We start from the raw sequence: 57,210 nt of genomic DNA on the forward strand, positions 1-57,210 counted from the left end.
TGGCCGAAAGCTATGAATTCTTCGACAACATCGACGAGATCCTCGATGTCGAAGGTATCGACGTCATCAACTTCGGACCCGCCGATTACTCGATTTCACGCCAGATATCGATCGACTATTCCATGGCGCATCCGGAGGTCGAGGAAAAGCTCGCAGAACTGATTGAGAAATCTCACGCACGCGGCATCAAGGTCATGGCTCCCTGCATTCCTCCGGTAGCTGAGAACGTATCGGCGCTTAAGAAGAAGGGCGTGGACATGATCATCATGGGCAATGACGTGCTGTTCCTCAATGAAGGTTGCCGCCGCGCCCGTGAAGCCATCGATACTGCCGCCAAACCGGCTTGAACATATCCAGACGAAGACCAAGGAAAAACATATGAAAGACCCATTCGACATTACCGGACGTGTTGCTGTTGTCACGGGTGGCCTGGGCCAACTAGGTACGCAGTTCACAAAATCCCTGGCGGAAGCCGGAGCGAAGGTTGCGATTTTCAGCCGCCGTCCCTTTAGCCACGAACAGCTTTCCGAGAAATTTCCAGGGCTGACGGACAGTATTCGTGTCTATGAGGCAAGCGTTACAGACAAAACCGCACTTGAAACTGCTACCGAGCGTCTGGTGTCGGAGTGGGGCGTACCACACATTCTTGTCAACAATGCCGGGATAGATTCCAAACCGGACGGATCTGCCGAGCAGAACGCGCCATTCGAAAGATATCCGCAAAAGTACTGGGACGAGATCATCGATACAAACTTGACCGGAGTCATGCTGACAAGCCAGGTCGTCGGCAGCAGGATGGCCGAAGAAGGTAGAGGATCGATTATCAACATAGGTTCGATCTACGGCCTCGTTTCGCCCAATCAGGCCCTTTATGCCTATCGTGAAAAACGGGATGGTGTTCCCTTCGTCAAGGCGATCTCCTATGCCGCCTCGAAGTCCGGGCTGATCAACATGACGCGGTATCTCGGGACCTATTGGGGTACCAAAAAGGTGCGAGTGAACCTGATATCGTTCGGCGGCGTCAAAACGGCAAGTTTTGACAAAGAGTTTATCGAAGCATTCCTGGAACGTGTACCAATGGGCCGACAGGCCGAGATCGACGAGTATAATGGCGTCATCAGGTTTCTGGCCTCGGATGCGTCTTCCTATATGACCGGGTCCAACGTTGTCGTCGATGGGGGGTTCACCGCCTGGTAGACTTGTCGCTCACCCGTTCGCGCCGGACTGTACCGGCGCGAACGGCCAGCCAATTGGAACAGGTGGGGGCCTTTACTCCCACTCTTTCGATGCTCTGCACCTGGGATTTGGCCGGCGCAGATCGCCGCGCGCGACACGTCTGTCAAATTGCAAAGACCCCCTCAATCAAGGGGAGGTTTTTTGTCAATCAGCTGCCCGACAATGTTGGTAAGCGCGGACCTGTCAGCTTGCTGTTTGCCGAACACGATCGACTCCAGGTTTCCAATTGCAGATGGAGAATGCCGCACGCTCTGGAGCTGCCGCTGCAACTGCCATATTCGCGCCGCATCGCCATTTTGCGCAGCGTGCTTCATGCGAAGGCCTGCTCTATAGGCTTGCGAGCGTTGGGAGAGTTTCGCGACTTCCTCCCGGAATTGTTTTGAACACACAGTCAAAGTTGCGATCAGAGCAGCAAAAAAGGCAATTACAATTAGAATCTGGTCGACAGAGACCAGGCTACGCCCACTACCGGGCATCCCGACGATACCAAGCGACTGTTCCATATCCGCAAGTGTCGGTCCGGTATCCTTCAATGCGACGGTGCGACCCGGAATAACGATGCGTTGCATGGCGTTGACGTCTGTATTGTACCAAGGGATTTCAATTGCAGGAAGTGTTGCTTGATCGCCGGTAACCGGACGGATTGTCCAGGAATAGGTGACTGATGAAATCGGACCTTCTCTGCCTTCGACGATCCTATAGGGGCCGGGCTTTTTGGGCTCCAGAACATGCTTCAGCGGTTTGCCCAGCCCAATGGCGGTTTTTCGCACTGGGACCGCCGGAACAACGATCAATCCGGGCACCTTGATGTCAGGGCGTGGTGGCAGCTGGTCATCGGTTACGCCGACGCCGGTTATGGTGATGGACCTCTTGACCGATTGTCCGATATCGATGTCACTGGGATCGTCACTCCAGTCATCGGTTGCAACGACGCTGTGGGCAGCAAGCCACCAGGAACTCGCGTCAGTCGGCACCGGAGCGACCCGAATGGTGACAGGTTCAGTTTGAATGACGGTCGATATCCGGGCTCCACTCCTGTCGATATAAGTGAGATTCTGTATGAACGGCGGTATGACGAGATTACCGCTGCGCTGGGCAAAGACGGCGATGACCTGCTGGAAGCCGCGTACTTGCGAGCCGTTTTCAACCGAGTCGGACCATTCATCTTTCCCAATGAGCATCCAACGGAAACCCTCGAGCGCAGGTTGCTCCGTTTTGGCGAGTGCTACCGGTCTCGTATAGATGCCCCGGAGCCTCAACAGGATCATCTCCTGCACGAAGGGCGGTCGGGCCAATTGGTCGACATCCACCCAAATATGTCCCGCTGGCTTGGGCCGATCTTGCGCTTGCGCCATGGTTCCCGTCAGGAAGCATGTTGCGATCACTAGGAACATGTTTGCCATTCTAGTCAGGATCACCATAGCGAATCCTTCGACTGAACGGCGGTGCCTCTTTCCTGCCGTTGCTTGTGCTCGGCAGAGATTCGCAGCTGCAGGAACCTGATTGGGTCGTCGGGAATCTGCGTTAGCCATTGCAACGTCGCCTGTTCAGTTTCAATCTCAGCTTCAAGCGGGTTCTGCTCCGGCTTGCTGTCGTCGACACTGGCGCGTGTGGTTTGCCCGCCATTCTTGCCGGAATTGCCTCCGCTATCCGTCGCCGATCCCTTCGATGATCCCTTTCCGGCTTCAAGTTCGCTGTTCTGCGCGTCGCCTCGTCGGTCCACTTTGCTGCTGCCCGCCATTTGAGCGTTGCCTGCGGCTTCGCGCTGCCCGGCCATTCCATCACCAGATGTGGACTTCGTTCCTGTGTCATCCTCCGAGCTCTTGTTTTCGCCGCCCTGTTTTTCCTTGGCGGCCGTCGAGTTCGCAAGTCCGGCTGCGGACTTATTGGTTCCCTTTCCCGCTTCCATCAGAGATCGGACGAGCTGACGATTGGCGTATGCTGCGCTGTCATTAGGATTGCGCTTGAGGGCGATATCATATGCCTCCATGGCCAATGCGAGTTTGCCGGCGCGCGCAAAGGCATTGCCGAGATTATAGGCTGCTTCGGCGCTACGGGTCGTCTGAAAAGCCGCGGTGGCGGACTTGTAATCGCCGGCTCGGTAATACGCGACACCGCGCCATGCCGGGTCGGCAAGCATGTGGGCCGCCAGAGCCGGATAACCTGCCGAAAGCATCAGGCGACCAGCTCTGTCATTCGATACAAGCACAAGCATCAGGCATATCAGCAGGAGGAGTGCAACGGATAATCTTGTCATGTCCGTCTCCCGAACAGGCCGAGGAAGGGGACAGCAGCGAGGACGAGCATGAACCGGCCGAGATCAAGCCACGCCAAGGCTGCGTAGCCGTTTTTCTCGAGCTTGTTCCCCAGAGGGGCGTCCAACGATGAGAGCAGCGGTGACAAATCGGCCGTATCCGCGAAAATTCCCCCTCCTTCAGCAGCCACGCTTGCCGCACCCGCCCTGTCCGGCAGGGGAATTTCGGAATTGTTCTGCACCGAATACACGAAAAGGACATGTACTCTGCGCCCTGCCTTGCGCAGCACTCTCGCCGCTTCAATCGCAGCAGAATTCACGCCTCCACCGTCCGTAACCAGTACGAGATCACCTCCAATCATGGAAGCGTCGGAGAACATCGTCTGTGCCAGCTGAATGGCCCGGGCCGGGGCACTGCCCTGTTCTGCAACAACTCTCGAGAGATCCCCGGCCAATAGCGGATGCAATACTTGTCGGTCGGCGCTGAAGGGGCTACCGAGATAGGCGTCACCGGCGAAAAGAATAAGGCCGACCTGCTGACTCGCGGCGCTATTATCTATCAATTGCGTGGCGGCGATCTGTCCGTCGGTTGCAGCACCGCTGTCAATCATGGATTTCGATGTATCCAGCGCGATAATCACACCGTCGACGTTGCGAAAGCTGTCACTGGCTTGCGTCCCGATCGCCGGGCCAGCGAGCGCTATGGCCAGGATCACGGCCACCATCAACCACAAGGGAAATCGTCGATGACCTGTGCCTCGTACTTTGAAGGCACCACGCTTCTCCAATGCCTTTAGCAGATGCGGATCGATTGCCCGCACCCAATCTCCTTCATTGCCGCGTTGACGCCAAATAAAGCCTAGAACCAGGAGGAATGGCGGAACGATCAGCCACCATGGTCGCAGAAAAATGAACTCGGAAAGATTCACGTTGCCCTCCGTGCTGCAAAAAAGCCCGCGAGGCATAAAGCCAGTGCGAGCCCCGCTGGATAGGGCCAAAGATTGTGCGGTGCGAGAACTGCCGGAGCAGCAATTGTGCTCGCCTCCAGCTTGTCAAGCGACGCTGCAAGCTTGTGAAGATCGTCATTGGTTTTGATCAGAAAGCTTTCGCCACCACTTGCTTTCGCAATATCCGCAAGTGTGACCGTATCTCTTTTGGGCGTGATCATCGCCGAACTGACGTTCTCCTCGGTATCTGTGCCGAGCATGATCGTATGCACCTTGATTCCGAGCTTTTTGGCGAGCTGGGCCGCAGATTCTGGACTGACATTGCCCGCCGTATTTGCACCGTCCGAGAGCAGGATCACCACTTTGGAAGCGGCTGGCGACCGCTGCAAGATTTTCAACGACAATCCCAGCCCATCGCCAATGGCGGTGGATCTGCCCACGGTTCCTATCTCGACATTCCTCAACGCCGTTTCGACGGCAGAGAGATCAAACGTTGGAGCGGCGGCAAGAAACGGTTCATCAGCGAACATGACGAGGCCAACTCTGTCGCCGGATCGCCCACGCAGAAATTTCGCGCCGATTTCCTTGACGACCTCCATGCGCCGGGTGGAGGTTCCATCGAACGAGAAATCTTTGCGCTCCATGCTTCCCGAAAGGTCGAGTGCCAGAACGATGTCGCGGCCTGAAATCGGCAACGCGGCGGTTGGCTGGACGATCTGTGGTCCCGCCAGGGCCAGCACGCCCAGCAGCCAAACCGTCCAGAGGACCACTGTAAAAGTGCGGATATCCCCCAGGATACCCGTTTGCGCACCGCCGAGGTCTTCAAAAACCACGGAAGAAGGAACCCTCAGGGCTCTTGTCTGTTCGCGTCGTGCCTTTAACAGCCACGCTGCCACTAGCGGCAATGGAATTGCCACGAACGCCCAAGGCGATGCAAAGGAAAAGTACTCCGTCATGGCATCCTGCCTTGCAACAGTTCGCAGAGCCTGGGTCCAAGAGCGGCAGTTTCAAAGGCCGGTTGTCTCGAATAGAGGCCTTCATGCAAGGCACGACCTGCACCCTTCCGGAAAAATTCGGTCTGGAAGAGACCATCGAGTTCCTCCAGCCAATCTTCTCCCTGTTTGCGCGCAGCAATATCGCCTGCAACGACATCGACGTACCGCCGGATCACCGAGGCCTGGGCCGTCAGGCGTTCATCTTCAGGCAAGATGAATGTGTCCTCAAGTGCGCGTATGAAAGTTTGCTCCACAGGCTCCGCTCTTTTTTTGTTGCGATAAGCCAGCACGAGCTGGATGAGTAACGCCGCTACCATACCGGCCAACAATGCTGCAGATATCTGCTCCCCCAGCGAAGATGCCGGGACCACAGGCAGGCGAATTGCCTGCAGTGCATTAAGCGGATCAACCGTGTCGACCATGGAGCTCGTCCAAAGCGTTGATTTGTTCTTCCGGATCACTCTCGCTGTAAAACTCTACGATTCGAGCGCCCAATCTTTCGATCTGTTGGAGCATCTCCTCGCGCCTTTTCCGACCTGGGTTTTTGTTGGATACAAACCGCACGCCCCTCACCCCATTGCGGGTCTCGAAAGGAAATATTCCGGCTGGCGCACTCCGTTCGAATGCGTCGCTGATGCAAGCGATCTTCAAGTCGCAGCGGTGTAAAACCAGCCGAACGGCGTCTTCGAACTGATCTCCCCTGTCGTCGAGATTGCTTGCAAGTACTATGGTTCCGCCTCTGGGCAATGCTTTGGCGGCAATTCGCAATACCGTGTCCAATGACAGGACCGGTTCTGCCGATTGCAGATCGAGCGAAAAAGCGTGTGCCTTCAGCAAGGCGGAAATCACCGCAAGCATGCCTCGATCCGATGGGCGCGCTCGTATCAATAGAGGTTCAGTCCCGCCGATGGCGAGCAAACCGACCCGCCCACCAGCGTCAGTGGCGCGCCAGCCCGAAAGCGCGAGAATCTCTGCAGCAGCGACGGACATGAAAGCACGCCTTGTGCCGAACTGCATGGCAGGTCTAAAATCGGCAAGCAGCAGCGTTGTGTGTTCTCTTTCTTCTCGAAAGGTCTTTACATGCGGCACACCGGTGCGAGCGGTAGAGTTACGGTCGATGGTACGAATGTCGTCGCCATAGGTCCACACCCTGATGTCGTCGATTTCGCTGCCCCTACCCCTTCGTTTCGCCGCGATGGGACCAGGCATGGATTGTGTTCTGATATTCCGATTTTGTCTGGCGTTCGTCGCGACGTGCTTCAACAGGATCAGCGCGGTCGTATCAATAGAGGTGCCCTTGTCATTCATAAGTCATGCCGATCTACAAGGGTGTGATACGGTCGAGAATCGCAGCGATTACGCCGCGCGGCGTATCGCCTTCCGCTATTGCTTTCCAGGTCAGGCCAAGGCGGTGCGCCAGAATATCCCCGGCCAAGACCTCGACATCCTCCGGCGTGCCGTAATCACGCCCGTTGAGAAATGCCCGCGCCTTGACGCTAGCTGCCAGTGAAAGGGAACCACGCGGAGAGACGGAATATTCGATCTTGGCTCTCGTATCGGCACCGGCACTTTCATCCCGCGTCGCCATTACCAGCCGTACAATGTAGTCCTTCAATGCTGGCGCCAGATGAACCGCGTTGACCTGCAGCCTCGCCTGCTGAATTTCGACGATACTGATCTTGTCGGTGGCAAGGGGGAGGTTACCGCCTCGCTCCTGTTCGACAAGGTCGAGAATCTCACGCTCGGCAGTGGCATCTGGAAAATCGACGGCCACGTGAAAAAGAAACCGGTCTAGCTGCGCTTCGGGCAGCGGAAAAGTACCTTCATGTTCAATTGGGTTCTGCGTGGCGACGACCATGAAGGGATCCGGCAAAGGATAAGTTTTTCCCGCTGCCGTTACCTGTTGCTCGGCCATGGCCTCCAGAAGTGCCGATTGTACCTTAGGCGGGGCGCGATTGATCTCGTCCACCAGAATCAGTGAATGGAATACCGGACCTGCAACGAATTCGAATGTGCTGTGATCCGGCCTCCATACGGGCGTGCCGGTCAAATCCGCCGGCATCAGATCCGGCGTACACTGAATTCTAGCAAAGGTCGTATCGACGTGATTTGAAAGTTGCTTGACGGCTCTGGTCTTGGCAAGCCCAGGTGCACCTTCGATCAACACATGGCCGCCGACGAGCAGCGCCATGAGCAATCTGTCGACAAGGGCAATTCTGCCTATCAATCCGGCTTCGAAGTTTTGGATAAGGTGATTGAACCTCGGGCCGAGATTTATCTCGGCGCCGATAGAAGAATCCTGTTTTACGCCGTCCATAAAAACGTTCCCGTCTTATGGTGCCCGTTGGGGACGATAGCCAAATAATAGAAACTTTCAAGGAGAGATGCTCGACGACACGTATATAGATGAGGCGACAGCAGCTGAGAAAACGTGTCGTCCGGTCAACTGCAGAGTTTCAATGCTGGTCATTCGGACGTTTCCTTTGATCATTGGCGATTTGAGTATAAGCGAAACGAGCGGTGTCGACCTCGACTGCAGTCCTCGCAACGGGTCGCACCAGCGATGTGTCGCGAGGCCGGTAGGATAAAAAGTTTGCGGCGGATCCTGATGAAGATGTCTGCGAACATCAAAATTGGAAGGCGCCATACTGATATTTACGTCTCGAGACGAACGTACGTTCTGCATAAAATAACTGGCTGGCGAAAAACTTCGGCTGCTGATATTTTGTCTAATGCGCTCTCTTCTTCGTAGGCTCCTCGGGTCATCTAAAGACGAATTGAAGCTTTCCAACAGAGTGGACAAGCTTGAAGCTCAGTTACTTTTATTGGAACAACATCACGTCAGGGGGTTTTGGTTCACCCAGGATCGCATCGACGACCGTTCCCTATCGACGCGGCGATATGCGTGTCTCATTTGCGGACATGAGGACGAGAGAAGCGGTTTCGAGATACTGCGATCTGAATGCATTTTTAACGGTGGAAAGCTGGAACGATACAAATGCCCTAAGTGCGATTGCATTTTCGGAACCCAGAAATTCCTGGACCTAGATGACCGAATGGTCGATCTCGAATATGAGCTGCTTTATTCCCGCTATAGGGAAAATGAAACTGGGCATCTGGAGGATCGATCCTTTCGCTCTCTTCGTCCAACCTCCGGTGCGGTTTACATCAATTGGGGTGCTGGGGCTTGGAATGATACGACTCAAAAGCTTCGCGCCGAGGGCTTTGATGTCTGGAGTTACGAGCCAAGTGCTCCGACCACAGCGCCGTTCGTAATAAAGAGTACAGATGAAATATCTGTGGGGCTCGCCGGAATCTTCTCAAACAATGTCATTGAGCATTTCCGTAATCCAGTTGAACAGTTCCGGAAATTCCATTCGCTTCTTGTCGAAGGCGGAAAGATGGCGCATTCCTCGCCATGCTACGAATACGCGTACCCGTTCACTCGATTTCACACGGTGTTTTTGCTGGGACGTTCTCCTGAAGTTCTAGCTGCCCTTTCCGGTTTTCGCATTGTAGATCGTATCAAGGACGGTGAATACATAAACGTTGTTTTCGAAAAGGTCTGACGAAGCCCCCATCTCCAGACCCGTAAGACTGGTGGACGCGTCTCGGCACCTCCAAAAACACCAAAGGTTGTCTCCAAAGCTAGCTTCCCCACGTGATAACGATACGCAGCAGGGAACAAGGTCTGGCCGCCAACGCGTTGAGCACTCCTCAGCCTCTAGAGCGCACCCTTAAGAATGATAAAAAGCACGGCTTCGCTGATTGCGACTGGCCAATTCATTGAATCAACAGAGCGAGCCCTACAGCGCAAATTGCTGATAACTTCAAATACAGCATCGAGCTTTTCAGGATCTCTTTGGCAGTTTGGCGGGTGAATGGAACGATCGCTTCAACAATACTGAATATGACAACCGCCACTACTACCAAAGCTGCTAGAATGGTTATTGCTACAATCGAGACTGATATCCCGAATCTGCCGTGTAAGGCATCAACGCAGATTTGTGCCGTTCCCCCGTGTGGCGAGACACGGCTTGCGTCGTTGTTTGTCTGAGTATGGATATCCGCAGTTCCAAATATGCTGGCCATTGCTTTGGCTTCTCTTTGTTGTTCCGAATCATGACAGCTCAAGGCATTGTGAAAGGCTCTCAGGAATTGAGCAATACAACGTCCATCGTTATTTCTGACTATGACCAACGACCTGGAATTAAGGACTTGTTTCCAGGTACAAACGGTGAGCCGTGCCCTAACGGAGTGACACCTCTAGCTATCATTGCCGCGTTCTGATCTGCAACCTGAAGTGTTGACCTCGGTTGTATTTCACCCACCGTGGTGATAGCGCTAAATTGGGCTGCACGGGTGGGCGAATTGCGGATATCACATCGTTTATTAGGGCCGGCAGCCGTCACATCCATTCGCGTTGTGTTCCCGCATATCTCAAGATCTGCAGGCACATCTGTTTCACTGGTACTTGAAAGTTCCAAGTTCACCGAAACTGCGCAGGGCCTATTCAATCCTACCATGCTCGGAAGTCAGATCATACCGCGGCGAGCTTGACTGCGCGACAACAGGAACCCTCTAGATGAGAATAGCGATCATAGCGTCTCCACGATGCGGAAATAATTGGATTAGACGAGTCATAAGCGAACTATCCGGTTATCCACATTTTGCTGCGCACTCCATCAATGATTTCCCAAACGAGCTTCCTGATAACTGCATCCTGAACATTCATGCGCCTTGCGACGATCAAACGCGCGAATATTTCCATCGATTGTCATGCAAGCTGGTGATTTTGGGTCGCCACCCGTTGGACGTGTTTGTGTCAGTCCTCCAGTTCGCCAGGAGAGAACCGTCGGTTCACAAGTGGCTGGACGGACGTTGCTTTATTCCACGTGATGCCCGCGATTTGTATCCTGACAGCCCCGCCTTTGTGGAATGGATGTGCAGCGAAGGCGCCCGCAATCTTCTCTCGGTCACGCTGTCCTGGTGGAAGGAAGAAGGGAATTCGGCTCGCCTCAAGTATGAGGACGTTGTAGATGCGCCCGGGAAGGGATTTGCCGAATTGTTTCGTACGTTAGGTGCTCCCTTGGCTGGGCCAATTCAGTCCGCCCTGGACAATTATTCAGTCGCTTATTTTGCACCTTTCAACAATCACGGCTGGCTTGGTCAGAAAGATAACTATGCCAAGTTCATAACTCCTGCGAATTTGGTCAAAGTACAAGCAGCTCACGTCGAGTACTTTTCCATTTTGGACTACGATATCAAGTCCGATCCCAGTCTCGATCATGAGGTCGCAAGGACGGCATACCTCCAGATGCTTCCCAAGGATTTGGCCCTGACGAACTAAGCAACGGCTTAGTTACCGCCGTGCCTGCTTATTACCAACGCGAGGACCTCTCCACGTCTGGCTCATCAACGTATATGCCAATTCCTTGGCTGCTGGCCCGCGTTTACCCGAAGCCGCAAGCGGTACGATCACTGTCTTGCGATAGATCTTTTAGTGGGACCGCGCACCGGCGCAGGATCGCCAACGGCTTCGTCGTCGAATGTGGTTTGCCCTATAACGAATTGCGGGGTGTTGTTCAGCCTCAGGTAGATTCGGCCGATATATTCTCCGATAACGCCCATGCAGAATGTCTGGACGCCGCCGATGAACAGGACCGTAGCAATGACGGAGGTCCAGCCCGGTTGCACATTGGGATTCAGCAACCACTCGATTATAACATATAGGAAGAACACAAAACTTGCGGCAGCGAGGCAGAAGCCGGCGATGGTGGCCAGGCGAAGCGGATAAATGGATGAGCCAGTGGCCATTTTCAGCCAGAGTGATAGCGACTTCCTGAGATTGTAATTGCCCTCGCCGGAAAAGCGTTCCTGATGATCGATATCGATTGCGGTAACAGAGTTCGTGGCTCCGACAATAAGCCCGTCAATGTAGGTATAGGGGCCATCGTACCGTAATATGGTCGTGGCAATTTCCCTCTTCATCGCCTTGAACGATGAGAGGTAAAGGTTCGCAGGCTTCTTCAACATCAGCGTGGCGACCCAATTGTTGAACCGGCTGCCCCATCGCTTCCATGCTACGTGTTTCCGTTCGCGATACCTTGTGTAACAGACATCAAAGCCATCCTCGATTTGCTGCGCCAGTCGCAGGATCGCGGCGGGAGGATGCTGCAAATCATCATCCATGATTATAATGATTTTGCCGCGGGCAATGCTTAATCCGGCCATCGTCGCATTATGCTGACCAACGTTTTTCCGCAAGGATATTCCCCGGACAAACGAGTGCTGCTGAGACAACTCTTTGATCACTTTCCAGCTTTGATCCGGGCTGCAGTCATTGGCCAGTACCACTTCGAATCTGTTGTGGTATGAGCTGTTATCGAGAACTTGCCTGAGTTGCGCTATCAACTCGGGCAGAACGGCCATGCTCCGGTAAACCGGAATGACGATTGACAGATCGATCTGGTCTCGTTGTGTTCTTGGCATGTCAGAACTCGATATTCGAAGGCGATTGGTGCCGGAATGGTCGTAATGTCTTGTCAACGGTGATGGACATTTTCCTCCGCCAAGACGTATGGGTACAGTAAAAGCACTAATGAATGATTCTCGCAAATTGCTGCTGGAGTCACGTCGCGATCGGCTGCTCTATATTTCGCCAAAGAGTTTTGCTCGCATATCCATCTTCTCCGACGGTGTAAACATCCATAGCATTTCGGCAGCTCCAAGTACCATTCTTTCGATAAGTGGACGCATAGGCCCGCGGAGCGTGAAGCGTTGCAGTGTGAAAGCCCCGGTGATACCTAGAGCCCAATTATCCCTCTTGGAAAGAGCATGACCGAAAACAACGGCCCACACAGCAACGAGTTTGACGCCTATCGAACGACCTATGCGGAGGCCGTGAACGACTCCATATCCTTCTCTGGCCTCAATGTGGACTTTTTCACACGCGCAAAGGCAGTCCGTCTCGTCGATATCCTGGCGGCCCAAATTGGCGATCCATCCAATTTGTCGATTCTCGACGTGGGATGTGGGGTCGGAACATACCATCCACTGCTTCGCGGCAAAGTAGGAAGAATATCCGGCATCGATCCTTCTGACGAATGCATTCAGGAAGCAAAAAAGAACAATCCGGATGTGAACTATCAAACCTATGACGGCCAGAGGCTGCCATACGACAATGACACTTTTGATGCGACTTATGCAATTTGTGTGATGCACCACGTTCCGCAAGCTGACTGGTCAAGGTTTGCGGCGGAGATGGCGCGCGTAACCAAGCCAGGGGGCTTGGTTATCTTGTTCGAACACAATCCCTACAACCCCTTGACCCGCCGTGCAGTGTCGACATGTCCTTTTGACGCCGATGCGGTTCTCCTTTCGAAGCGAACCGCATCCGGGTATCTTCAGCAAGCCGGATTAAAAGACGTACAGGGCGAATATATCCTGACGATACCTGCGATAAAAGGGGTTCTGCGAAAGATCGATGGCGCGTTGGGCAAGCTTCGGGTTGGGGCGCAATATTACGTTTTCGGCCGTGCACGTGACTGAACTTTCTTCCCGGCACCCCTCGAAGAACATCAGGCAGATGTTAACTTTCGGCCTGATCGGCCTGGCCAATACCGCTGCATTTTTTCTGATTGCCAACGGTCTCAATTTGTTCTTGGACGAGTCTGTCTCGGCCTATCTGGCATATGCGCTTCTGGTTCCGGTTTCCTTTTTCGGACATCGCCGGTTGACGTTCAAGTCTGACGCCGCAATTGCCCGGGAATGGCTCAAGTTCTGCATCGTGCAGGCCCTGAACCTGAGCTTGATCTGGAGCGTGACGACCGTTTCGGGTATATACCCGATACTATCGGGGTGGCCGGCATTCGGAATCATAAGTCTCCTCATCCCCATCCTGAACTTTGTCATTTTTCAAATATGGGTATTCGCAAGAGGATAGAAAAAGCTGTCGCAATTGGCGGGACAGAGCCGAGCGGCAGCTCAAGCCATGACTCTCAGGGTGCTCCTCACCTTCTTGTTAAGTTCGGCTTTGGCCGATTGGTAGTCTGAGTCAGACGTCCAGTAGCGTAGCGTTATAGACGCGGTATTGTCGCCTAGTTCTGCCACGAAAGCCGAAGGAGGAGGATCCTTCCTGACGCGCCTGTCGCTCTCGGCCAGCTTGAGCAAGGACTTTTGAACCTGATCGAGATCGTGCTCGTTAGTTGCCGAAATGGTGATGTCGTTGCGTCGAACACCGTTGCGGGTGAAGTTCTTGACCGGCAGCGTCCAAAGCGTTGAATTAGGTGCGAGAATATAGATCCCATCGACAGCCCGTAAGCGCGTAGCAAAGAGCCCTATCTCCTCGACTGTTCCGCTAATGCTCCCGACCTCGACATACTCTCCTATTCGGAGCGGGCGTAGGGCCAAGAGCATTATCCCTGCTGCGATATTCTGTAACGTTCCCTGCAGGGCAAGTCCTATGGCAAGTCCGACAGCGCCGATGGCAGCAATGACCGAGGCTGTTTGGATGCCGAATTGGCCAAGTACCATGACCACGACGAGGCCCAGAACGACGTAGCGTGCGATTTTCGAGAAAAATCGTCGCAACGTAAGATCGAAGCCTCCTACTTGCCCAAGACCGGCATAGACCCAACGTTCTATGAACCCAGCAACAACGAATCCGATGACCAAGAGAAGAACAGCACCGATGACCGAAAATGAATAGGTGACTACGAGAGCGCTGGCTTGGCGGATGCCCGTTTGGATTGCCGAAAACGCATTCTGGGGATCGAGTTCCATGAGGGTCTCCTTACGGTGATATGGTTGTGCCCCCCAAGCCTGAACCAGGCTGCACTTGAGATCAAACTGGCTTGCGAGCCGCGTAGATAGTGACTGGAAGAGCGGATCGCCAGGTATCGAAGCCGCCCAGCGGTTGAGCTTGAGAAACAAGGAGCTTGGTGAGTTCACCGCCATAGGAGGCGCGCCAGGTCACAAGTGCCATTTCGCTCTGAATAGTCACGGCGTTGGCTACAAGCCGCCCGCCGGGCTTGAGGCTCTCCCAACAGGCGTCCATCACGCCCGCATCGGTGACGCCGCCGCCAACGAAGACAGCGTCAGGTTCTGCAAGTCCTTGCAAAGCCGCCGGCGCTTCACCCCGCACAAGCTGCAGGTCAGGCACGCCAAGCACCAGGCTATTGCGCAGGATCAACTCCTGGCGCCTCTCACTGGCTTCAATCGCCAGGGTGCGACACGAATTATGTGCACGCATCCACTCGATGCCGATGGAACCGCAGCCCGCTCCGACATCCCACAGAAGCTCCCCCGGCAATGGCGCAAGATGCGCTAGCGTGACGGCTCGCACGTGCCGCTTGGTCAGTTGTCCATCATGTTCGAACGCATCGTCCGTCAAACCGGCAAGTGTGGAATGAACTTGGGCTGGCGGGTTTGCTTTATTGCAATCGACGGCAAGTACATTGAGATCGGCACAGCGGGGATGATCCCAGCAATCAGCAGTGCCGGCGGTTCGCCGCTCCAGGGCGCCACCCAAATGCTCCAGCACGGTCAGTTGCGCCCGGTCGTACCCCGACTCCCTCAGCATGCGCGCAACCTGGGCCGGCGTGTCACCGTCATTGCTGAGAATCAGCAACTTCGCCGCCGGAGAAAACGCCTTGAACAGAGTCTGGACTGGCCTGCCGTGAACACTCAGCAATTGCGTTTCCTGCATCGGCCAGCCGAGCGCGGCTGCAGCCAGGGAGAACGAAGACGGCGCCGGGATTATGCGCATTTCGTCAAGCGCGATATACCGCGTCAGTGTCGCTCCCACGCCGAAATGCATCGGGTCCCCGCTTGCCAGCGCAGCAACGGGCTGCCCCCGCAAGGCAAGAAGCTGCTCGTAAGTATCGGAGAATGGAACCGGCCACGCTGCTCGTTTCGCCGTCAGTCCTGCCGGCAGCATTTCCAGATGGCGTTTGCCTCCGAAAACTGTCCCTGCACAAGCCAAAGCGTCACGGGCATTCTGGCCCAGACCGCTATAGCCATCCTCACCAATCCCGATAATCGTCAGCCATCGTGTCATCGTACATTCCATTGCATCACGACTCCATGCATGCCCGAAACCACTTGATGGGTCAACGAATCGAACGCTATGAGAAAGGTTGGCACGTCCCCGGGCATCCTGTAAAACCGGTAGTGTCATGACTCATCCAGGTTCCAACATCGAACGATCAGCCGCCGAGGAGCGGCGCTCTGCCTGCCCGGGATTGTTCCGCATGCCGAAGGCTCGCGACGGCAATATCTGCCGTTTGAAACTGACCTTTGGCGATTTGACCGCAGCGCAGGCCATGCTCGTCGCTGATGCAGCACAGCGCTTCGGCAGTGGAACGATCGAAATCACCAATCGAGCCAATCTGCAAATTCGCGGGGTACGTCCCGAAATGGAAGCGCCCCTGACGGCGGCTTTGCTAGACGCGGGGCTCGGACCGTTGAGCGCCAGGGGCGACGACGTGCGCAATGTCATGATCAGCCCGTTTGCGGGCTTTGAACCGACCGGACACGATGTGCGGCCCCTCGCCTCGCGCGTGCTCACCGTCCTGCAATCCGACCCTTCATACCAGACGCTTTCGCCTAAATTCTCCATCCTCATTGACGGAGGGGAAAGCGTTGCGATGGTTGACCATCCTCATGATCTTTGGCTCAGTGCTGTCGATCCGAAGGACATTACGCCTTGCTATGCGTTCGGTGTTGCAGGCGTGCCGCCTACAAGGGTAGACGCTCAGCCGGCCTTGGGTACTGTTACAACCAACCAAGCTTTCGATCTCATCACCGCAATCCTCGATATCTTCAGCGACTGGCGACGGGCTCACCCGGAAGCATCGCGCCTGCGTCACATGATCAGCGAGATGGGGATCGAATATCTCGTAGAGCAGCTCGAACTGCGACCGGGATCTCCGCTGCCCAGGAAAGAGATTGGACAATGGCGCAGGATGTACAGCCGCCCGAATGGCCATCTGGGTCCGTTATTGGACGAGCACGGTACCAACTGCGCGGTAGGAGCCATGCCTGCACTCGGTTGTCTCGACCCCGACGTGTTGCGATCGCTTGCGGAACTTGCCGATAGGCTTGGGAATGGCAAACTGCGCATGACACCATGGCAAAGCGTCCTCTTGCCCCAGGTCTCACCAAGCGATGCCCATGCTGCGCTCCAAGCCCTCAAAGCGCTCAAACTCAGCAGTAAAGCTGATGAGCCGCTTGCGACGATGATCAGTTGTTCAGGTATGGCGGGGTGCAACTCAGCTTTGGCAGCCACTCGGGCAGATGGACTGAAATTGGCGTCCCTCTTGCGGGGAAAACCGGCAGTTCCCCAAATTCACTTGACCGGGTGCAACAAGTCCTGTGCTTCGCCCGCGGCAAAACCCGTCACGCTCGTCGCAACTGCGCCCGGTCATTATGATATTTTTCTGTACGCGACCAATGGACCGTCGCGTTTTGGCAAGCTATTGGCTGCCGGTGTCACTATCGACGAAGCTGCCGAACTGATCGGTAAGGATTTCGGCTCTGGGGGGCCACTGCATGCTTGAATATATTCGCGACGGTCAGGCGATCTATGATCGCTCCTTCGCCATCATTCGTTCTGAAGCCGATTTGAAGAATATCCCGGCCGACCTTGAAAAGCTGGCGGTTCGCGTGGCGCATGCTTGCGGTATGGTTGATGTGATACAGGATCTGGCGTTTTCCGAGGGTGCGGCAACGGCTGGCCGCAACGCACTGCGCAATGGTGCACCAATCTTGTGCGACGCGCGAATGGTCGCGGAAGGCGTCACAAGAACACGTCTCCCTGCTGACAACCAGGTAATTTGCACACTACCCGATCCCTCTGTCGCCAAGTTGGCGCTGGACATGGGCAATACCCGTTCTGCCGCAGCCCTTGAATTATGGCGTCCGCACCTGGAGGGCGCAGTTGTTGCTTTCGGCAATGCCCCCACCGCTCTTTTTCGACTGCTGGAAATGATCGGCGAAGGAGCACCCAAACCGGCACTTGTTCTCGGCTTCCCTGTCGGTTTCGTCGGTGCGATGGAGTCGAAAATCGCCCTCGCTGAAAATATTCACGGCATCCCCTATATTGTAGTCCACGGTCGCCGAGGCGGCAGTGCAATGGCCGCAGCAGCCATCAACGCCCTCGCTTCGGAGAAGGAATGATGCCGCAGCCAGGTCGGCTTTACGGACTGGGCGTTGGACCCGGCGACCCTGAACTCATCACATTGAAAGCATTGCGTCTTCTTCAGGCTGCTCCGGTCGTCGCCTATCATGCAGCCAAGGGCAAAAAGGGCAACGCATTGACTATCGTCGAGCGCTATCTTGACGGAAACCAGCTTCTTGTTCCGCTGATATATCCGGTCACGACCGAAATTCTTCCCGCTCATATGGACTACGAGGCCATCGTCAGCGACTTCTACGGCGAGATAACGACGGTTTTGCGAGCTCATCTTGACGCGGGTCAGGACGTCGCCGTCATAGCGGAAGGCGATCCGTTCTTCTACGGTTCCTTCATGTACATACATGACAGACTGGCGGAGTACTACGAAACCGAGGTTGTACCCGGTGTTTGTTCCATTCTGGGTGGCGCTGCCGTTCTTGGTGCGCCTTTGGTTTACCGTAACCAGACGCTTACGATCCTTTCGGGTGTACTTTCCGAAGATGACCTGAAGGCGCGGCTCGCCAGCACCGAAGCTGCAGCAATCATGAAGCTAGGCAAGAATTTCGCAAAAGTGCGCGGCGTAATCGAAGAGCTTGGCCTGCTCGATCGGGCCCTTTATGTCGAACGGGCGACAATGGATGCACAGCGCATCATTTCACTATCGGAAGTCGATCCTGAATCTTCCCCCTATTTCTCGTTGATCCTCGTTCCGGGTGAAAAATGGCAGGGTAGCGCCGAATGACTAGCCCGACAGCCATATTGGTCCTCTCGGCATTGGGAATGGCAACCGCATCGCGGATCAAGGCTGGCATACCAGGTACCACAATTTATGGCTTGGAAGGTCGCGTCCGCGGTGCTGATGTCTCCTACACGAATTTCGGCGAGACTATCCGGCAGCACTATCAGAACGGCCACAGAATTATTGCTCTTTGCGCTGCCGGTATAACGATCCGCTCCCTGGCTCCGATTCTGGGTGAAAAAGGAGGCGAACCCGCCGTTGTGGCAGTCGCAGACGATGGCAGTGCCGTCGTCCCGTTGCTGGGGGGTACATCGGGCGTGAACGTTCTTGCGCGTCAACTTGCGTCCATGCTTGAGGTTACTCCCGCAATCACGACATCCGGCGAACTTCGCTTTGGTACTTGTCTGCTCAACCCGCCTGCAGGCTTCGAATTGAAGAATCCCGAAGACGCCAAAACGTTCATCGCCGATCTGCTGGCGGGGAAGACCGTTAGGATAGAAGGCGATGCACCTTGGCTTCGGGAGGCTCATCTGCCTTTGGATGATGCCGCGGAACTGCGTATCCTGGTTACAACGTCAGATGTTGTACCCGCAAAGGGCGACCTGGTCTTCCAGCGCCGGCTCACTCGGAGCGAACCCACTTTCTCCGTAGCAACCTCACCCCTTGCGCACGAGAAGCGTGGACGGTTGGTGGTGGTTGGCCTTGGGCCGGGTAGCCCTGAGTTCATGGTTCCGGCAGTCAAACGGGAGCTTGAGGCCGCTGACGATGTGCTTGGTTATGAAACCTACGTCCGCATGGCAGGATCTTTTCGTCCGGATCAGAAACTGCATATGACCGACAATCGCGAAGAAATGCAGCGCGCCCGACATGCTTTCGAACTCGCAGCAGCAGGCCGGTCCGTCGTGATGGTTTCGTCCGGTGACCCAGGTGTTTTCGCGATGGCTGCTGCAGTGGTCGAGGCGCTGCACGACTCAAACGACCCCTCTTGGCATGCGGTGGAGCTCGAGATTTTGCCGGGGGTTTCCGCCGCCTTCGCCGCAGCCAGCCTTAGTGGAGCCCCGCTCGGCCATGACTTCTGTGTTCTCTCGCTTTCCGACAATCTGAAGCCGTGGGATATTATCGAGAAGCGCATCTCCATGGCGGCACAAGCTGACCTTGCCATGGCCTTCTACAATCCGATTTCGAAGCATCGCCCCTGGCAATTGCCACGCGCTATCGAAATTCTCCGCGAACATCGTAATGCCGATACTCCAATCGTCCTTGGCCGTGATATCGGTCGGCCCGCCCAGGCCTTGCGTGTCATCACACTCGCCGAGCTCGGTCCCGAACAGGTCGACATGCGAACTGTGATCATCGCCGGTTCTTCACTCACGCGCAGCTTCGAGCGAACCGGCGGCGGCAAATGGGTTTATACGCCGCGCTGGTATGGTACCAAGCCTGAATAGTTAGATGGTCCCATGAAGAAAGATCATTTGCCTGCGCCGGCCCCATGCCGGAAAAAGGATTGAGCGCTTCGCATTTGTATCGACGCCCTTCCACGCTGCTCAGTATGATCCCTCAAAATCAGTTCGCCTGCACCCGGAGTCATCATGCCAGACAAAAATTACGTTCTTACCCTTTCCTGCGAAGATCGGCCGGGTATCGTTGCGTCGGTAACCACCGAGCTTGCCGGCATGGATGCCAATATTGCCGAAAGCAACCAATTCTGGGACAGACAGACCAACCGCTTCTTCATGCGCATTGCCTTCACGGCGGCCGAAGGTACAAGCAAAGACGATGTTGAACGGGCTCTAAAGCCCGCTATACAGCGCTTCGACATGAAGACGAGCCTCGTCGATCAGTCGAAAAAGCCGAAGATTGTTATTATGGTCTCGAAATTTGACCATGCTCTGCTGCATCTCTTCTACCAGATCAAGGTTGGTTGGCTTGATGCGGACGTTGCAGCCATCGTTTCCAACCATGAAGACAGCCGCCGCTTCGCCGAACATGAAGGCATCCCGTATCACGTGCTGCCCGTTTCCAGGGACAATAAGATCGAGCAGGAAGAAGCACTGCTCCGGATTGTAAAGGACACCGGCGCCGACCTCGTAGTATTGGCCCGTTACATGCAGGTCCTATCGGACAATTTGTCGAAACGGCTGTTTGGCAAAGTCATTAATATCCATCATTCGTTTTTGCCAAGCTTCAAGGGCGCAAAGCCCTATCACCAAGCCTATGAACGCGGGGTGAAGCTCATAGGCGCAACGGCGCATTATGTTACGCCCGATCTCGATGAGGGTCCCATCATCGAGCAGGAGACCGAACGCGTGACCCATGCAATGAGCGCCGAAGATTTCGTTGCCACGGGCCGCGACATCGAAAGCCGCGTGCTGGCGCGGGCGGTAAAAAAGCATCTCGAATCGCGCGTCATGCTCAATGGTCACAAGACGGTTGTGTTTGGATGACTTGAGGGCTCAGGTCAGCTGGCCGAAAAGTAGTTTTCCAGATTAGATACGACGCGGTCAGCCATTGCCTTACGCGTTTCGACTGTCGCACTTCCCATGTGCGGCTGGAGCACTACATTGTTGAGGGTAAGGAGGGCTTCCGGCACGTTCGGTTCGTCCACGAACACGTCGAGGCCCGCTCGCCCAAGTTCGCCAGATTGCAAGAGCTCGACCAAGGCAGTTTCGTCGACGACGGTGCCGCGAGCGACATTGATAAACGTTCCCTCTGACCCAAGCCCCTGCAGTACTTCGCGGGATATAACACCTTTGGTTGCGTCCCCGCCGGGCAGAATTGCTATCAGGGCAGAACACCTGCTTGCCATTTCGGCCAGATCAGGGAAATACTCGTATTCGACTTCGGTTTTCCTGTTGCGTGTATGATAGACGACCTCGCACCCAAAAGCCGTGAGCTTTCTGGCGATGACGCTACCGATTCGCCCAAGCCCGACCAGCCCGATCATTTTGCCCTCAATTCCCTGCGCCAGAGGCGGCGTTTCCCCGTTTGCCCATCGTCTTTCCCGCACGAAACGATCATTGGCAACGATGTCGCGAGTAGCCGCAAGCAGAAGCGTAATCGCCATATTCGCGGTATCTTCATTGAGAACGTCCGGCGTGTTGGCGATCTTGATCCCCTTGGTCGCCGCATAGGCGATATCCAGCGAGTCGGTGCCGACACCAAACGAAGAAACGATCTCGAGTGCTGGCAGCAGATCGATCATATCCGCCTTGAGACCGGTAAACGTACTCGTCACGGCCGCCCGGAAACGCCCCGCGTGCTTCTGTAAGAAACCCAACGCATCTTCTTCCTCATAGAGCTTTTCAACTGCGTATCGCTTCTCCAACTCCTCCGTCAGATACGGCATGAGAGGGCCAAGCAAGAGGAGAGGTTGTTTTTCCATCGATTCATTTCCCGTCGAATGCTTCCAGAGTGTGCGACAATAGCTGGACGTGGCGGAAAGACAAACATTTGCTGACGAAGAGCACCTTTGCCAGTGCTGATTATCTTGAGTTGGCGCTTGCCTTTTTGAATGCATTGGTGTGAAAACCGTCGCACCAATGCTTGCGGGACGGAACATGATAAAGACAGTAGAGATCGCCGATCTAAAAGAGCGCGCCAGACGGCGCGTGCCAAAAATGTTCTTTGACTACGCCGATTCTGGTGCATGGACAGAGAGTACTTATCGCGCGAACGAAGAGGATTTCCGCAAGATTCAATTGCGCCAGCGCGTGGCAGTCAACATGACCGACCGGACGCTCGAAAGCACGATGGTCGGCCAGACTGTATCCATGCCTGTCGCACTCGCCCCAACCGGCCTGACCGGTATGCAGCATGCAAATGGCGAAATGCTGGCGGCTCAGGCGGCCGAGGAATTCGGCGTCCCCTTCACCCTCTCGACGATGAGTATCTGTTCTATCGAGGATGTCGCATCGGTTACTACCAAGCCGTTCTGGTTCCAGCTTTATGTCATGCGCGATCGAGACTTCATCTACAATTTGATAGACCGAGCCAAGGCTGCCGGGTGCTCGGCTTTGGTTCTGACGCTCGATCTGCAGATTCTGGGTCAGCGCCACAAGGATCTGCGTAACGGTCTTTCTGCCCCCCCGAAGTTTACACCGAAACACATCTGGCAGATGGCTACGCGTCCGCAGTGGTGTATGGAAATGCTGAGGACCAATCGCCGTACATTCGGCAACATAGTGGGGCACGCCAAAGGTGTGGGCGATTTGTCATCGCTGGCAGTCTGGACAACCGAGCAGTTCGATCCGCGCCTATCCTGGAACGATGTTACCTGGATAAAGGAACGTTGGGGCGGCAAACTTATCATCAAGGGCATTCTCGACGTCGAAGATGCGAAGATGGCAGCCGCGACCGGTGCCGATGCAATCATCGTATCCAATCACGGTGGACGACAGCTCGATGGAGCGCCCTCATCCATTTCAGTCCTTGCGGATATCGTCGACGCAGTTGGTGACAAGATCGAAGTGCATTTCGACGGGGGAATCAGATCGGGCCAGGACGTGTTGAAGGCGCTCGCCATCGGAGCCAAGGGAACCTATATCGGCCGGGCCTTTCTCTACGGCTTGGGTGCTGGTGGGAAACAAGGCGTCACCGAGGCATTGGAGATCATCCGCAAGGAGCTTGATATTACGATGGCCTTGTGCGGCGAGCGGGACGTCCAGGTTCTCGACCGGAACAACCTTTACAAGAGCGGTCTCGAAACCAAACCGCGAATGGCCGAAGTGAAAAAGAAACGCGCGCGAACAGCGGGAGCGTAAAGATTAGAACACACTCTTGAAGAAGCCAAGCTCGGCCAATTGCTTCGAGTTTTCGAACCGAACGGAAACACTCGAATTGAGGTTGTCGAGCTTCCCGGCGGTGATTGCCTCCAGCATGGTCTTGTATGCGCGAGAACCCTTGAAATACTGCCCACCCTCTATCGCCTTCTTCACGAACTCTTCCGTTTCGCTGAAAAACTTGAAATGCAGCAGCGACCCGAAGATGGGCGAAAAGTTGCGGTGAAATGGCCACGGCTTGTGAATGCTGATGGTGAACGCGATAGGATACTCTACGTAGAGCAGAGGATATTTCATCAACTCGTCATAATGCTGAGGATCATCCAACAACCTGTCCCTTGGCCCTCCCATCATCGACATGGCCGAGTTGGTGCGGCTCAGCCGATAGCCGCTTCTATCGAATGTATTGGCGATCTCCCAAGGCATCGTACCCGAAGATCCGTTGAACACCGCAGATTTTAGATTTGCCGATGGGTAACAATCGATCATCGGCGCTGGGCAATGCAAAACGCCCTTTGCTTCCAGGCGGACTATCAGTTCTGGCAGCGTTCTCGTCTCACATTCGTCATAGATAAAATATTCGTCGCAATCGACATTCATATACCAGCGCTTGGTCCCATAAATCCGGACCAGTGCCTCGCGCCAAAGATTGCCGCCGTTCGCCTGTCGGTAACGGATATCCGAGCCGAAGATGTCGACGTCGTTTTCAGCGAGAAGTTTTTCCCGTGTTCCATCTGTCGATTGATCGTCAACGCACAAGAACCGCGTTATCCCGAGTTTGCGATAATGGGCGAGAAATGACGGTATGAATTGGATGCTGTTATGGGCTAGAAAAATGAGAGGTATGTCCCGAGGTTCGAGCGGCCGGATATCATCTTTCCTCAATGAGTAAATTCGGACCGGATCATGACGCTTCTTCACGCTGACGTTACGCCAACGCGTGAGCAAGGACTGGCCTGTTTTCTTGGGAAAGGCGGCTGGACTGCCAGGGCGGTATGGAAAGGGAATTTCCGGTCTCGGAAACAGGAAAGATTGGTGACGTTTCAATAGGTGGTTCCGCCTTGAACGCGAGTCGGGTCTTTGTGCATGCAACTCCAGAAGGCCGACCGATTAAACTTGGACGTGTGGAAGGTCAAGTATGGCCCGGTGAGCGCCGTATCCCCACTTTCCTGATGTAAAGCCAGCAAGTACGCCGCAATTTGGCAGCAATGAGGGGTTTTCCTTTTCCGCATTTGGTCTTAAACCCTACTCAGACTCTCAGAATATGAAGCGAGGCATCATGCAGAATGATCTTGACATCTACGTGGGATGGGACTCACGCGAACCGATCGCATATGAAGTTGCCAAGAGCACCGTATTGAAACATGCGACGATCCCCGTCCAGGTAGTTCCGATCAAATTGGAAGAGCTCGTAGAGAAAGGCGCTTATACACGCGATATCGACCCCCTTGCCTCGACTGAGTTTACCTATTCACGCTTCTTCACACCCTGGCTCGCAGGCTACAAGGGCTGGGCACTTTTCTGCGATTGTGACTTCCTGTTTTTTGGCGATGTGGCGAAGCTGCTTCAGTACCGCGACGAATCGAAAGCGGTGGTTTGCGTCAAACATGATTACACGCCTAAGGCAGGCACGAAAATGGACGGCAAAGTCCAGACCAGCTATCCGCGCAAGAACTGGTCATCATTCATGCTGTTCAATTGTGAGCACCCGTCCACGCGCCAGCTCACGCCGGAACTGATCAACCGGGAAAGCGGCGCCTATCTGCATCGTATGCAATGGGCGCAAGATCACGAGATCGGGGAGATTCCGGTTGAATGGAATTGGCTGGAAGGCTGGAACGAAAAGCCGGCGAACGGTTATCCCAACGCAGTCCATTTTACCAATGGCGGACCATGGTTCAAGGATTGGCAGAATGTAGATTACGCCGACGAGTGGCGCGCGGCAGCCAATGCAGTTGATCCGGATTGGAAGGCCATCTGACAAGCGGATATCCCGGGCCGGAATAACCCACCGATGCGCTCACCGTAATGTTGCGCCACGCGTTGTGGTCGCAACGCTCGCGCTGAACTTGTGAAATGTCTCGTGTGTCCATAGAGGGATACCCGAGATTTTGGCGACCTCGTCATCTGCGGTGTAGAGCGGATACCCTCGGTCGATAAGCGCCTGCAATATCTGCTTGTCCGTGCCCGCGTGCAGACGTTTCAGATTGGCGTCGTTATAAATGTGGCCTGATGAATCAGGATTGATGCCGCTGATGATCACGGCCCTGGCACCGCTGAGAATTGCGTAGAACACTGCGGTGATGCCATTGGAGAACTTCATATTGTCATCGATCTCGACATTGAGCCCTCCCATGACGGCCTCGTACATCGCCATCCGTTTAAAACGGTTGATCAGCTTTAGATCGTCATAGCCATAGTTGAACGCAGCGATACCCTGTTTGAGTTGTTCCAGGCTTTTCGGCCAACGTACGACGTAAAGAAGCCGCGTGCGTTTTCCATTCAATACCTTTCGAACGTGCAAGGCGTTCGTTGTTTGCCCCTCGACCTGATTGAACTGCATGAACGTCGCGTCCGGAACGTAAATTCCCCACGCGTCCAGTACGCCTTGTGAGCCGTTCACGGTGATGACATGGAAATCTGCGTTGAAGCCGGCTGGAACCGTCGAAATGGGTGCCGAGCCCAGTACCACCACCGGTCCAGTGAACCCAACCGGATGCGAAGGCGCGCGCGGCCTCAGTATCCTGTAGATCACAGAGCGCCGAATCCTCGTCAGGATCTCAAATCGGGGCAGCCTCATAAGAGCGGCCTTTCGCGATACGAATGAACATTTTCGAAATTAACAGGGAATGATATGCTGGTACGCCCAAGGGGAATCGAACCCCTGTTTGCGCCGTGAGAGGGCCGCTTAACCGGCCTTTTGCGAAATTGATTAGCACCCATTTTTATCCCAGCTTACCCGTCCAACCTCTCTCCATATCTTTGATATCATTGGTTTAATCCCTGAGAGCAAGTTAAATTGCGTTACATTTAGCTTGCCTGCGATTGTACCGGTATATACACTCCTATTTTACCGCTACTGGCTTCCGAGGGCTTAGGGTAAAATGGAGAACCGACATAATGGCACGCACTATACGCGAAGCGACACTAGATAGTCGCACGGCAAGAAGCAACTTGAAGACCGGCACGAAGAAGAGCGGCGAGAAGAAGAAAAGCGGCGACGATATCCACTTTCGCACTCTAATCCCCGGCGAACTGCACCTTGGCTATCGCCGCCACCAATCTGGGGTGCCGGGGGTTTGGCTGGCGCGAATATATGTGAAGAAGATGTCTGGCGAAAAAGGCAGCCCGTACAAGAAAGTCGTGCTTGGCCGCGCCGACGACTACCAAGATGCAGACGGCGAAAAGGTACTGACTTTCGGGCAGGCACAGAAGCTGGCTTATAAAGCTGCTGAAGACGCCGAGCGCGAGTCCAAGGAAGCCGCCATCGCCCAGGAAGAAGCCGCTAAGCCAAAGCCGCTGACAGTGAAGGATGCGATAGAGGATTATATCGTTTTCCTGAAGGCACATAAGAAGACCGGCAGGGACGCTGAGCGCCGGGCAAACGTGCTTATACTGCCAACCCTTGGCGACGTGGCCGTGGTGGACCTGACTACCGACCAGTTGGCCAAATGGCGCGACGCACTGGCGGCAGCCCCTGCCCGGCTGCGCACGCGTCCCACGGAGGACCAGCGATACAAGCCAGCCCCAGCCACCGCCGACGAAAAGCGCGCCCGGCGCGCCACCGTAAACCGCACACTGACTGTCCTTAAGGGAGCGCTGAACCGAGCCTTTAAACTAGGCCGGGTGAACGACGACCTTGCATGGCGGCGCGTGGAGCCCTTTTCCAACGTGAGTGCAGCCCGTGAGGATTTCCTATCCAAGGAAGAGATAACCCGCTTTCTTAATGCTGCTGACGAAGGTTCCGGTTTTAGGGCTATCGCACAAGCCGCGCTGCTGACCGGCTGCCGGTATGGGGAACTGTGCAATCTAAACGCCAAAGATTTTGAACATGGCCGCATTGTCGTGCGGGAATCCAAGAGCGGTAAGCCGCGCCGCGTGCGATTGACCCCGGAAGCCGTGAATTTCTTTACCGAGCACGTTGCCGGGCTCGCCAAAGATGCCCCTATGTTTGTGAAATCAGACGGCGAACGCTGGGGACCTTCCCACCAGATTCGGCCGATGCTGGCCGCTTGCGTGGCTGCCAAGATAAAGCCGGTTGGCTTCCACCAGTTGCGACACACCTATGCCAGCCTTTCCATTATGAACGGCGCTTTGTTGAACGCCGTTGCAAGGAACCTTGGCCACGCAAACACGTCCATGGTGGAAAAGCATTATGGCCACCTGACCGATGACTACATGGACGAGGCTATCCGCGTCGGTGTTCCAGAGTTTGGCATTACCAAACCCGGCAAGGTGGTTCCATTCGAGCCCGCTGACCGTTTCCTGCTTAATAGGGCAGACGTGGTGGAATTGGAGCCCGACCAGATGGTTGTGAAGAAAGACCGCAAATGAGCGATCTACCGCCTTGGCCAGAAACCATTGAGGAAGCGACCCCGGCGTGGTTTGCCAGCGTTGAGGCATGGGTGGAGCAGGCCGACGAGGAAGGACTGATTACCGTGTTCCGCGAAGGCCAACGGTATGCCAACTTTAAATCCGACGAGTTGGAACTGCTGGTCTTTCCACCCCCCGGCATTGCGGCTGACGAACTTGAGGCAATTCGGCAGGGCAACGCCAAGCGATTACGCGGCGAGCCCAGCCCGTGGGCAGGGGTGTCCGCGTGCCTTCGGGCTCCATTGCCCACGCCTGCGTTCCTTTCTGTGATCGCTGATTTGATTGATGGTAACGGGTTACAGAACAGGGGCGCAGTTAACCCGACCAAGGCGGAGGTCCAGGCCCGCCGCGACCATTGCGCTGCCGTATTGCGGCAAGCCTATCGTAAAAAACCCATGCGCTCTTGCCAGCAAAAGGGAAAAGATGTGGTTTCCCATGAGTCCCTGCGCGAAGGCGAGAGCCTGCAGGATGCTCGCGACCGCATAGATAGTGTTCTCGGCCACGGTGCAAAACGTGACGGCGACGACAAGATTTCCAAGATTATTATTCGCGCCCTTAAGGCGCTGGGGTGACGCCCTAGCCAAATTGAACGATCCTTTGGCCATACGCCTAACGCAATAACACCCATTCTGAACAAATAAAACCCGCGCGCTAAGGGCGCTGGCTTGTCGCAGAAAGTATTAATGCGTTAATGTATGTGTATATTAACCCGCTAAAGGAGACTACCTATGAGTAATGATAACAATAAGAAAGAAGTAGACTTGCGCTCTCCTCTTGAAAAAGGGCGTTTGCTTTTGTCTATTACTGAGTTTTGCCAGTGTGTCGGCATTTCTCGTGTAACCTATTACGCGTGGAAGCGAGAAGGCATTATCCCAGCCGAGGGCTTTGAAACCCGCCTTGGTGCCGGGATAGTGCGCATAAGCTTTGAAGCCATGCTTGCGTGGATGCGTGCTCGGGGTGCACCGGTCGGTGACGAATTGCTGGCCGTGCAGCAGCAGATAGAGCGGCGGAAAGAACATTCCCATATCGCTGTCGGTGGGCGCTAACGCCGATGGCCGCCGACAGGGATGAGAGGGAATGGAGACAGCTGTTGAAGTATGCTGAGCCCGCCTTTGAGCCCCGGCAGTGCAGTATTCCCAACGTGGTTGACTGCATACGCCGCACGTACGTTCTGTGTCGCCACAGGCCCCGGCGTGGACCGTTGCCGCCGAACCACGGCCCGGCGTTTTTGGTCTATGAGATGTTCCCCTCCGGTAAATATGTTCCGGAGGAATACCAGCATATATTGATCGGCCAGATGATGACCCCGCCGACCGATTGGCAGCGTGAGTACATCGGCAGACTTCGCATGTGGTTCGCCATAGCCCGCACCCAAGAGCGGTCCACCCGCCAGCTTACCGAAGCCAGCCGTGATGACGCTTACGTGCGGTACTCCCGCTTTACGGACTGGCCACAATTCTACACCGACTTTATCCGCATCGCCGAAGCCGACGACCTCGCGTTCCTTGCTGACCAAGGGATAACCAAGGACGCCGCGCTGCTGCTTGATGGCACTGGCCGCTGGGAACCAATGAACCTTGCCGCCATGCCGTACAAAATAGAAAATGACAAAGGACTGACAGGATGGACGCACATTTGAGTACCGACGCTTCCGTCGGGGAACGGTATGCGCAGGCTATGCGCGACTTATTCCCCGGCCCAAGCAATCGCAGTTTGACTTACGATTTGGCGAAATATGACAGGCTTAAGGCCGCGTCGCCAAACGAGAAGATTAAGCTGAGGGACTGCGGTGGTGATTTTGACGTTAAAAAGGCCGCGACAGTAGAATTCTGGCGGATGCATCTGGATCGAAAGCGCCCGTTGGGTATTAGCCCGGTAATGGACGATGGCAATTGTCTCTGGGGCTGTATCGACGATGACGTATACGGCAGCGACCGCCGCTCTGAGTTGTTAAAACTGATTGCACTGGCCAAGTTGCCACTGGTGATGTGCGAGTCCAAGTCGGGCGGGTCGCACCTTTACCTCTTCTTGAGCGAGCCCGCGTCCGCCGGGGAGGTGTACAAAGCGCTGACCGCCTTTGCCGCGAAGTTGGGACTGAAAGAGTTTGACCTCTTTCCCAGCAACCCCGACGGAATAACGTCCAGCCAAGTGAACATGCCGTACCTCGGCGAAGAGCGCTGGTACATCGACCAGGGTGGACTGACAAAGACCTTGGGGGAGTTTCTGGACGCAGCGGAGAAGGCTAAGGTTTCCGTGAGAGCCATGCGCACCGCCGCGAGGATAGCCAACGCCAGCCAAGCCAGCGATGCCGACAATGACGCTGTGGCCGAACCACAGAATGGCACCATGGGCGACGCCGAACAGCGGCTGGAACTGTGGAAGGCTCGCTTTGCGGACAGAGCTCCAGTGGACCTGCGGTATGTACATGCGAACAAGATTCTTGCCGCCGCCGCCTATGATCTAGGACGATGGGTACGAGACTGTGGCCTTTCGGAGTTCGCAGCCCACGACGCCATGCGCCAAGCATGGCTTACCCGTAAGGCTGAGGAGGGCGGCGATGAAGCCACGTTTGATGATATATGGAAGCGGCAATATGCCGAAGGCTTTGCCAAGGGCAGCCCGGCCAAGGTGTCCCCCGGCGCAACCTTGCCGTATTTTGAGCGCGTGCAGTATGAGCGCGATGACAAGGGCAAGAAGGTTTACCTGATCCAGATTGAAGGCAAGATAGTACAGGCAACAACTCCCGAACTAACCGACTGGAAAAAGTTTAACGATTGTTGCGTGGAGTATCTAAGCAAGCGGATAACGTACATTCGCAGCAAGGAGATTTGGGGCAAATATATCCAGCGCGGCCTCGATATAGAAGAGGAAATCCCGCAGGAATATATAACCAGCGAGGCAGAGTTATTCCGTGAACAGTTGGAAAGCTTCTTAGTTGATTATTACCGGGCAGAAACTAGGGAGGCGATTCTACTGGGAAAGCCATGGGAGGACGAGGACCACTTTCGCTATGTCTTTAGAATGATGGACCTTGAAAAGCACCTGAGGTCTTTATCCAGCCGCTTTGTTGTGGAGAGCAGAACTGCGCTTGGCAAACGCATCCGCGCATTGGACGGTGATGACACGAACCTGCGCATTAGAGGTAAGGTCGTTAATGTGTTCTGGGTGCCCAGCAGGCACTTCCAAGCAACGCCTACCATTCCACCGCACACGTTCGAACCAGATCCCCTATGATGATGCTATGGGCAAAGTGTAGGGCGTTTTGGCCCGAAAAGCGCAAAACGGCCTACAAACGGCCTACAAAAAAGGCGCGTAATTACAGGCACATAGAATGCGTGTAGGGCGTGTAGGCTATGTAGGCCCTTTTTGTTACGCGCGTTTATTGGACGGTGTTACATCGTCTAAAATACATCGTGAAAAGACCATGGTTTCTGGCTCTAAGGCCGGGGGATTATCGCTACCTGTACTTGCGAAAAGTGCTTTAATTGCGCGCGCGCATAAAACAGCCTACACAGCCTACATGGCCTACGTGTGCGCTAACCTGTTGGAAACGCTTGGTAATTTTGTAGGGCGTTTGTAGGCCGTTTTATGTTTGACCCAATAACAGCCTACACGAACAAAGCTATTCCAGCGGCGCAGCGGCAGCGCACCCCCGGCACACCGCTGCGTCGTGCAGTTGACCACTTTCCAGGACGGTCGAGCGCGTTTTGCACCTTGGCCGCTGGCATACAGCCGGGCAGCACCTAAACGCCCTGTACGGTCCTAAAAATTAACAGGCTAAAACCAAGAAAGGAACAAAGCATGAACCAATTAGCGCTAAGAGAGATCGAACCATTCTACGTCGTGCCTACCGTGATGCATGTGCAGCGCTTTATTGATGGCGACTTGCTGACGATTGCAGTGTGCACACGGGAAGATGGCGAAGAGACCTACCGGGGCGACATTACCATGAACAAAGAGATAGCCATGGAGCTTGGCCACTTTGCCGAATGTGTTGAGCAGCTATTGCAGTTCCCGGTATCGCAGGAATTTACCGAGCGCTGGCGGTTGATGATGGGGCAGGGCATACGCAATGCACGAATGACCGTTTACCGGACTACGCGCCCGGTCGGCGGAGCAGCAACGGAAGCGCCGGTAATTGCTGACCGGTTGGTGGTAGCAGTAAAGAATCCACAGTGATGTATGATCCCCTCGGATGATTCGAAGCGGGGGCTTACATGACTATTGATCGCATTGGTTTTATCGTTGTCCTTCTGGCGTCGATCGTGTGCGTGGTTCTGGGAGTAGTCGGGCTAGTTAAGCCCCGAATCCCAGCGGGTAAATGGATGTCTACGGCAAGCGCGCTGCTCGCGCTTTCGTCGGTTTACCAGCTTAGAATAACCGGCTGGTTCGATAGCGTGCTGGAAACCTTTGGAGATGCCGACAAATTCCCTTTTGGGCCACCTTCGGAGATTACGCGCCAGATAATCGATAACCCTGATGCGCCGATCCAATCGTGGATACGAAACACGCTCTTCTTTAATCCGACGACGGGCGCAGAATTGGCCGTTGCGAGTATAGTTGCGGCGATTATCGCGGTGTGGATATAGACTGCATTAATCCAAGATCGGGGATTTAATTCGTGAAAACTCGTGTTTTTCCCGACGACCGATCCGCCTGCGTCTTCCGCTCTGACTCCGCTTATGTAAGGCGCAAACACTATCGCGCCCTAACCCACATTTACCCACAAAAACAATGGCTTAAGAGTCGTGCGTCCTGTACTATATAGCTAACAACGCAATATAGGACGCAATATGCCCGCCAAATACCCCCACAAAAGGCGCAAGCCACCCGCAGCCAAGCCCGCCGCCTTGGCCCCGGCCAAGACTTCCGGGGTTACAGACAGGGACGTGATCCACCTGCGCCAGAAATTGGCAGCCGTTCGCTACAATGATGGCATGACCGTCGGGGCGTTCGTTGCCAAGAATGCCGACCGCACTGTGGCCCTGCAAATGCTGTACCGCGACCACAAGGCCGGGCGCATATCGTTTGAGGGGCGGCGCTGATGACTGACCTTAGCAAGCTGCCAATGAGCCTCTATCCTTTTGCGGCCATTCCTGCCGAGATGCACGACAGCATTAATATCCACCGCCTGAGCCAGAGCGCTGAGGTGGAGGGGCGATACGGGTACGAGATGAAGGCCAGTGCCTTCGTCGCCAAGCACACCGACCCCTGCCGGGCGCTGGACGAGGACTACAAGGGCCAGCACATAACCTACACGGCAAGCGGTGATCTATGGGTCTGCGGCCATTGCGGAACGCTGATCCGCCGACCAGCAAGTTACCAAAGGTGACTGACCGCAAGCACCCAGCCTCTGGCGTTAAGCAGGCATACCCGAACAATGCTCGCAGCCGGGTGACGAACGGCAAGGACCTACTCCCCGGCGTTGACGGTCGCACCGCATGGGTAAAGCGGGCACGCGATCTGCTGTCCATCCACATTGCCGACCTTGGGGGTGAGGACGTTTGCAGCGAGGCAGAGAAGGGCATTATCCGCCGTGCCTGCGTGATAACCGTGCAGCTTGAGCAGTTGGAAAAGAAGTTCGCCATAACCAACGAGGCCAAGCCAGCCGACCTTGATCTGTACTTCCGGGGTGCCAACACCCTCCGCCGCCTGCTTGATGTGACCGGCCTACAGCGTCGGTCCCGCGACATGACGCCAACTATTGATGAGTATATTCGGCGGGAGGCCGCTGAATGAAGGTATTGAATATTCTGGAAGCCTGCGCTGACGATAAGCTCTTCGCTCTGTGGTTTAAGAAGCGCGAAACATGGGAAATGTGGTTCGCCTTTCTGGCAGCCCTGTTCGCCCTGCCCATGGACGAGGCGCAGATCGCCACCTATCGCAAGCACACGGGACGCATGGCGCTACCCCAAAAGCCATTCTCCGAGGCATGGCTGGTGGTAGGGCGGCGCGGCGGCAAGAGCTTCGTACTCGCGCTGGTTGCCGTGTATCTGGCGACCTTCCGCCAATATAAACAATATCTACAGCCGGGGGAGCGTGCCACCATCCGCGTTATCGCTGCCGACCGTAAGCAAGCCCGCACGATAATGAACTATGTTCGGGGAATGCTGACAAATATCCCGATGTTGAAAAAGCTGATCGGCAATGAAACGGCAGAAGCCTTTGAACTGACCAACGGTGTGAACATCGAGATTGGCACTGCTTCGTTTAAGACCAGTCGCGGTTATACGTATGCCGCTGTCCTTGCAGACGAGCTTGCCTTCTGGCCCACTGATGACAGCGCAGAACCAGACTACGCCATTCTAAACGCCATCCGCCCCGGCATGAGCACGATCCCCGGCGCGATGCTGCTTTGCGCCAGCAGCCCTTATGCCCGGCGTGGTGCCCTGTGGGACGCGTACAGTCGCTACTGGGGTAAGGCCGACAAGCCGCTGGTGTGGAAGGCCACTACCAAGGAAATGAACCCGGCCATTGACCAAGCTTTTATTGACGCGGAAGTGGAGCGCGACCCAGCCAGTGCGCAAGCCGAATATTTTGCCGAGTTCCGCACCGACATGGAACTGCTGCTGACGCGCGAAGTAGTACAGGGTTGCGTCGACCAGGGTGTGTATGAACGCCCCTACGAACCGGGCATTCGCTACCATGGCTTTGTAGACCCTTCTGGCGGCAGCAGCGACAGCATGACCCTTGCCATTGCCCACTATGTGGATGGCGGCGCGGTGCTGGATGCCGTGCGCGAGGTTAAGCCGCCATTCTCGCCTGATGCCGTTACACGCCAGTTTGCAGAGTTGCTGCAGAGCTATGGTCTGCGGTCCGTGACCGGAGACCGATATGCCGGGGAATGGCCCCGCGAGAAATTCCGCAGCTACGGCATAAATTACGAGCTTTCGCCGCAGAGCCGGAGCGACCTGTACCTGTCGCTGGTGCCTGCAATGAATTCCGGGCGCATCGCCCTGCTGGATTTGAAACCTATCGAAAACCAACTGATCGCCCTTGAGCGCCGCACCAGCCGCGCCGGGCGCGACATCGTAGACCATCCCCCCGGCCAGCACGACGACCTCGCCAATTCCGTTGCCGGGGCTTTGATTATGGCATTGGCGGCGGAAGCCAAGCCGCGCGGCGGTTCTGGCACCTACGGTTATGACGGAAAACTTGTCTGGAATACCGACGAGGCACCGGCGCGCGTTTGGCATTGGGGTCCGGGCATATCCGCTCTCGATGGCAAGCCAACAGCATACGCCAACGGACGCCAACGTCCGCTGAACTAGGATAGGAGAACTAAAATGACAGACCAGAAATTGCCCATAACAGCAGACACGAAAAATACCTTTGCACCCATTTCGCCGTCGATCCACGAAGGGGTAATCCAGCGGCACTTTGCAACCGACCCAGCCACCCGCGACGTTGTGTTTGATCCGCTGCTGGAAGGCATGGCCGACGCCATGCAGACCCTGCGCTTGAACGTGGAAAAGGCCAAGCGTGTGGCGCAGGCCATCTTCGCCAATGAGATGGAAACCATACCCGCCCGCCACAAGCGGGTTAAAGAGGAAAGCTGGCGTGCCACGCAGGCCGGGACTAAAGCGATTGATGCGATCTTCCCACGGGCGCAGCGCGAAATTGAAATGATTGAGCAGAAGATTAGCGCACCACCCCGGCCAGCCGACTCCGCCGGGCACATGCTGGCAACGGAGATCCGCTCGCGACTTTCCGCGATGAAGCCAGCCGACCGCAAGAAGGCAATAGACGCAGCCATGGCAGACGGCGACGATACGGTGCTGGGTGCAGTGTTGAACGCCCCGCCGATACTGTCTGGTGTTGGAAGTAACGAGGAAATGGCAATGCTGCGCACCCGCTGGCAGCGGGCACGCCATGGTGCAGACGTAAACCGGCTGGAGCGCATTAAGCAGGCCATGGACGATCTGACCCGTGCTGGAACTATCGCCAACAGCTACACGGCCCGTTTGGCCAATTCCAAAATTATCGACCAAGCCGAAGCAAAAGCCCAAGCCGTGAAGGACGCCATTTCCGGTGCAATTGCTTCGTAAATCCGCTGCCGACCGCCGAAACCTGCTGCTTCGGTTGGCGCGTCGCGGGCTGCTCTACCACTTTCCCAAGGTCCCTAGTGGTGGGGCGGCCCGCAACTTAATCCAGATCGCTAAGGCTAATATCTAATAGGCCAAGGCGTACAAGGCGGGTTGTTCTGATGTCTTAGCAGCCACGGAACAGCCCGCCGCTTTTTGCATACGCTGCCGACCGTCCCTTGTCCTGTCCCGTTGGCGCGTTTGGCGGGTTGTCTGGTGGGCAAAACACTAGGCGACCCGCCTTTTTTCTTGGCCGGTCTATTTTACCTGTCTTTTACCCAACTCGCTGATTATTTGTGCTAAGTGCTTGTTTTTGCTGGTACGCCCAAGGGGAATCGAACCCCTGTTTGCGCCGTGAGAGGGCGCCGTCCTGACCGCTAGACGATGGGCGCGTAGCAGGTAGCTATGAGGGGTATAATCAAGCATACGCCAAAGTGCAATAATGATTTCTCATCGGCTTCAACTCCACCCTGTCAATTGCCTGCAGCTTCCGAGATTCGAGCTACTACACGTTTGGACGGAATATCGTAGATTAGAATCTGGCGTGTTCCGTCAGCCAATCTCGTCTCCAGCGAAAGCGTGTTGTCGACGAGATTGTGGGAAAGTATCCGTGTTCCAGGATTGAGCGTGATGGCCTCGCCGGCAACCGCATCACTCAGCTGTTGTCCCGAAACATCTGAACCAACCGGCGTTGCCACGTTCTGGACTGGCTGGTTAATCTTATAGACAATGGCTGCCAGCACGGCCATAAGACCGATGACCATGATACCGATGGAAACAGCCAATAACCGGATCATCTTGCGCCGGACCCGTTCCATTGCTGGATCAAGGGGTTGTTCATCCCCATCCATATCCGGGTTGATATTGGTCATATAGACTGTCTCCGAGGTTTCGAACCAAGCCTCCTGTAACGAAGGGCCCAGGCTTTTGAAAGAGCTAATTACCGATACTGATTCAACTGGCAAGCGACTCGACGCGTGGCTTTCTGCTCGGCTCGCACCAGATCTTTCACGCAATCGCATCCAGTCGCTTATTGGTGAGGGTCAGGTCAGTATCGACGGCAGACCAGTGCTCGAGACCAAGCACAAGCTGCGCGAGGGTCTCCGCATCACGATCGAAATTCCAGAGCCTCACGACGCAACGCCGAAGGGCGAAGATATCGCTCTCGATATCGTCTACGAGGATACCGACCTGATCGTGATCAACAAACCCGCCGGATTGGTGGTTCACCCTGGCAATGGCAATTGGACCGGTACTCTCGTCAACGCCCTGCTTCACCACTGCGGCGACACATTGTCTGGCATCGGCGGTGTCAGGCGGCCCGGTATCGTTCACAGGCTCGACAAGGAAACTAGCGGTGTCATGGTCGTTGCCAAAAACGATCTCGCCCATCGTCATCTCAGTGCCCAGTTCGCTGATCATGGACGCACAAATGAACTGGAACGCGCATATATTGCGCTTGTATGGGGAACGCCCGATCGAACAACCGGCACCATCGACGCCCCTCTTGGCAGATCACATAGGGATCGCACCAAGCAAGCAATCGTCCATGAGGAACGCGAAGATGCCCGTCATGCGATTACGCATTTCGAGGTTAAGGAGCGGTATGACGCCAGGGAAGATGCCACTGCTCTCGCATCCCTCGTGGAGTGCCGGCTGGAAACCGGCAGAACGCATCAAATACGTGTTCACATGGCCCACATAGGCCACCCGCTAGTCGGCGACCTGGAATATGGCAGTTCGTATAAAACCAAGGCCAACAAGCTGAATGAACCCTTGCAGACCATCGTAAAGGCGTTCACCCGGCAGGCTTTGCATGCGAAGTTGCTTGCTTTCGAGCATCCCACGACAGGTGATGTCATGCGTTTCGAGGCAGCAGTCCCCAGCGATATGGCCGAGTTGATCAGGGCATTTCAGGAAACAGCATAAAAAGCCTTACCGACGGAACCATTGAAGACTTTTCGAGTTCTGCCAGTATGAGTACAAACATGAGTGGATCGTTCACGTTTATGTGACGGATTGTTTCGCTGCTTAATGCACCGTGTTTTTGACAAAATGATACCTATATATTGATAGAGCTAATCCGGCCCGCGCCAACCTGTTGGGCGGGCGGGAAATCGGGACCTGCCGATAATGGGGGTCTTTCCAACATTGAGGAGGGGTGCCAAGTGGCCCAAAATCTTCCAAGTATTCTAGGTGGTGACGGTGGGTTGACCCGTTATCTGGAAGAAATCAGACGCTTCCCCATGCTTGAGCCGCAGGAAGAGTATATGCTCGCCAAGCGGTATCTTGAGCATGCCGACCCGAAAGCCGCGCATAAGCTCGTCACCAGCCATCTGCGGCTCGTTGCCAAGATTGCAATGGGTTACCGGGGCTATGGCCTGCCGATCGGCGAAGTTATATCCGAAGGAAACGTGGGTTTGATGCAGGCGGTGAAGCGCTTCGAACCCGAACGCGGCTTCCGTCTTGCGACATATGCCATGTGGTGGATCAAAGCTTCGATCCAGGAGTATGTGCTGCGGTCGTGGAGCCTTGTCAAAATGGGCACAACCGCGAACCAGAAGCGTTTGTTTTTTAACCTGCGCAAGGTCAAGAGCAAGATCCAGGCGCTGGACGATGGTGATCTCAATCCTGAACAGGTGAAGGAGATCGCGACACGCCTCAGCGTATCCGAAGAAGAGGTCGTTTCGATGAACCGCCGCTTGTCTGGCGACGCTTCACTGAATGCCCCCATCCGGTCCTCAGATGGCGAAGCGGGTGGCGACTGGCAGGACTGGCTCGTCGACGACCACGATAGCGCCGAAACGATGCTGATCGAGCAGGACGAGCTGGAAAACCGCCGTGAGATGCTTACGGGGGCGATGTCGTCGCTCAATGATCGCGAACGCCGCATTTTCCAGGCGCGGCGCCTTGCTGACGATCCGGTAACACTCGAGGATCTCTCCACGGAGTTCGGCATCAGCCGCGAACGCGTTCGCCAGATCGAGGTTCGGGCTTTCGAGAAAGTTCAGGACGCGGTAAAGGCGGCGGCCGTCCGACAGCAGAAGGCACTTGTTACAACGGGTTCTGACGCCCGCTGATTGGTCCCATCCAAGAAAAAAGGTCGCTGGTGCGGCCTTTTTTTGTGTCTTAGCCGCCGGTCTTGGCGGCCCACGATTTCAACACTTCATCAAAGGCTTTCTCACCGGGCAAACCTTTTTCAAGTGTAATAAGGGCCCGCCGACCTGTCTTGTAGGCGATCGGAATATCGATCCACGACTGGCGCCGAATCAACGAAAGATTGGTGTCTACAGCAGTTTTCGCGTCATTCATGGCGATGATGAAGAAATTGTCCGCGATTTTTGCCGGAATCGCTACAAGCGGATTGCCCGGCGCTTGCTCCGTATCCTTGAACGTCATGCGCGAGACATTGTCGATCGACCCTCCCGGGAAGCCCTCTGGCACCGTAAAGATCATCTCCACAAGATGGCTGGCGGGGAGCGATTTGTCCCCATTGCGCCGAATGATCATACGAAGATTAATCCCGCGATCCGGAATGGTCACCTCGGCCTTGATAGCAGGTTCCGGCGGGAGATCATTGCCCGGCGATTCCTGCACGACTGACCAGACTACACCGCCTGCGTCGGCCGTTCCTGCATCCTGTCCCGAGCGTTCTTCATAGAAGAATGCCTTTTGGCCTATCGGCAGAGCCGCTGGTGGTTGTGACTGGCCTGCGGCTTGCTGTTGACCTGGAGTGGCCGGAGGCTGTGCAGGCTGATCCGGCGTCGATGTGGCGACAGAGGTGCCCTCGCCCAAGGAAGGCGTATCGTTGGCAGGACCGGGGTTTACCTCTTGCCCATCCGGAAGAAGTCTTTGAGTAAGCTTGGGTTCAGGCTTCGGCTCCGCGGTTTCGGGCGATGGTGAGGGGCCCGGCGTAGGCTGAGCCGGTTTTGCGGGTGAAGCTGGAGCGGAAGGCTCGTTTGCGGCTGTATTCGCCGGCGGCGCAGCATCCCTGCTCATAAGGTTTGCGAGGTAAGTTTTTACGGCAACGGCCTCTTGTGCGATCCGATCGCGGTAGGTCCAGCCTGCATAGCCCGCGCCGGCAATGATCAGCAGCAAGGCCGCGACACCCAGCAGTGGTAATAGCGAACGCCGCTGCGATGGTTGTTTTAGCGGGCCTCTTGTATAGACACCATAATCATTCGAACGGCGATCTTCGGTCGCGACGTCCAACTCATCATCCTGTTCCTCAGGACCGCGTCCGCTGTTTGCAGATGATCCAGATAAGGGAAAGTTGTCACGGTTGCCTTCTTCTCTAGAGTCGCTGCGCGCCACCCCCCCAGCACCGTGGCTCGAAAGAAAGTCCTCCAGTGCGTCCGGCTGGGACTCGACCTTGCTAAACGAGCGGACCGCAGATGGGGTAGAGGCAGCAGGAGCGGTGCTGGCAGATGAAGGGCTGGCAGATGCAGGTGGCGGCGCTGGTGCCGGCAAGGGCGGAGGCGCGGGGACCGAAGCTGGCTCCGGTATGCTATCCTCGACGGCAGGCGCGAAATCGGACTCCACCTCAGCGATGGCATCTTCGAGCGCCTTGATCTGACGTGTGGTCACGGCCTCCGGAGCATTGAGGGTAACAAGCTTCTGCTCGATCGTGGCGCGAGCTTTAGCGTATACACGTTGCCGTAGCGCCGGCGTTGGGTCCGCCAGCCCATCAATTGTCTTTCTCAGTACCGCAACGAAATCTGCCATTCACCCAAACCCATGGTTTTATTGTGGGATTATCTCCCGGACGTGTCCGCGATTCTAATCATGAAACGGGTCCGTAACAAGTATCGTGTCGTCCCGCTCGGGACTCGTGGAAAGGAGCGCTATCGGTGCACCGATCAACTCCTCGACGTAGCGCACATATTTAACCGCCTGCGCTGGAAGTTCGCTCCAGCTTCGCGCACCCGCAGTCGTTCCTTCCCAGCCTTCAAGTGTCTCATAGATTGGCTTTACCCTCGCCTGCTGGCCCTGGCCTGCCGGCAAATAGTCGATGACCTCACCATCAAGCTCATACCCGGTACAGACCTTGATTTGGCTGAGCCCATCAAGCACATCCAATTTGGTCAACGCTATTCCGCTGATACCATTGTTGGCGACCGCTTGCCGGACAAGAACGGCGTCGAACCAGCCGCAGCGGCGCTTACGCCCGGTGACGGTCCCGAACTCGTGACCACGCTCCCCTAGAAACTGCCCTACCTCATTTTGCTGTTCTGTCGGGAAAGGACCTTCTCCGACGCGCGTTGTATAGGCCTTGGTTATACCGAGCACGTAGTGGAGAGATCCTGGACCGATGCCGGAACCCGCCGACGCCTGTCCTGCGACCGTATTTGACGACGTTACGAAAGGGTAAGTCCCGTGGTCGATGTCGAGCAGGGTACCCTGGGCTCCCTCAAAAAGAATGCGCTCTCCGGCACGCTTTTTCTGATCGAGAACGTACCAAACCCGGTCCATGAACGGTAAAATGTGCGGCGCGGCATCATTCAGTTCGGCCAGGAGTTTTGCGCCATCCACCTCCTCGACGCCGAGCCCCCGGCGCAAAGGATTATGGTGGGCGAGCAGGCGTTCAATCTTGGCAGGCAATGTGTCCGGATCGGCAAGATCAAGAACGTGAATTGCACGGCGGCCGACCTTGTCTTCATAGGCCGGCCCGATACCGCGGCCGGTCGTTCCGATCTTTGTGCCCGCATTCGAGGCTTCGCGTCTGCGGTCCAGTTCGCCGTGAATTGAAAGGATGAGTGTGGTGTTTTCGGCGATTTTCAGGGTCTGCGGCGTTATCGCAACGCCCTGCGCCTCCAGTTTTTTCTTTTCAGCAATGAACGCGTGCGGGTCGAATACAACGCCATTTCCGATGATGGAAAGCTTGCCTTGGCGCACAACTCCCGATGGCAATAGTGACAACTTGTAAGTCACGCCGTCTACGACCAGAGTGTGACCGGCGTTATGGCCGCCTTGAAAGCGAACGATGACATCGGCACGTTCTGAAAGCCAGTCGACGATTTTGCCCTTGCCTTCATCGCCCCACTGGGAACCGATCACAACAACGTTTGCCATTCAAAACTCCTCAAGTCACAATCTCATCATGTACCCGCGCCGCCGAATAGTTCTGAAGGGCGCAGCAACACTTCAATGGCGCGCAATTCCTCGAAAACCCGATTCTGGTTTGACGTTACGCGCTAAATGCGGTGCTTCTATACAGGCTGGTTCGTGAAAGCGCGACAATTCTTTCCACTACAAGACAACCAATTTGTCATTATCGCCCGAATAAACCTATTGTCGCGGCGACTCAGCCTGAATATGCCTGCCGACATTCGAGACCAATAGCCATGAACCGCAATGCTTACGTATTTCTTCTCACAACCGCTCTCTTGTGGGGTGGTAACGCAGTTGCGGGAAAATTCGCTGTTGGACACATTTCACCGATGCTTTTGACGATGTTGCGCTGGTTTCTGGCTTTCCTGCTGATTGCATGCATAAGCGTCAGGCACGTCATTCGCGACTGGAAAGAGATCAAGCCGCATATCCCGTTGCTGGCCGCGTTGGGCGCGTTCGGCTTCACTTTCTTCAACATGGCTCTCTATAGCGCCCTCAATTACACCTCCGCAATCAACGTCACGATTGAGCAGGCTGGCATACCGATGGTGATTTTTCTGACGAATTTGCTGCTATTCGGCACACGTGTACGGCCAGGACAGATATTCGGGTTCAGCCTATCGTTGATCGGCGTTGCCCTGACGGCAGGCCATGGAAATTTTGCGCGACTGGCCAGTCTCGATGTAAATTTCGGCGACGCATTGATGATTCTGGCGGTGCTTCTCTATAGCGGCTACACGGTTGCGTTGCGTTTCCGCCCCAGTATCCACTGGCAAAGCCTTATGACGGTGATGACTTTCTTCGCGTTCCTGACGGCCGTTCCATTCACGATCTGGGAATGGCACAGCGGAGCAATTACCCCCCCGGACCTGACAGGAACGATAGTGGTTCTTTATACCGCGGTCTTCCCGTCGCTGGCCGCCCAGGTGCTCTTCATCAAGGGCGTCGAGTATATCGGCGCAAATCGAGCTGGGCTGTTCATCAACGCCGTTCCGATCTTTGGGACACTGCTGGCGGTTGCTCTACTGGGTGAGGACTTCCAGATCTATCACGCCGTAGCGCTGGTCCTCGTTCTCGGCGGGATCTGGATTGCGGAACTGAGCGGGCGCAAGCACGCCCGCGCTAACGAAGCTGGCGTACCATGAAGCGCGCATCTTCAGAGTAGGACTTGAGCTTTTCAACGAGTTCCGGCCGGTCAGCCGTAGCAAATCCATGTCTCTCCCAGAAAGGCGCTGATCCATTGACGGCAACGAGCGACATGGTTCGGTAACCCAGCTCTCTGGCGTGATCAGTGACCTTCGTGACGATTTTACCTGCAGTTCCACTTCCGCGCGCAGCCTTCACAAGCGCAATATCGTGGATGTAGTAGTTTTCTGACCCGCCCGGCAAAGTCACCAGAACCGTATTCAGCGCTGGAATATCAAAGCTCTTCCACGGATGGGTAATGGCGTAGCCAAGCGCAGCTGCCCCGCTCTCCAGAATATATGCACCTTGCCCGTGCAACATCATTCGATTGGCAAAGACAGCATCATCCTCGGGAAAATCAGGATGGACCTCGGCCGCAATGGCGCAGACGGAAGCAAGATCGCCTGCTTTCATCAAACGCCAGTGCGGCATATTCTTATACGTGTCTGGCACGATCAACCGATATCGAACTCCAACGGCTTGGCCGAGACAATGGCCTTGTTGATGCGCAATTCTTCAAGAACATGGTCGGGAATCCGCTCGTCAAGATAGAGCATGGCGATGGCGTTTCCGCCGGGATTGTCCCGCCCAAGCGAGAAGTTGGCGATGTTGACGTTGTTCTTGCCACAGATCGTTCCCAGCAAGCCAATCATGCCCGGCGTGTCGTTGTTGGTTGTATAAAGCATATGCTGGCCGACTTCGGCATCGAGATTGATGCCCTTGATCTGGATGAAGCGAGGCTTGCCGTCGGAAAAACAAGTGCCCGCGATCGAGCGCGTCAGGGATGCGGTCTTCACCGTGAGCTTGATGTATCCGTCGAATACGCCTGATTTATCGCGTCTCACTTCGGAAAGAACAATTCCGCGTTCCTTCACCATGACGGGTGCCGAAACCATGTTCACATCAGCCACCTGAGGGCGAATCAGGCCAGCCAGCGCAGCACTCACCAGCGCACGGGTATTCATCGCGGCAGTGGAGCCATCGAATAGGACCTCGACTTCCTGTATGGGATCCTCAGTAACCTGACCGACGAACGCGCCAAGCACCTCCGCAAGCTTGACGAAAGGCTTGAGACGAGGGGCTTCCTCTGCCGTGATCGACGGCATGTTGATCGCGTTCGAGACTGCTCCCTTGATAAGATAGTCCGACATCTGCTCAGCCACCTGCAGGGCGACATTTTCCTGTGCTTCGCTCGTGGAAGCGCCCAGATGCGGCGTGCAGACAACGTTCGGAAGATGAAATAGCTCATTCTCGGTGGCAGGTTCCACCTCGAATACATCTATTCCGGCACCGGCCACCTTGCCCGATTTTAGCGCTGCAATAAGATCCTTTTCGACGATCAGACCACCACGTGCGCAATTGATGATGCGGACACCGTCCTTCATCTTGCTGATGTTCTCCGCATTGATGATGCCGCGCGTCTTATCGGTCATCGGCGTATGCAATGTGATGAAGTCGGCGCGCGTCAATAGTTCATCGAGTTCTACTTTTTCTACGCCGAGTTCTTCGGCTCGCCCCTCGGAAAGGAACGGATCGAAGGCAATCACGTGCATTTTCAGACCCACACCTCTTGTGGCGACGATCGAGCCGATATTGCCGCAACCGATGATGCCAAGCGTCTTGCCGGTGATTTCGATGCCCATGAAGCGGTTCTTCTCCCACTTGCCTGCGCGTGTGGACGCGTCTGCTTCGGGCAATTCACGGGCGACAGCGAACATAAGGGCCACCGCGTGTTCGGCGGTCGTGATCGAGTTGCCGAAGGGTGTATTCATTACGATAATGCCACGACGCGAGGCCGCGGGGATATCGACGTTATCGACACCGATGCCTGCCCGGCCGACGACTTTCAAGTTCGTTGCTGCCGAGATCAACTTCTCGGTGACCTTGGTCGCCGAGCGGATAGCAAGGCCGTCATATTGGCCGATCACCTCGAGGAGTTTTTCCTTGTTAGGACCGAGATCTGGAAGATAGTCTACCTCCACGCCGCGATCCTTGAATATCTGAACGGCGGTTGGAGAGAGTTTGTCGGATACGAGTACGCGCGGTGCCATCATGGCCTCCATCTGTCAAAAGAACTGGCGTTGAATCGGAATTATGAAAGGCGGCCGCAACAAAGCGGCCACGTGACCGGGAACTAAGCGGCCTTTCTTGCGGCAGCCTTTTGCGACTGGAAAGCCCACTCGAGCCAAAGCGTCAACGCTTCAAGGTCGGCTGCCTCGACAGTTGCACCCGCCCAAATTCGCAGGCCCGACGGGGCGTCGCGATAGGCGCCGATGTCGTAAGCGACGCCCTCCTTCTCCAGCACCGCTACGAGGCTCTTGGCGAAATTTGCCTGCGCTTCCGTGCCAAGAGCGGTGATGTCAGGGTCGATGATCGTTAGACATACCGAAGTGTTGGATCGCGTCGCCGGAACCCGCGCGAGATTCGCAATCCATGGCGTCCGCTCGATAAAAGCATCGAGAACGGCAAAGTTTCTGTCCGCACGGCCAACCAGTCCGTCCAGCCCGCCGATCGATTTCGCCCATGTCAGAGCGTCAAGGTAGTCCTCGACACATAGCATTGACGGAGTATTGATAGTTTCACCGCTGAAGATGCCTTCGATCAGCTTACCGCCCGAGGTTAGCCGGAAGATTTTGGGCAACGGCCATGCCGGCTTGTAAGTGAGTAACCGTTCGACGGCACGCGGGCTGAGAATGAGCATGCCATGCGCACCTTCCCCGCCAAGCACCTTCTGCCAGGAGAACGTTACGACGTCGAGCTTGTCAAAATCCAGTCTCTGCGCAAAGGCGGCAGAAGTCGCATCGCATATGGTGAGCCCTTTACGATCAGCGGGTATGAAATCGCCGTCAGGTACCCGAACCCCGGATGTCGTGCCGTTCCAGGTGAATACAACGTCCCGGTCAAAATCTACGCTGGAAAGGTCAGGCAGATCGCCATATGCCGCCTCTATGATGCGCGTATCGCCGAGCTTCAGCTGTTTGATGACATCGGTCACCCAGCCGGAGCCAAAGCTCTCCCACGCAACCATGTCGACGCCGCGCTCGCCCAGCAATGACCAAAGTGCCATTTCGACTGCTCCCGTATCGGAGGCTGGCACGATGCCGATACGATAGTCGGCTGGCACTTGTAGAATTTCACGGGTAAGATCGATTGCCTGTTTCAGCTTGTCCTTACCGACCTTGGCGCGATGGGAGCGACCAAGCGGTGCATCGGAAAGCGCGTCAAGCGACCATCCGGGACGTTTTGCACAGGGTCCTGATGAAAAATTTGGATTAGCCGGGCGTTGCGCCGGCTTTGAAAGCGTCGTCATGTTTTCTCCTATCCTTACAGATAGCTCGCCTCTCGTTGGGGAGAGGTGGCCCACTCCGGGAACTAGGAGAAATGTCGTTGGCAGTCAAGAAATATGTTCGTAGGCGACATGCAAATCGTTCGTCACCGCGGATGATACCAAACGCGCAGGAACGACAACGGCAGGAAAAAGGCCTCCTGCCGTTGAATTTTCTTTGGATAATCAATCAGAATGCGTAGCGTACACCGACTGTGAAGTCGTGCGACGTAATGTCCTTGAACTTGAATGCCTCGTTGCTCGTAGAACCGTCGAAATTATAGGCAGTGCCGGTTTTCCCGTCCCCGAGGTCCAAATAGCTATATCCGACATCGATGGTCATCTGATCCGTAGCCTTGATGCCGACGCCAGCATGCAGTGCCCAGGCAAGCTCCCACTGCGATTCACTACCTGCATATCCCCCGCCTCCAGTGATCACGTTGTTATCGATGAAGTTGGAGATCGTATTGCGCGACCCGCCGATACCGGCGCCAACATAAGGCGTTATGCCGGCATAGGTACCGAGGTCTGCATAGGCGTTGGCAAGGAAAAGCCATTCCGATTTCTTGGCGGAATAGTCGTTCGTGCCCTCGTCGCCTGTCCCGGGAATTCCGTCGGTGTCGTAAATATCCAGTGCGCTGAAATCGGTTTTGCCGCGATATTGCCCAGTTACGTCGGCACGGAACCAGTCGTTGAACTGATAACCGATACCGATCTGGCCGGTTATTCCGGCGTCAAAATCTCCATCGTCGAGAAAGTCGTGAACGGCAGGTCCTGCGAAGCCCGCGTAGTCCAACCCGTCGAATTCCTGATTGCTCATGCCGATATCGCCGCGCAGGTACCATCCGCCAAATTGCTGAACTTCTACAATCGGTGTTTCCTGAATATCTGCTGCATATGCCGGGGCAGCTCCCAGGCACAGAAGTGCTGCACTCACGGCAGTATGTTTGATGAAAGTGCTCATTTTTTCCCTCACGAAGCCCAATGATTGGAGTGCAGCGAATGCTACTAAAGTCTAAGAGCCAATATGAGCGGGAAAAGTTAAATGTCGCTTAACCGTGTTTGTTCACCATATCCATTAACGTTAATAGAGTGGAAACAACGCTGATTGCGCTGAAATGAAATGGGCCCCTCCCGGGGCCCATTCATGAAACGCAATCGAAGCTTACCTACGCGGCCGAAGAGATCACCGAAATGATATCGTTCACCACAGTCTCGACCAGTTTTCGGTCGTCGCCTTCTGCCATGACGCGGATCAATGGCTCCGTTCCGGATGGGCGTATCACCAGGCGCCCGGCAGCGCCCAGACGATCGCGCGCATCGTCGATCGCAATTTTGACCTTCTTGCTCTCGAGCGGTTTTCCCCCGGTCGTACGCACATTCTTTAGAAGTTGCGGCACTGGTTCGAATTTTCGGCAGACCTCGCTCACCGGCTTGCCAAGCTCCTGAACGACAGCAAGGATTTGCAATGCCGAAACCAATCCATCGCCCGTAGTGGAAAAATCGGATAGGACTATATGGCCGGATTGCTCGCCGCCGATATTGAACCCATGATTACGCATGTACTCGACAACGTAGCGGTCGCCTACCTGGGTGCGGGCGAGCGTTAACCCGCGATCAACGAGGAAGCGCTCGAAGCCAAGATTGGACATGATCGTCGCAACGACGCCGCCACCGGCTAGCCGGCTCGATTCCTGCCAGGATTGCGCGATGACGGCCATGAGCTGGTCGCCGTCAATAATCGCGCCATTTTCGTCAACGATAAGAACGCGATCGGCATCACCGTCGAGCGCAATGCCAATATCGGCGCGCACTTCGTGAACTTTTTTGATCAGGCCGAGCGGATGGGTTGATCCACAATCTTCATTGATATTCGTGCCATTCGGCTCGTTGTTGATTGTAACAACTTCCGCCCCAAGCTCCCAAAGCGCCGCGGGTGCGACCTTGTAGGCCGCTCCGTTGGCGCAATCGACGACGATTCGCAACCCGCTCAAAGAGATGTTCTTCGGCATGGTCCGCTTGGCGAACTCGATATAACGGTAAATGTCGCCATCCACGCGCTTTGCCCGGCCGAGCGCATCGAAGCTCGACAGACGATTCGTAAGGTCTTCGCCCATCAGGCGCTCGATCTCGAGTTCGATCTCGTCCGAGAGTTTGAAACCGTCCGGACCGAACAGCTTGATACCATTGTCGCTATAGGGGTTGTGCGATGCCGAAATCATAACGCCGATGTCTGCGCGCAGCGATCTGCACAGCATGGCAACAGCCGGTGTCGGTATCGGTCCGAGAAGGAATACGTCCATTCCTGTCGAGGTAAAGCCGGCGACGAGCGCCGTCTCGATCATGTAACCGGAAAGCCTTGTATCCTTGCCGATGACGACGCGGTTGCGATGCTGGCCCCGCTTGAACGCGAGCCCCACCGCCATACCGACCTTCATCGCGATATCGGGGGTCATGGGATAGGCATTTGCCTGCCCTCGAATACCGTCCGTGCCAAAATACTTTCGAACCATCTCTGATACCCGGGTTTGCGGCTGCCGGCGATCGGACATGTCCGAGAGCAGCGGTTTTCTATGCACGATCTCTGCTACTACAGAAAGACTCTCGATCGCGCACGTATTGAGTTCTGCGAAATCATATTGAACTCAAATCCATGAACAATTCGTACAAACGGCCGGTTCAACCGGCCGTTTGTCTAAGTTGGATACCACATCAGGACTGCGGCTGTGGTTCAAGACCCTTATCAGGCTCGTCACCCTTGCGTGGCTTCTTGGCGCCGGCCTTGGGAACTGCCGAGCCCCGAGAAGGCGGCGTGTCATCGCCAAGATCGCGCGCGGGCTTCTTGCCAGCCATTAATGCCTTGATCTCTTCGCCGGTCAGCGTCTCATATTCGAGCAACCCCTCGGCGATGGCAATCCACTCCTTCTTCTTCTTGGTCAGGATGGTGCGGGCATGCGCATAGGCATCCTCGATCAACTTGCGCACTTCCGCATCGATCAGTTGCGCTGTCTCTTCCGATACGTTTTGCGTGCGCGCAACGGAGTGCCCGAGGAAGACTTCTTCCTGGTTTTCGCCATAGGCGACCTGACCGAGCTTGTCGGAGAAGCCCCAACGGGTGACCATGGCTCGTGCAAGCTTGGTTGCCTGTTCGATATCCGATGAAGCCCCGGACGTTATGTTCTCCTTGCCGAACTTCAGCTCTTCGGCAATACGGCCACCCATCATGATCGCAAGACGCGAGATCATCCATTTATAGCTCATGGAATAGCGATCGCCTTCCGGCAATTGCATCACCATGCCAAGCGCACGCCCGCGCGGAATGATCGTCGCCTTGTGCAGCGGATCGGCCACTTCGACATTGAGAGCAACGATGGCATGGCCGGCCTCGTGATAGGCCGTGAGCTCCTTTTCGGCCTGTGTCATAGCCGTCGAGCGCCGCTCTGCGCCCATCATGATCTTGTCTTTGGCATCTTCGAATTCGAGCATGGTGACAAGGCGCTTGTTGCGACGCGCAGCCATCAGTGCAGCCTCATTGACAAGGTTCATAAGGTCGGCGCCAGAAAAACCCGGGGTACCACGAGCGAGGACCTTCAGGTCGACATTAGGTGCAAGCGGTACATTGCGGGCATGCACCTTCAGGATCTTCTCGCGTCCCGTGACATCCGGATTGGGAACGACTACCTGGCGGTCAAAACGGCCGGGACGCAACAGCGCCGGATCAAGCACGTCGGGGCGGTTGGTTGCCGCAATGAGGATTACGCCCTCGTTGGCTTCGAAACCATCCATCTCCACCAGCAACTGGTTGAGCGTCTGCTCGCGCTCATCATTGCCGCCGCCAAGTCCGGCACCGCGGTGACGGCCGACAGCGTCGATCTCATCGATAAAGATTATGCAAGGCGCATTCTTCTTCGCCTGCTCGAACATGTCACGGACACGCGACGCGCCTACACCGACGAACATTTCCACAAAGTCGGAACCAGAGATTGTGAAGAAGGGCACATTCGCTTCGCCAGCAATAGCGCGTGCGAGCAAGGTCTTACCTGTACCGGGAGGGCCGACAAGCAGAACGCCGCGCGGTATGCGTCCGCCCAGGCGTTGGAACTTCTGCGCATCGCGAAGGAACTCCACGATCTCCTCGAGGTCTTCCTTTGCCTCATCGACGCCGGCAACGTCCTGAAAGGTCACACGGCCATGCGCCTCGGTCAAAAGCTTGGCTTTAGATTTGCCGAAACCCATTGCCCCGCGTGAGCCGCCCTGCATCTGACGCATGAAGAATATCCATACGCCCAGAATTAGGATCATGGGCAGCCACGAGATCAACATGCCAACCAGCGATGTGGAGCCATCGGATTCAGGCCGCGCAGCAATCTGCACGCTCTTGCTCTCGAGACGCCCGACAAGTCCGGCATCGCCTGGTGAATAGGTTTGGAAGCTTGCACCATTATCGGAGTAGGTACCTGTGATGCGGTTGCCCGCAATCGTCACGGATTTGACGCGGCCGCTATTCACGTCGCTTATGAACTGCGAATAGGGAACATCGCTCGATGCGGAACGAGAGGTCGGGCTCTGGAAAAGATTGAACAACGCAATCAGAAGGAGGGCGATAATCGCCCACAATGCGAAGTTCCTGTAGTTAGGATTCATATCGGGTCCCATCAATCATACCCGCAAAGACGCGGAATTTACATGTAACATAGGTTCGAAGCATGTCCTTGCCAAGGCTGGCGTTCAAACTCACGTCAATTCTTGTTAACCTGGTTTACAGGACAAGGCTTGTAGTCCTGCAATCGAAATAGCTTGGCGACACTTTTTGCCAGAATTTCATCATAGCCTGAAAGGACATGATCGAACAGGGCAAGGTGTCTCGCCACGGAAATGCCTCCAGGCAGTCTTGCCTGATCCATGGGGACGGCGCTCTCATCGTCCAGAAGCACGACCGGGCTCGACACCATAGACGGCACCGGCTCCGCCGCACCTGCCGCGACTACCTTGATCGCACGGCCCGAGCAATTGGTGATGCGGTAACGCCCGTCCCAGACAGCAGTCTCGCCAGTTTCAACGACAATCTCCGGCAATGAACGGTTCTCGCGATATATGATTGCCTTGTCGATCCTAAGCTGCAGGACGCAGCGATGTAGCGTACGCCGCCCGGATGAAGCCTTTGAACCGAGATGCTGGCTGGCTTTGGCGCAATTGTCCGCCGAAGGCAGGAAAGATTGTCCGCCCATTGCTGCAAGTAACACGCCGATTGTCAGGTCCTGCACGTCCGGCTCGTGCTTGAAAAGTTCGGCGCGGCTGACTTCAACGCGGTCTTCGTGGATCGTCGCACAAGAAGACAATACCTGTGCGACCCGGCTGTTCAACTCCCGTCGGGCGCCTGCTCTTTGGGCGATTTCGCGCTCCAGTCCGTCGCGATCTGCTGACTGCAAAGCTTTGCGAACGCGAACGCGCTCATATTTCAGGTCGTCATTGGTGGGATCATCCCGCCAGGAGATATTATGCTGGCGGAGGTAATTCCGCAGTTTCTCGCGTGGAATGTCAAGCAAAGGCCGGATAAGCCAGATTTCTCGTTCGAGCAATGTCGCAGGCGCCATGACTGCCAATCCACGGCCGGTTCCCATCGCACCTGTTCGCGCTGAGCGCATGACAAATGTTTCAATCTGGTCGTCCAGCGTATGCCCGGTAAGGATAACGTCGGTGCCCGCATCTCGTGCTGCCTTGCGAAGCAGGTCGTAGCGCGCATCCCTCGCTTTGGCCGATATTCCGGTATCAGGCTTCGTGCCGCGCCAGTTCAAGGTTTGATGGGCGATTCCTGCGTCTTCGCAAAGCTTCGATACGAACCGCGCTTCCTCGGCCGATTCCCGTCGAAGTCCATGATCCACGGTCACTGCGACGATCTTTGGAACGAGGCCCTTCAACTCGCGGTACGCGAGCAGAAGGTGAAGCAGCGCGAGTGAATCGCTGCCACCGGACACCGCGACGATAACCGAACTTAAACCTTGGAAATCGATCGTTCGAAAAATGCCAACCGGATCAAGCTCCGCGTCAGCATTTGTTGGCGGCACGTTCATTCTTTACGCGCTCTTTTATCGCCGTTGAGAGACTGGGATATCTTGACGTTACCGACGCAAATGTCGCGCAGGCGACCTCGTGATCCTGCATCTTTGCGAGCGTCATCCCGAGCTTCAGGAGATTTTCCGGGCTTTTCTTGGAGTCCGGAAACTGCTTGTGGTTGTCTAGGAATACCGAAGCCGCCTCCTGGAACCGCCCTTGACCGTAGAGCGATTCGCCCAACCAATACCGTGCGTCAGGATCGGCGGGATCCTTCGGAAACCGATCCACGTGACTGCGAAATGCCGCTTCCGCGCTCTTGTAGTCACCGGAAAGGAACAACTGATAGGCTTGGCTATAAAGAGCCTTCGGGTCATCAGTATCCGGCAGCGAGGCCACGGTCGTGCTGTCGTCGAACGTTTGGCCAGGCACTACGTCGTTTCTCGAACCACCAATTACGTTGCCATTGGCATCAAACTCGATCTGACCAAGCGGGCGCGGCGGCTCACCAAGCGGCACAGTGGAAGGATCGGTTTGTGGAGCAATAGCAGCGGAATCAGTGGTATCGGGCGACGACCCTCGCGTCGATCCTGTTGCGTCGGCAGAGGCATCTCTCGATGCCTCCCCTGTTGTACGAGAGGGTGCCACCGAGGCAACGCTGCGGTCACCCTTGCCGCCCGCGTCCGAGCGCTTGCCCTTCTCCAATTCCTCGAACCGGAATTCATTATCTTCCTGTACTTTTCGCATCTGCTCCTGCATCTGCAGAATTTGGAAGTTCAGCTCTTCTATCTTGCCCGTAAGCTGCCTGATCTGCTCTTCCAATTGGCTGACGCGCGGGTCGCCTGCCTGAGCCAGCAGAACAGGCGCATCGCTCGTTCTGACGCTTTCCTTTGGCACCGGTGGGAATAGCCCGAGATCCACACTAGCGGCACGCCCTGGGCCCGCCGCCAGAAATGGCAGCATCGTCATTGCCATTACCATTGTCTTTAGTCTTTTGTTCATTCCTTACCGCCCCTGATATGGGAATAAAAACACCGCTGAAATTTGCGGAAGCTTATCTAACACGAGCAACGTGACTTCGGCCAAATTTTGTTTTGTCATACGTTGAAACAAAAAAAGCGGCCCGAAAGCCGCTTCTTGTGGATCAGGACGATCTCGGCTTAGCTGCCTGCACCGCCAAGAACGGTAATGGCACGGCGATTCTGCGACCAACAGGATTCGCTGTCGCAAACTGCGACTGGGCGCTCGTTACCGTAAGAGAGAGTTTTGATACGTGCGGCCGGAACACCCTGCGATGCAAGATAGTTGCGCGTGGCTGCGGCGCGGCGCTGGCCGAGAGCCAGGTTGTATTCGCGTGTTCCACGTTCGTCGGCGTGTCCTTCGACTGTAATCGCATAGTTTGGATAGCGCTGCAGCCATTGTGCCTGTTTTGCCAATGTCTGCTGTGCGTCGGCACGAATAACGGAGGAGTCGACGTCGAAGAAAATGCGATCGCCCACATTGACTGTGAAGTCCTGGGTCGAACCAGGCCGCGCGCTGCCGGCAAGGCCAAGGTCACCAGCATTGTTGGGCAAGTTTTTCTTCGAAGCACAACCCGCAATGGCGAGCGACAGGAACAGTGCAACGAAAACGGGACTGCGGGCGATCATTTCGAAGCGGCGCATAGCCTGGACTCCTTAAGAATTGAATTGTTTCGGTGAGTAAGCAGTAACCATATCGAGGTTAAGGCCCGGTCAAGAAACACGGTTAATCCACTCTTAACACCAGGATTAACGGCGGATTTGATAGTGCGAGCTGCACCCTTAAGGCACAAAATGAGGCGGAAAGACGACAATCGCGACGATGTTCTATGCCATTGGCGCGATTGTTCATTTTTACCTGCCTGTCCACCTCCTCATTCCAGTAGCGGCGACCAGGCTGGATCCGATGCCAGGTTCGGCGTTTGAATCTGGCGCAGATTGCGGCCAGTCAAATCCACCGTCGACAGCTTGGGACTGTTGGAACCGGGAGGCAGGCGGAAGAACATCAACACTCGGCCGTTCGGGGCCCAGGTGGGTCCTTCGTCGTGATAACCGCTGGTCAATATCCGCTCACCCGATCCATCGGTCTTCATTACGCCGATGGAGAATTCACCGCCGGACTGCTTGGTGAACGCAATCAGATCACCGCGGGGCGACCATACCGGCGTCGAGTAGGAGCCATCACCGAAGGATATGCGCTGCGGGTTTGAGCCATCGGCGCCCATCTTGTAGATTTGAGGACGGCCACCGCGATCCGATTCGAATACGACCTGGCTGCCATCTGGCGAATAGGAAGCACCCGTATCGATGGCCGATGTGCTCGTCAGGCGCGTTGTTGTCCTGCTGCGCAAGTCCATAGTGTAAACGTTCGCACTCCCATCTTCCTGCAGCAGGCTCATGACCACCTTCTGGCCGTCGGGAGAGAAGCGCGGCGCGATAGTCATGCCTGGAAAATTGCCGACAAGCTCACGCTGACCGGTTTCAAGCTGCAGAAGATATATCTGCGGCTTGCCGCCTTCGAAAGACATGTAAGTGATTTCCTGCCGGCTTGGCGAGAAGCGTGGAGTGAGAACAAGGTCCTTGCCGTTCGTCAGATAACGAACGTTAGCGCCATCCTGGTCCATGATCGCCAGGCGCTTGATGCGCTTTTCTTTCGTACCGGACTCGTCAACGAACACGACCCGCGTGTCGAAATAGCCTTTTTCGCCAGTGAGCTTTTCATAGATCGCGTCGGCGATTATGTGCGCAACGCGGCGCCAGCTTTCCGGCGACGTAAAGAACTGCTGACCGTCGAGCTGCTGTCCAGCGAATGTATCCCAAAGTCGGAACTCAGCCTTGAGGCGGCCGTCGCCCTGTTTAGTGACGCGACCCGTGACAAGCGCCTGGGCGTTGATAACCTTCCAGTCTTCAAAGCGAGGTGCTGCATCGGGGTTTGAAATCTTTTCGATGAACGCGCCCTTGTCGACAGGCGCAAACAACCCGGACCTCTCAAGATCCGCAGCGATCACATTGGAGATGTTCGTGCCCAATTGATCGCCTGAAAGGAAATCGGTGATGGCAATTGGCATGGGTTCGACAACACCCTTGGTGATATCGAGTTTCAGCTGGGCTTTCGCTGGTAGCGTCGCCACGATCAGGATCGCCATGACCATCGCGAAAGCTGCACATAAAGTCCGGATTGATTTTAACATTAGTTCTGGGCCCTCTTTTGGCTGGCCTGTTGTCGACATCAGGTAGCACCGGGATGGAACGTCAATTCAACGCTCGACCAGGTGTCATATTTATCTTGAGGCAGGTTGAACGGTGCTGATTTCATCACCGCCCGCAAGGCGCTGCTCTTTACCGCATTCAACAAGGCTGAATCGCCACCGCTGCCGCTAACCTCCGGCCGGCCATCGATCTCGCCATCCTGAGTTAACCTGAACTTCACAACGATGATCATGTCGGGAGTCTCTTCAGCTCCCACGGGCTTGTTCCAGTTTCCTTCGATAAGCCCTCGCAACGCATCCATCTCGCTCTGGCTGAGCTTCGAGCCGCCCGTTGCCCTGTCGGCCCCGAGCGAGGCCTGGTCGCTTGATCGCTTGGCTCCTCCCGACGATGCCTTTTGCTTGTTCAGAAGGTCCGCGACCTGATCGGCGATACCGTCTTTTTCTTTGGATGGCGTCGCAGCTGTCTGCGTAGGCTTCGGCTTTTCCTGCACTTCCTTGCGATCCGGCGTCTTGGCCGTCTGCGCGGGTGGCGTCGGTTTGGCTTCCGGTTTTGCAACGGTTTCGGGCAGCTTGAACGCCTCCTCGGCCGGCTTGTCTACCGGAGGCGTTGGCGTAGGTTTGGCTTCCTCTTTAGGCGCAGGATCCGATTTGACTTCATTGATCGCTTCGGCAACAGGATCCGGCTTCACCTCTTCCTTTGGAGCAGGTTCTGGCTTGATTTCGGTCGCCGGAACGGGGATCGGTTTGGGCTCGGGCTTGACCTCCGGCTTTGGTTCCGGTAGCGGGTCGGGCTTGGCAACAGGCGTATCCGACGGCCTTGGCGCTTGTGCAGCTTCCACGGGTTTCGGTTTCGTCTCCGGCGCAGGTTTCACATCTGCATCGACTTCGCTATCGCCGACGTTCTGGGCCTCTGGGATGGTCTGCGGCTTTTGTGTGGGTTTGGGCGCGGCTTTTTCGGCCTTCGCTGCCTTTTTGTCGCCCTTCTGCAATTGGCTTATATCTGACACGATATCGATCGGCATCGATTCCGAGTTGGCCAAGTCCATCGGCGTGGGCGACGAGAACGACAGCAGCCCCCAGCCGATGACCACGGCGTGGATAATAGCGGAGGATGTGACGCTGGCCCGCATGACTGATCAGTTAGCCTCCGGCAGGCTGACGAGACCGATATTCTTGAAACCTGAACCTGATATTTGTGCCATGACCTTCATGATCGTCCCGTAGTCGGCAGACTTGTCGCCCTTGACGAAGATGCGTTCATTGTAGCCGGTCTTGGCGATAGCCTGGAGTTTCGGCACGATTTCATCAATCGGGATCTCGGTCTCCTGCAGATAAACCTGCCCTTGCTGATTGATCGTCACGTAGATGGGATCAGCTTCACTGTTCAAAGTCTGCGCTGACGTTTCTGGCATATCGATCGGGACACCCACCGTCATCATAGGCGCGGTCACCATAAAGATGATCAAAAGCACGAGCATCACGTCAACCAACGGTGTCACGTTGAT

The 57,210-nt window shown here is 55.6% G+C and carries 56 protein-coding genes, 2 tRNA genes and 1 pseudogene (2 of these 59 only partly in view); 28 read left to right on the plus strand and 31 right to left on the minus strand.

Annotation, left to right across the window (positions count from 1 at the left end):
- Together CU100_RS23615 and CU100_RS23620 are read left to right on the plus strand one after the other, a co-directional pair.
- A protein-coding gene (locus CU100_RS23615) for an HpcH/HpaI aldolase family protein (protein WP_106719088.1) crosses the window boundary here: on the plus strand, positions 1-347 show its 3' end. The gene continues 463 nt to the left of window position 1, outside the view; the window shows 347 of its 810 coding nt (coding positions 464-810); its start codon lies off the left edge, out of view; the stop codon is at positions 345-347.
- Positions 348-378: 31 nt separating this feature from the next.
- Complete coding sequence (locus CU100_RS23620) at positions 379-1,197, plus strand: SDR family oxidoreductase (RefSeq protein WP_106719230.1); 819 nt, start codon at positions 379-381, stop codon at positions 1,195-1,197.
- Positions 1,198-1,358: 161 nt separating this feature from the next.
- On the opposite strand, the gene CU100_RS23625 is transcribed toward CU100_RS23620, so the two are convergent.
- The 7 genes from CU100_RS23625 to CU100_RS23655 are packed head-to-tail and all read right to left on the minus strand — an operon-like array spanning position 1,359 to position 7,749.
- Positions 1,359-2,657, minus strand: a complete 1,299-nt coding sequence (locus CU100_RS23625) for a BatD family protein (RefSeq protein ID WP_170113951.1) — start codon at positions 2,655-2,657, stop codon at positions 1,359-1,361.
- The gene (locus tag CU100_RS23630) at positions 2,651-3,493 is read right to left on the minus strand and encodes a tetratricopeptide repeat protein (protein WP_106719090.1); all 843 of its coding nucleotides are present in this window, start codon (positions 3,491-3,493) and stop codon (positions 2,651-2,653) included. The genes CU100_RS23625 and CU100_RS23630 overlap by 7 nt, the downstream gene beginning before the upstream one ends.
- A complete protein-coding gene (locus CU100_RS23635) occupies positions 3,490-4,419 on the minus strand; it encodes a vWA domain-containing protein (protein ID WP_170113952.1) in 930 nt (309 codons plus the stop codon). The genes CU100_RS23630 and CU100_RS23635 overlap by 4 nt, the downstream gene beginning before the upstream one ends.
- Positions 4,416-5,393 carry a VWA domain-containing protein gene (locus CU100_RS23640; RefSeq protein ID WP_106719092.1) on the minus strand — a complete coding sequence of 326 codons (978 nt, stop codon included), beginning with the start codon at positions 5,391-5,393 and terminating at the stop codon, positions 4,416-4,418. Before CU100_RS23640 ends, CU100_RS23635 begins: the two co-directional genes overlap by 4 nt.
- A complete protein-coding gene (locus CU100_RS23645; protein WP_106719093.1) occupies positions 5,390-5,854 on the minus strand; it encodes a DUF4381 family protein in 465 nt (154 codons plus the stop codon). The genes CU100_RS23640 and CU100_RS23645 overlap by 4 nt, the downstream gene beginning before the upstream one ends.
- Complete coding sequence (locus CU100_RS23650) at positions 5,838-6,740, minus strand: DUF58 domain-containing protein (protein ID WP_106719094.1); 903 nt, start codon at positions 6,738-6,740, stop codon at positions 5,838-5,840. The genes CU100_RS23645 and CU100_RS23650 overlap by 17 nt, the downstream gene beginning before the upstream one ends.
- 13 nt (positions 6,741-6,753) lie before the next feature.
- Positions 6,754-7,749: an AAA family ATPase gene (locus CU100_RS23655; protein WP_106719095.1), complete on the minus strand. Its 996-nt coding sequence runs from the start codon at positions 7,747-7,749 to the stop codon at positions 6,754-6,756.
- 739 nt (positions 7,750-8,488) lie between these two features.
- On the opposite strand from CU100_RS23655, the gene CU100_RS27390 reads away from it, so the two are divergent.
- Positions 8,489-9,001, plus strand: coding sequence for a methyltransferase domain-containing protein (locus tag CU100_RS27390; RefSeq protein ID WP_147835060.1), 513 nt, complete (start codon positions 8,489-8,491; stop codon positions 8,999-9,001).
- 214 nt (positions 9,002-9,215) lie between these two features.
- On the opposite strand, the gene CU100_RS23665 is transcribed toward CU100_RS27390, so the two are convergent.
- Entirely contained in the window at positions 9,216-9,524 is a 309-nt protein-coding gene (locus CU100_RS23665; protein ID WP_106719097.1) for a hypothetical protein, read from the minus strand.
- A 493-nt stretch (positions 9,525-10,017) separates the two neighbouring features.
- On the opposite strand from CU100_RS23665, the gene CU100_RS23670 reads away from it, so the two are divergent.
- A complete protein-coding gene (locus CU100_RS23670) occupies positions 10,018-10,782 on the plus strand; it encodes a sulfotransferase domain-containing protein (protein ID WP_106719098.1) in 765 nt (254 codons plus the stop codon).
- A 128-nt stretch (positions 10,783-10,910) separates the two neighbouring features.
- Here the strand turns inward: CU100_RS23670 and CU100_RS23675 are convergent, their stop codons facing one another.
- Positions 10,911-11,924: a glycosyltransferase family 2 protein gene (locus CU100_RS23675; RefSeq protein WP_106719099.1), complete on the minus strand. Its 1,014-nt coding sequence runs from the start codon at positions 11,922-11,924 to the stop codon at positions 10,911-10,913.
- Positions 11,925-12,269: 345 nt separating this feature from the next.
- Between CU100_RS23675 and CU100_RS23680 the strand changes: the two genes are divergently transcribed.
- Both CU100_RS23680 and CU100_RS23685 read left to right on the plus strand, forming a co-directional pair.
- Positions 12,270-12,983, plus strand: coding sequence for a class I SAM-dependent methyltransferase (locus tag CU100_RS23680; protein WP_106719100.1), 714 nt, complete (start codon positions 12,270-12,272; stop codon positions 12,981-12,983).
- The gene (locus CU100_RS23685) at positions 12,976-13,377 is read left to right on the plus strand and encodes a GtrA family protein (RefSeq protein ID WP_170113954.1); all 402 of its coding nucleotides are present in this window, start codon (positions 12,976-12,978) and stop codon (positions 13,375-13,377) included. Before CU100_RS23680 ends, CU100_RS23685 begins: the two co-directional genes overlap by 8 nt.
- A gap of 41 nt (positions 13,378-13,418) precedes the next feature.
- Here the strand turns inward: CU100_RS23685 and CU100_RS23690 are convergent, their stop codons facing one another.
- Entirely contained in the window at positions 13,419-14,216 is a 798-nt protein-coding gene (locus CU100_RS23690; RefSeq protein WP_106719102.1) for a mechanosensitive ion channel family protein, read from the minus strand.
- Between the two features lie 61 nt (positions 14,217-14,277).
- Positions 14,278-15,492 (minus strand): precorrin-6y C5,15-methyltransferase (decarboxylating) subunit CbiE, encoded by a 1,215-nt coding sequence (gene cbiE / locus CU100_RS23695; RefSeq protein ID WP_106719103.1) that lies wholly within the window; start codon positions 15,490-15,492, stop codon positions 14,278-14,280.
- Between the two features lie 118 nt (positions 15,493-15,610).
- Here cbiE and cobG point away from each other — a divergent pair, with 118 nt between their 5' ends.
- From cobG to purU, 5 genes are all read left to right on the plus strand, one after another.
- On the plus strand, positions 15,611-16,993 hold the full coding sequence (gene cobG / locus CU100_RS23700; RefSeq protein ID WP_106719104.1) for a precorrin-3B synthase: 1,383 nt from the start codon (positions 15,611-15,613) through the stop codon (positions 16,991-16,993).
- The gene (locus tag CU100_RS23705; RefSeq protein WP_106719105.1) at positions 16,986-17,612 is read left to right on the plus strand and encodes a precorrin-8X methylmutase; all 627 of its coding nucleotides are present in this window, start codon (positions 16,986-16,988) and stop codon (positions 17,610-17,612) included. Before cobG ends, CU100_RS23705 begins: the two co-directional genes overlap by 8 nt.
- On the plus strand, positions 17,612-18,352 hold the full coding sequence (locus CU100_RS23710) for a precorrin-2 C(20)-methyltransferase (protein WP_106719231.1): 741 nt from the start codon (positions 17,612-17,614) through the stop codon (positions 18,350-18,352). The genes CU100_RS23705 and CU100_RS23710 overlap by 1 nt, the downstream gene beginning before the upstream one ends.
- Complete coding sequence (gene cobJ / locus CU100_RS23715) at positions 18,349-19,794, plus strand: precorrin-3B C(17)-methyltransferase (protein WP_106719106.1); 1,446 nt, start codon at positions 18,349-18,351, stop codon at positions 19,792-19,794. Before CU100_RS23710 ends, cobJ begins: the two co-directional genes overlap by 4 nt.
- A gap of 144 nt (positions 19,795-19,938) precedes the next feature.
- Positions 19,939-20,793, plus strand: a complete 855-nt coding sequence (purU, locus tag CU100_RS23720) for a formyltetrahydrofolate deformylase (protein ID WP_106719107.1) — start codon at positions 19,939-19,941, stop codon at positions 20,791-20,793.
- A gap of 14 nt (positions 20,794-20,807) precedes the next feature.
- Here the strand turns inward: purU and CU100_RS23725 are convergent, their stop codons facing one another.
- Entirely contained in the window at positions 20,808-21,731 is a 924-nt protein-coding gene (locus CU100_RS23725; protein ID WP_106719108.1) for a 2-hydroxyacid dehydrogenase, read from the minus strand.
- Positions 21,732-21,906: 175 nt separating this feature from the next.
- Between CU100_RS23725 and CU100_RS23730 the strand changes: the two genes are divergently transcribed.
- Complete coding sequence (locus tag CU100_RS23730; RefSeq protein ID WP_106719232.1) at positions 21,907-23,109, plus strand: alpha-hydroxy acid oxidase; 1,203 nt, start codon at positions 21,907-21,909, stop codon at positions 23,107-23,109.
- A gap of 3 nt (positions 23,110-23,112) precedes the next feature.
- On the opposite strand, the gene CU100_RS23735 is transcribed toward CU100_RS23730, so the two are convergent.
- On the minus strand, positions 23,113-24,048 hold the full coding sequence (locus tag CU100_RS23735) for a glycosyltransferase family 2 protein (protein ID WP_187445983.1): 936 nt from the start codon (positions 24,046-24,048) through the stop codon (positions 23,113-23,115).
- Positions 24,049-24,406: 358 nt separating this feature from the next.
- Between CU100_RS23735 and CU100_RS23740 the strand changes: the two genes are divergently transcribed.
- Positions 24,407-25,108: a glycosyltransferase gene (locus CU100_RS23740; RefSeq protein WP_106719233.1), complete on the plus strand. Its 702-nt coding sequence runs from the start codon at positions 24,407-24,409 to the stop codon at positions 25,106-25,108.
- Positions 25,109-25,147: 39 nt separating this feature from the next.
- On the opposite strand, the gene CU100_RS23745 is transcribed toward CU100_RS23740, so the two are convergent.
- Both CU100_RS23745 and CU100_RS27005 read right to left on the minus strand, forming a co-directional pair.
- On the minus strand, positions 25,148-25,927 hold the full coding sequence (locus tag CU100_RS23745) for a membrane-anchored protein (RefSeq protein ID WP_106719110.1): 780 nt from the start codon (positions 25,925-25,927) through the stop codon (positions 25,148-25,150).
- Between the two features lie 58 nt (positions 25,928-25,985).
- A tRNA-Ser gene (locus CU100_RS27005) sits at positions 25,986-26,090 on the minus strand.
- Between the two features lie 157 nt (positions 26,091-26,247).
- Here CU100_RS27005 and CU100_RS23750 point away from each other — a divergent pair.
- The 12 genes from CU100_RS23750 to CU100_RS23805 all read left to right on the plus strand — a co-directional run bounded on the left by CU100_RS23750 (position 26,248) and on the right by CU100_RS23805 (position 35,768).
- Positions 26,248-27,681 (plus strand): tyrosine-type recombinase/integrase, encoded by a 1,434-nt coding sequence (locus tag CU100_RS23750; RefSeq protein WP_106719111.1) that lies wholly within the window; start codon positions 26,248-26,250, stop codon positions 27,679-27,681.
- Complete coding sequence (locus tag CU100_RS23755; RefSeq protein ID WP_106719112.1) at positions 27,678-28,292, plus strand: hypothetical protein; 615 nt, start codon at positions 27,678-27,680, stop codon at positions 28,290-28,292. The genes CU100_RS23750 and CU100_RS23755 overlap by 4 nt, the downstream gene beginning before the upstream one ends.
- Before the next feature lie 156 nt (positions 28,293-28,448).
- Complete coding sequence (locus tag CU100_RS23760; protein ID WP_106719113.1) at positions 28,449-28,766, plus strand: helix-turn-helix transcriptional regulator; 318 nt, start codon at positions 28,449-28,451, stop codon at positions 28,764-28,766.
- 44 nt (positions 28,767-28,810) lie between these two features.
- Positions 28,811-29,359, plus strand: a complete 549-nt coding sequence (locus CU100_RS23765) for a hypothetical protein (protein WP_146141897.1) — start codon at positions 28,811-28,813, stop codon at positions 29,357-29,359.
- The gene (locus CU100_RS23770; RefSeq protein WP_106719115.1) at positions 29,344-30,954 is read left to right on the plus strand and encodes a hypothetical protein; all 1,611 of its coding nucleotides are present in this window, start codon (positions 29,344-29,346) and stop codon (positions 30,952-30,954) included. Before CU100_RS23765 ends, CU100_RS23770 begins: the two co-directional genes overlap by 16 nt.
- Positions 30,955-31,521: 567 nt before the next feature.
- The gene (locus tag CU100_RS23775; protein ID WP_106719116.1) at positions 31,522-31,899 is read left to right on the plus strand and encodes a hypothetical protein; all 378 of its coding nucleotides are present in this window, start codon (positions 31,522-31,524) and stop codon (positions 31,897-31,899) included.
- A gap of 38 nt (positions 31,900-31,937) precedes the next feature.
- Positions 31,938-32,309 (plus strand): hypothetical protein, encoded by a 372-nt coding sequence (locus CU100_RS23780; protein ID WP_106719117.1) that lies wholly within the window; start codon positions 31,938-31,940, stop codon positions 32,307-32,309.
- 204 nt (positions 32,310-32,513) lie between these two features.
- Entirely contained in the window at positions 32,514-32,765 is a 252-nt protein-coding gene (locus CU100_RS23785; protein ID WP_106719118.1) for a hypothetical protein, read from the plus strand.
- The gene (locus CU100_RS23790; protein WP_106719119.1) at positions 32,765-33,052 is read left to right on the plus strand and encodes a hypothetical protein; all 288 of its coding nucleotides are present in this window, start codon (positions 32,765-32,767) and stop codon (positions 33,050-33,052) included. Before CU100_RS23785 ends, CU100_RS23790 begins: the two co-directional genes overlap by 1 nt.
- Positions 33,049-33,459: a hypothetical protein gene (locus CU100_RS23795; protein WP_106719120.1), complete on the plus strand. Its 411-nt coding sequence runs from the start codon at positions 33,049-33,051 to the stop codon at positions 33,457-33,459. Before CU100_RS23790 ends, CU100_RS23795 begins: the two co-directional genes overlap by 4 nt.
- Positions 33,456-34,991 carry a hypothetical protein gene (locus CU100_RS23800; RefSeq protein ID WP_210204115.1) on the plus strand — a complete coding sequence of 512 codons (1,536 nt, stop codon included), beginning with the start codon at positions 33,456-33,458 and terminating at the stop codon, positions 34,989-34,991. Before CU100_RS23795 ends, CU100_RS23800 begins: the two co-directional genes overlap by 4 nt.
- Before the next feature lie 15 nt (positions 34,992-35,006).
- Positions 35,007-35,768 (plus strand): hypothetical protein, encoded by a 762-nt coding sequence (locus CU100_RS23805; RefSeq protein WP_106719121.1) that lies wholly within the window; start codon positions 35,007-35,009, stop codon positions 35,766-35,768.
- A 353-nt stretch (positions 35,769-36,121) separates the two neighbouring features.
- Here CU100_RS23805 and CU100_RS23810 read toward each other — a convergent pair.
- Together CU100_RS23810 and CU100_RS23815 are read right to left on the minus strand one after the other, a co-directional pair.
- Positions 36,122-36,196, minus strand: a tRNA-Glu gene (locus CU100_RS23810).
- 81 nt (positions 36,197-36,277) lie between these two features.
- Positions 36,278-36,704: pseudogene (locus CU100_RS23815) on the minus strand (fimbrial protein).
- A gap of 27 nt (positions 36,705-36,731) precedes the next feature.
- Here CU100_RS23815 and CU100_RS23820 point away from each other — a divergent pair.
- Positions 36,732-37,733, plus strand: a complete 1,002-nt coding sequence (locus CU100_RS23820; RefSeq protein ID WP_106719122.1) for an RluA family pseudouridine synthase — start codon at positions 36,732-36,734, stop codon at positions 37,731-37,733.
- 239 nt (positions 37,734-37,972) lie between these two features.
- The gene (gene rpoH / locus CU100_RS23825) at positions 37,973-38,884 is read left to right on the plus strand and encodes an RNA polymerase sigma factor RpoH (RefSeq protein WP_106719123.1); all 912 of its coding nucleotides are present in this window, start codon (positions 37,973-37,975) and stop codon (positions 38,882-38,884) included.
- 49 nt (positions 38,885-38,933) lie between these two features.
- Here the strand turns inward: rpoH and CU100_RS23830 are convergent, their stop codons facing one another.
- Together CU100_RS23830 and CU100_RS23835 are read right to left on the minus strand one after the other, a co-directional pair.
- On the minus strand, positions 38,934-40,529 hold the full coding sequence (locus CU100_RS23830) for a transcriptional regulator (protein WP_106719124.1): 1,596 nt from the start codon (positions 40,527-40,529) through the stop codon (positions 38,934-38,936).
- A 54-nt stretch (positions 40,530-40,583) separates the two neighbouring features.
- A complete protein-coding gene (locus CU100_RS23835; RefSeq protein WP_106719125.1) occupies positions 40,584-41,876 on the minus strand; it encodes an adenylosuccinate synthase in 1,293 nt (430 codons plus the stop codon).
- 272 nt (positions 41,877-42,148) lie between these two features.
- On the opposite strand from CU100_RS23835, the gene CU100_RS23840 reads away from it, so the two are divergent.
- The gene (locus CU100_RS23840; RefSeq protein WP_106719126.1) at positions 42,149-43,060 is read left to right on the plus strand and encodes a DMT family transporter; all 912 of its coding nucleotides are present in this window, start codon (positions 42,149-42,151) and stop codon (positions 43,058-43,060) included.
- On the opposite strand, the gene CU100_RS23845 is transcribed toward CU100_RS23840, so the two are convergent.
- The 12 genes from CU100_RS23845 to tolR all read right to left on the minus strand — a co-directional run.
- Positions 43,038-43,532, minus strand: coding sequence for a GNAT family N-acetyltransferase (locus CU100_RS23845; RefSeq protein ID WP_106719234.1), 495 nt, complete (start codon positions 43,530-43,532; stop codon positions 43,038-43,040). The two genes, CU100_RS23840 and CU100_RS23845, sit on opposite strands and share 23 nt — an antisense overlap.
- Positions 43,533-43,555: 23 nt before the next feature.
- A complete protein-coding gene (serA, locus tag CU100_RS23850; protein WP_106719127.1) occupies positions 43,556-45,151 on the minus strand; it encodes a phosphoglycerate dehydrogenase in 1,596 nt (531 codons plus the stop codon).
- A gap of 83 nt (positions 45,152-45,234) precedes the next feature.
- Positions 45,235-46,410, minus strand: a complete 1,176-nt coding sequence (locus CU100_RS23855) for a phosphoserine transaminase (protein ID WP_106719128.1) — start codon at positions 46,408-46,410, stop codon at positions 45,235-45,237.
- Between the two features lie 205 nt (positions 46,411-46,615).
- Positions 46,616-47,389, minus strand: a complete 774-nt coding sequence (locus tag CU100_RS23860) for an outer membrane protein (protein WP_106719129.1) — start codon at positions 47,387-47,389, stop codon at positions 46,616-46,618.
- Positions 47,390-47,594: 205 nt separating this feature from the next.
- A complete protein-coding gene (gene glmM / locus CU100_RS23865; RefSeq protein ID WP_106719235.1) occupies positions 47,595-48,938 on the minus strand; it encodes a phosphoglucosamine mutase in 1,344 nt (447 codons plus the stop codon).
- A 199-nt stretch (positions 48,939-49,137) separates the two neighbouring features.
- The gene (ftsH, locus tag CU100_RS23870; protein ID WP_106719236.1) at positions 49,138-51,069 is read right to left on the minus strand and encodes an ATP-dependent zinc metalloprotease FtsH; all 1,932 of its coding nucleotides are present in this window, start codon (positions 51,067-51,069) and stop codon (positions 49,138-49,140) included.
- A 95-nt stretch (positions 51,070-51,164) separates the two neighbouring features.
- Positions 51,165-52,496, minus strand: a complete 1,332-nt coding sequence (tilS, locus tag CU100_RS23875; protein ID WP_106719130.1) for a tRNA lysidine(34) synthetase TilS — start codon at positions 52,494-52,496, stop codon at positions 51,165-51,167.
- Positions 52,471-53,478, minus strand: a complete 1,008-nt coding sequence (gene ybgF / locus CU100_RS23880; protein WP_106719131.1) for a tol-pal system protein YbgF — start codon at positions 53,476-53,478, stop codon at positions 52,471-52,473. The genes tilS and ybgF overlap by 26 nt, the downstream gene beginning before the upstream one ends.
- A 158-nt stretch (positions 53,479-53,636) precedes the next feature.
- Positions 53,637-54,140 carry a peptidoglycan-associated lipoprotein Pal gene (pal, locus tag CU100_RS23885; RefSeq protein ID WP_106719132.1) on the minus strand — a complete coding sequence of 168 codons (504 nt, stop codon included), beginning with the start codon at positions 54,138-54,140 and terminating at the stop codon, positions 53,637-53,639.
- Between the two features lie 230 nt (positions 54,141-54,370).
- On the minus strand, positions 54,371-55,687 hold the full coding sequence (gene tolB / locus CU100_RS23890; protein ID WP_106719133.1) for a Tol-Pal system beta propeller repeat protein TolB: 1,317 nt from the start codon (positions 55,685-55,687) through the stop codon (positions 54,371-54,373).
- A 38-nt stretch (positions 55,688-55,725) separates the two neighbouring features.
- A complete protein-coding gene (locus tag CU100_RS23895) occupies positions 55,726-56,835 on the minus strand; it encodes a hypothetical protein (protein ID WP_106719134.1) in 1,110 nt (369 codons plus the stop codon).
- 6 nt (positions 56,836-56,841) lie between these two features.
- A protein-coding gene (gene tolR, locus CU100_RS23900) for a protein TolR (RefSeq protein WP_106719135.1) crosses the window boundary here: on the minus strand, positions 56,842-57,210 show its 3' portion. It continues 81 nt past the right edge of the window; the window shows 369 of its 450 coding nt (coding positions 82-450); its start codon lies beyond the right edge, outside the window; its stop codon occupies positions 56,842-56,844.

The sequence above is a fragment of the Phyllobacterium endophyticum genome (assembly GCF_003010935.1).
GTDB lineage: Bacteria > Pseudomonadota > Alphaproteobacteria > Rhizobiales > Rhizobiaceae > Phyllobacterium > Phyllobacterium endophyticum.

Excerpts from the sequence above, each read along its gene's own strand:
- CU100_RS23620 (WP_106719230.1), top strand. The coding sequence starts at position 379 with ATGAAAGACCCATTCGACATTACCGGACGTGTTGCTGTTGTCACGGGT.
- CU100_RS23625 (WP_170113951.1), bottom strand. The coding sequence starts at position 2,657 with ATGGTGATCCTGACTAGAATGGCAAACATGTTCCTAGTGATCGCAACA.
- CU100_RS23630 (WP_106719090.1), bottom strand. The coding sequence starts at position 3,493 with ATGACAAGATTATCCGTTGCACTCCTCCTGCTGATATGCCTGATGCTT.
- CU100_RS23640 (WP_106719092.1), bottom strand. The coding sequence starts at position 5,393 with ATGACGGAGTACTTTTCCTTTGCATCGCCTTGGGCGTTCGTGGCAATT.
- CU100_RS23645 (WP_106719093.1), bottom strand. The coding sequence starts at position 5,854 with ATGGTCGACACGGTTGATCCGCTTAATGCACTGCAGGCAATTCGCCTG.
- CU100_RS23650 (WP_106719094.1), bottom strand. The coding sequence starts at position 6,740 with ATGAATGACAAGGGCACCTCTATTGATACGACCGCGCTGATCCTGTTG.
- CU100_RS23655 (WP_106719095.1), bottom strand. The coding sequence starts at position 7,749 with ATGGACGGCGTAAAACAGGATTCTTCTATCGGCGCCGAGATAAATCTC.
- CU100_RS27390 (WP_147835060.1), top strand. The coding sequence starts at position 8,489 with ATGGTCGATCTCGAATATGAGCTGCTTTATTCCCGCTATAGGGAAAAT.
- CU100_RS23665 (WP_106719097.1), bottom strand. The coding sequence starts at position 9,524 with ATGGCCAGCATATTTGGAACTGCGGATATCCATACTCAGACAAACAAC.
- CU100_RS23670 (WP_106719098.1), top strand. The coding sequence starts at position 10,018 with ATGAGAATAGCGATCATAGCGTCTCCACGATGCGGAAATAATTGGATT.
- CU100_RS23675 (WP_106719099.1), bottom strand. The coding sequence starts at position 11,924 with ATGCCAAGAACACAACGAGACCAGATCGATCTGTCAATCGTCATTCCG.
- CU100_RS23680 (WP_106719100.1), top strand. The coding sequence starts at position 12,270 with ATGACCGAAAACAACGGCCCACACAGCAACGAGTTTGACGCCTATCGA.
- CU100_RS23690 (WP_106719102.1), bottom strand. The coding sequence starts at position 14,216 with ATGGAACTCGATCCCCAGAATGCGTTTTCGGCAATCCAAACGGGCATC.
- cbiE (WP_106719103.1), bottom strand. The coding sequence starts at position 15,492 with ATGACACGATGGCTGACGATTATCGGGATTGGTGAGGATGGCTATAGC.
- cobG (WP_106719104.1), top strand. The coding sequence starts at position 15,611 with ATGACTCATCCAGGTTCCAACATCGAACGATCAGCCGCCGAGGAGCGG.
- CU100_RS23705 (WP_106719105.1), top strand. The coding sequence starts at position 16,986 with ATGCTTGAATATATTCGCGACGGTCAGGCGATCTATGATCGCTCCTTC.
- CU100_RS23710 (WP_106719231.1), top strand. The coding sequence starts at position 17,612 with ATGCCGCAGCCAGGTCGGCTTTACGGACTGGGCGTTGGACCCGGCGAC.
- cobJ (WP_106719106.1), top strand. The coding sequence starts at position 18,349 with ATGACTAGCCCGACAGCCATATTGGTCCTCTCGGCATTGGGAATGGCA.
- purU (WP_106719107.1), top strand. The coding sequence starts at position 19,939 with ATGCCAGACAAAAATTACGTTCTTACCCTTTCCTGCGAAGATCGGCCG.
- CU100_RS23725 (WP_106719108.1), bottom strand. The coding sequence starts at position 21,731 with ATGGAAAAACAACCTCTCCTCTTGCTTGGCCCTCTCATGCCGTATCTG.
- CU100_RS23730 (WP_106719232.1), top strand. The coding sequence starts at position 21,907 with ATGATAAAGACAGTAGAGATCGCCGATCTAAAAGAGCGCGCCAGACGG.
- CU100_RS23740 (WP_106719233.1), top strand. The coding sequence starts at position 24,407 with ATGCAGAATGATCTTGACATCTACGTGGGATGGGACTCACGCGAACCG.
- CU100_RS23745 (WP_106719110.1), bottom strand. The coding sequence starts at position 25,927 with ATGAGGCTGCCCCGATTTGAGATCCTGACGAGGATTCGGCGCTCTGTG.
- CU100_RS23750 (WP_106719111.1), top strand. The coding sequence starts at position 26,248 with ATGGCACGCACTATACGCGAAGCGACACTAGATAGTCGCACGGCAAGA.
- CU100_RS23755 (WP_106719112.1), top strand. The coding sequence starts at position 27,678 with ATGAGCGATCTACCGCCTTGGCCAGAAACCATTGAGGAAGCGACCCCG.
- CU100_RS23760 (WP_106719113.1), top strand. The coding sequence starts at position 28,449 with ATGAGTAATGATAACAATAAGAAAGAAGTAGACTTGCGCTCTCCTCTT.
- CU100_RS23770 (WP_106719115.1), top strand. The coding sequence starts at position 29,344 with ATGGACGCACATTTGAGTACCGACGCTTCCGTCGGGGAACGGTATGCG.
- CU100_RS23775 (WP_106719116.1), top strand. The coding sequence starts at position 31,522 with ATGAACCAATTAGCGCTAAGAGAGATCGAACCATTCTACGTCGTGCCT.
- CU100_RS23780 (WP_106719117.1), top strand. The coding sequence starts at position 31,938 with ATGACTATTGATCGCATTGGTTTTATCGTTGTCCTTCTGGCGTCGATC.
- CU100_RS23785 (WP_106719118.1), top strand. The coding sequence starts at position 32,514 with ATGCCCGCCAAATACCCCCACAAAAGGCGCAAGCCACCCGCAGCCAAG.
- CU100_RS23790 (WP_106719119.1), top strand. The coding sequence starts at position 32,765 with ATGACTGACCTTAGCAAGCTGCCAATGAGCCTCTATCCTTTTGCGGCC.
- CU100_RS23800 (WP_210204115.1), top strand. The coding sequence starts at position 33,456 with ATGAAGGTATTGAATATTCTGGAAGCCTGCGCTGACGATAAGCTCTTC.
- CU100_RS23805 (WP_106719121.1), top strand. The coding sequence starts at position 35,007 with ATGACAGACCAGAAATTGCCCATAACAGCAGACACGAAAAATACCTTT.
- CU100_RS23830 (WP_106719124.1), bottom strand. The coding sequence starts at position 40,529 with ATGGCAGATTTCGTTGCGGTACTGAGAAAGACAATTGATGGGCTGGCG.
- CU100_RS23835 (WP_106719125.1), bottom strand. The coding sequence starts at position 41,876 with ATGGCAAACGTTGTTGTGATCGGTTCCCAGTGGGGCGATGAAGGCAAG.
- CU100_RS23840 (WP_106719126.1), top strand. The coding sequence starts at position 42,149 with ATGAACCGCAATGCTTACGTATTTCTTCTCACAACCGCTCTCTTGTGG.
- CU100_RS23845 (WP_106719234.1), bottom strand. The coding sequence starts at position 43,532 with ATGCCGCACTGGCGTTTGATGAAAGCAGGCGATCTTGCTTCCGTCTGC.
- serA (WP_106719127.1), bottom strand. The coding sequence starts at position 45,151 with ATGGCACCGCGCGTACTCGTATCCGACAAACTCTCTCCAACCGCCGTT.
- CU100_RS23855 (WP_106719128.1), bottom strand. The coding sequence starts at position 46,410 with ATGACGACGCTTTCAAAGCCGGCGCAACGCCCGGCTAATCCAAATTTT.
- CU100_RS23860 (WP_106719129.1), bottom strand. The coding sequence starts at position 47,389 with ATGAGCACTTTCATCAAACATACTGCCGTGAGTGCAGCACTTCTGTGC.
- glmM (WP_106719235.1), bottom strand. The coding sequence starts at position 48,938 with ATGGTTCGAAAGTATTTTGGCACGGACGGTATTCGAGGGCAGGCAAAT.
- ftsH (WP_106719236.1), bottom strand. The coding sequence starts at position 51,069 with ATGAATCCTAACTACAGGAACTTCGCATTGTGGGCGATTATCGCCCTC.
- tilS (WP_106719130.1), bottom strand. The coding sequence starts at position 52,496 with ATGAACGTGCCGCCAACAAATGCTGACGCGGAGCTTGATCCGGTTGGC.
- ybgF (WP_106719131.1), bottom strand. The coding sequence starts at position 53,478 with ATGAACAAAAGACTAAAGACAATGGTAATGGCAATGACGATGCTGCCA.
- pal (WP_106719132.1), bottom strand. The coding sequence starts at position 54,140 with ATGCGCCGCTTCGAAATGATCGCCCGCAGTCCCGTTTTCGTTGCACTG.
- tolB (WP_106719133.1), bottom strand. The coding sequence starts at position 55,687 with ATGTTAAAATCAATCCGGACTTTATGTGCAGCTTTCGCGATGGTCATG.
- CU100_RS23895 (WP_106719134.1), bottom strand. The coding sequence starts at position 56,835 with ATGCGGGCCAGCGTCACATCCTCCGCTATTATCCACGCCGTGGTCATC.